At 35.9% G+C, this 57,671-nt stretch carries 55 protein-coding genes (2 of these 55 cut by a window edge); 24 read left to right on the forward strand and 31 right to left on the reverse strand.

Annotated elements, in window-relative coordinates:
• The 5 genes from BUA89_RS14355 to BUA89_RS14375 all read right to left on the reverse strand — a co-directional run.
• Positions 1-1,248: the 5' end (the start) of a PD-(D/E)XK nuclease family protein gene (locus BUA89_RS14355; protein WP_072959322.1), read on the reverse strand. The gene continues 1,446 nt to the left of window position 1, outside the view; the window shows 1,248 of its 2,694 coding nt (coding positions 1-1,248); its start codon is at positions 1,246-1,248; its stop codon lies beyond the left edge, outside the window.
• On the reverse strand, positions 1,245-1,781 hold the full coding sequence (locus BUA89_RS14360; RefSeq protein WP_072959326.1) for a DUF922 domain-containing protein: 537 nt from the start codon (positions 1,779-1,781) through the stop codon (positions 1,245-1,247). Before BUA89_RS14360 ends, BUA89_RS14355 begins: the two co-directional genes overlap by 4 nt.
• 3 nt (positions 1,782-1,784) lie before the next feature.
• Positions 1,785-2,192 carry a hypothetical protein gene (locus tag BUA89_RS14365; RefSeq protein ID WP_072959329.1) on the reverse strand — a complete coding sequence of 136 codons (408 nt, stop codon included), beginning with the start codon at positions 2,190-2,192 and terminating at the stop codon, positions 1,785-1,787.
• A gap of 64 nt (positions 2,193-2,256) precedes the next feature.
• Entirely contained in the window at positions 2,257-2,892 is a 636-nt protein-coding gene (gene rsmG / locus BUA89_RS14370; RefSeq protein WP_072959333.1) for a 16S rRNA (guanine(527)-N(7))-methyltransferase RsmG, read from the reverse strand.
• A 92-nt stretch (positions 2,893-2,984) separates the two neighbouring features.
• Positions 2,985-3,806 carry a GLPGLI family protein gene (locus BUA89_RS14375; RefSeq protein ID WP_072959336.1) on the reverse strand — a complete coding sequence of 274 codons (822 nt, stop codon included), beginning with the start codon at positions 3,804-3,806 and terminating at the stop codon, positions 2,985-2,987.
• Between the two features lie 278 nt (positions 3,807-4,084).
• On the opposite strand from BUA89_RS14375, the gene BUA89_RS14380 reads away from it, so the two are divergent.
• From BUA89_RS14380 to BUA89_RS14395, 4 genes are all read left to right on the forward strand, one after another.
• Entirely contained in the window at positions 4,085-5,278 is a 1,194-nt protein-coding gene (locus BUA89_RS14380) for a pyridoxal phosphate-dependent aminotransferase (protein WP_072959339.1), read from the forward strand.
• 252 nt (positions 5,279-5,530) lie between these two features.
• Complete coding sequence (locus tag BUA89_RS14385) at positions 5,531-6,163, forward strand: peroxiredoxin (protein ID WP_072959344.1); 633 nt, start codon at positions 5,531-5,533, stop codon at positions 6,161-6,163.
• Between the two features lie 296 nt (positions 6,164-6,459).
• The gene (locus BUA89_RS14390; RefSeq protein ID WP_047402181.1) at positions 6,460-6,765 is read left to right on the forward strand and encodes a thioredoxin family protein; all 306 of its coding nucleotides are present in this window, start codon (positions 6,460-6,462) and stop codon (positions 6,763-6,765) included.
• Between the two features lies 1 nt (position 6,766).
• On the forward strand, positions 6,767-7,015 hold the full coding sequence (locus tag BUA89_RS14395; RefSeq protein WP_072959348.1) for a DUF6952 family protein: 249 nt from the start codon (positions 6,767-6,769) through the stop codon (positions 7,013-7,015).
• Positions 7,016-7,156: 141 nt separating this feature from the next.
• Here the strand turns inward: BUA89_RS14395 and BUA89_RS14400 are convergent, their stop codons facing one another.
• From BUA89_RS14400 to BUA89_RS14415, 4 genes are read right to left on the reverse strand one after another with little or no spacing between them, the layout of a single operon-like run.
• The gene (locus BUA89_RS14400) at positions 7,157-7,843 is read right to left on the reverse strand and encodes a Bax inhibitor-1/YccA family protein (protein ID WP_072959351.1); all 687 of its coding nucleotides are present in this window, start codon (positions 7,841-7,843) and stop codon (positions 7,157-7,159) included.
• A gap of 32 nt (positions 7,844-7,875) precedes the next feature.
• Entirely contained in the window at positions 7,876-8,340 is a 465-nt protein-coding gene (locus BUA89_RS14405; RefSeq protein WP_072959354.1) for a hypothetical protein, read from the reverse strand.
• Between the two features lie 57 nt (positions 8,341-8,397).
• A complete protein-coding gene (locus BUA89_RS14410) occupies positions 8,398-8,844 on the reverse strand; it encodes a hypothetical protein (protein ID WP_072959357.1) in 447 nt (148 codons plus the stop codon).
• 39 nt (positions 8,845-8,883) lie between these two features.
• A complete protein-coding gene (locus BUA89_RS14415; protein WP_072959360.1) occupies positions 8,884-9,918 on the reverse strand; it encodes an acyl-CoA reductase in 1,035 nt (344 codons plus the stop codon).
• 59 nt (positions 9,919-9,977) lie between these two features.
• On the opposite strand from BUA89_RS14415, the gene BUA89_RS14420 reads away from it, so the two are divergent.
• The 6 genes from BUA89_RS14420 to BUA89_RS14445 all read left to right on the forward strand — a co-directional run bounded on the left by BUA89_RS14420 (position 9,978) and on the right by BUA89_RS14445 (position 16,666).
• On the forward strand, positions 9,978-10,328 hold the full coding sequence (locus BUA89_RS14420) for a 4Fe-4S dicluster domain-containing protein (protein WP_072959364.1): 351 nt from the start codon (positions 9,978-9,980) through the stop codon (positions 10,326-10,328).
• Between the two features lie 122 nt (positions 10,329-10,450).
• A complete protein-coding gene (serC, locus tag BUA89_RS14425) occupies positions 10,451-11,515 on the forward strand; it encodes a 3-phosphoserine/phosphohydroxythreonine transaminase (protein ID WP_072959367.1) in 1,065 nt (354 codons plus the stop codon).
• 124 nt (positions 11,516-11,639) lie between these two features.
• Positions 11,640-12,602 carry a D-2-hydroxyacid dehydrogenase gene (locus BUA89_RS14430; RefSeq protein WP_072959370.1) on the forward strand — a complete coding sequence of 321 codons (963 nt, stop codon included), beginning with the start codon at positions 11,640-11,642 and terminating at the stop codon, positions 12,600-12,602.
• Between the two features lie 2 nt (positions 12,603-12,604).
• Positions 12,605-13,849 carry a DUF1015 domain-containing protein gene (locus tag BUA89_RS14435; protein ID WP_072959373.1) on the forward strand — a complete coding sequence of 415 codons (1,245 nt, stop codon included), beginning with the start codon at positions 12,605-12,607 and terminating at the stop codon, positions 13,847-13,849.
• A 54-nt stretch (positions 13,850-13,903) separates the two neighbouring features.
• On the forward strand, positions 13,904-15,310 hold the full coding sequence (locus BUA89_RS14440) for a M28 family peptidase (RefSeq protein ID WP_083531688.1): 1,407 nt from the start codon (positions 13,904-13,906) through the stop codon (positions 15,308-15,310).
• Positions 15,311-16,666, forward strand: coding sequence for a M20/M25/M40 family metallo-hydrolase (locus tag BUA89_RS14445; protein WP_072959377.1), 1,356 nt, complete (start codon positions 15,311-15,313; stop codon positions 16,664-16,666). It begins immediately after the preceding gene.
• A 207-nt stretch (positions 16,667-16,873) separates the two neighbouring features.
• Here BUA89_RS14445 and BUA89_RS14450 read toward each other — a convergent pair whose 3' ends face one another.
• The 5 genes from BUA89_RS14450 to BUA89_RS14470 form a co-directional block, all read right to left on the reverse strand.
• Entirely contained in the window at positions 16,874-18,037 is a 1,164-nt protein-coding gene (locus BUA89_RS14450; RefSeq protein WP_072959380.1) for an aspartyl protease family protein, read from the reverse strand.
• Between the two features lie 142 nt (positions 18,038-18,179).
• Positions 18,180-18,755, reverse strand: coding sequence for a hypothetical protein (locus BUA89_RS14455; RefSeq protein ID WP_072959383.1), 576 nt, complete (start codon positions 18,753-18,755; stop codon positions 18,180-18,182).
• A gap of 236 nt (positions 18,756-18,991) precedes the next feature.
• Entirely contained in the window at positions 18,992-20,029 is a 1,038-nt protein-coding gene (locus BUA89_RS14460) for a peptidylprolyl isomerase (protein WP_228420566.1), read from the reverse strand.
• A gap of 81 nt (positions 20,030-20,110) precedes the next feature.
• The gene (locus BUA89_RS14465) at positions 20,111-20,620 is read right to left on the reverse strand and encodes an FKBP-type peptidyl-prolyl cis-trans isomerase (protein ID WP_072959390.1); all 510 of its coding nucleotides are present in this window, start codon (positions 20,618-20,620) and stop codon (positions 20,111-20,113) included.
• A gap of 243 nt (positions 20,621-20,863) precedes the next feature.
• A complete protein-coding gene (locus BUA89_RS14470) occupies positions 20,864-21,934 on the reverse strand; it encodes a branched-chain amino acid aminotransferase (protein WP_072959393.1) in 1,071 nt (356 codons plus the stop codon).
• Between the two features lie 84 nt (positions 21,935-22,018).
• Between BUA89_RS14470 and mnmD the strand changes: the two genes are divergently transcribed.
• Positions 22,019-22,693, forward strand: coding sequence for a tRNA (5-methylaminomethyl-2-thiouridine)(34)-methyltransferase MnmC2 (gene mnmD, locus BUA89_RS14475; RefSeq protein WP_072959396.1), 675 nt, complete (start codon positions 22,019-22,021; stop codon positions 22,691-22,693).
• A 236-nt stretch (positions 22,694-22,929) separates the two neighbouring features.
• Positions 22,930-23,346, forward strand: a complete 417-nt coding sequence (locus tag BUA89_RS14480; protein ID WP_072959399.1) for an NUDIX domain-containing protein — start codon at positions 22,930-22,932, stop codon at positions 23,344-23,346.
• Positions 23,347-23,379: 33 nt separating this feature from the next.
• On the opposite strand, the gene BUA89_RS14485 is transcribed toward BUA89_RS14480, so the two are convergent.
• Complete coding sequence (locus tag BUA89_RS14485) at positions 23,380-24,084, reverse strand: DUF4294 domain-containing protein (protein WP_072959403.1); 705 nt, start codon at positions 24,082-24,084, stop codon at positions 23,380-23,382.
• 51 nt (positions 24,085-24,135) lie between these two features.
• On the opposite strand from BUA89_RS14485, the gene chrP reads away from it, so the two are divergent.
• Positions 24,136-25,209 carry a chryseobasin maturation metalloprotease ChrP gene (gene chrP, locus BUA89_RS14490; RefSeq protein WP_072959406.1) on the forward strand — a complete coding sequence of 358 codons (1,074 nt, stop codon included), beginning with the start codon at positions 24,136-24,138 and terminating at the stop codon, positions 25,207-25,209.
• Between the two features lie 24 nt (positions 25,210-25,233).
• Positions 25,234-25,884 (forward strand): ribulose-phosphate 3-epimerase, encoded by a 651-nt coding sequence (gene rpe / locus BUA89_RS14495; RefSeq protein WP_072959409.1) that lies wholly within the window; start codon positions 25,234-25,236, stop codon positions 25,882-25,884.
• 526 nt (positions 25,885-26,410) lie between these two features.
• Here rpe and BUA89_RS14500 read toward each other — a convergent pair.
• From BUA89_RS14500 to BUA89_RS14535, 7 genes are all read right to left on the reverse strand, one after another.
• Positions 26,411-26,827: a nucleoside-diphosphate kinase gene (locus tag BUA89_RS14500; protein ID WP_072959412.1), complete on the reverse strand. Its 417-nt coding sequence runs from the start codon at positions 26,825-26,827 to the stop codon at positions 26,411-26,413.
• Positions 26,828-27,255: 428 nt separating this feature from the next.
• On the reverse strand, positions 27,256-28,182 hold the full coding sequence (gene rsgA / locus BUA89_RS14505; RefSeq protein ID WP_072959415.1) for a ribosome small subunit-dependent GTPase A: 927 nt from the start codon (positions 28,180-28,182) through the stop codon (positions 27,256-27,258).
• A gap of 149 nt (positions 28,183-28,331) precedes the next feature.
• A complete protein-coding gene (locus BUA89_RS14510) occupies positions 28,332-29,411 on the reverse strand; it encodes a chorismate mutase (RefSeq protein ID WP_072959418.1) in 1,080 nt (359 codons plus the stop codon).
• A 1,136-nt stretch (positions 29,412-30,547) separates the two neighbouring features.
• Positions 30,548-31,633 (reverse strand): DNA polymerase III subunit gamma/tau, encoded by a 1,086-nt coding sequence (gene dnaX / locus BUA89_RS14520; protein WP_072959425.1) that lies wholly within the window; start codon positions 31,631-31,633, stop codon positions 30,548-30,550.
• 99 nt (positions 31,634-31,732) lie between these two features.
• The gene (locus tag BUA89_RS14525; protein WP_072959428.1) at positions 31,733-32,362 is read right to left on the reverse strand and encodes a TetR/AcrR family transcriptional regulator; all 630 of its coding nucleotides are present in this window, start codon (positions 32,360-32,362) and stop codon (positions 31,733-31,735) included.
• A gap of 8 nt (positions 32,363-32,370) precedes the next feature.
• Positions 32,371-33,627 carry an aminotransferase class I/II-fold pyridoxal phosphate-dependent enzyme gene (locus BUA89_RS14530; protein ID WP_072959431.1) on the reverse strand — a complete coding sequence of 419 codons (1,257 nt, stop codon included), beginning with the start codon at positions 33,625-33,627 and terminating at the stop codon, positions 32,371-32,373.
• 202 nt (positions 33,628-33,829) lie between these two features.
• The gene (locus tag BUA89_RS14535; RefSeq protein WP_072959434.1) at positions 33,830-34,600 is read right to left on the reverse strand and encodes a response regulator transcription factor; all 771 of its coding nucleotides are present in this window, start codon (positions 34,598-34,600) and stop codon (positions 33,830-33,832) included.
• A gap of 95 nt (positions 34,601-34,695) precedes the next feature.
• Between BUA89_RS14535 and BUA89_RS14540 the strand changes: the two genes are divergently transcribed.
• Together BUA89_RS14540 and BUA89_RS14545 are read left to right on the forward strand one after the other, a co-directional pair.
• Positions 34,696-35,343, forward strand: coding sequence for a DUF1349 domain-containing protein (locus BUA89_RS14540; protein ID WP_072959438.1), 648 nt, complete (start codon positions 34,696-34,698; stop codon positions 35,341-35,343).
• 641 nt (positions 35,344-35,984) lie between these two features.
• Complete coding sequence (locus tag BUA89_RS14545) at positions 35,985-36,317, forward strand: hypothetical protein (protein ID WP_072959441.1); 333 nt, start codon at positions 35,985-35,987, stop codon at positions 36,315-36,317.
• Here BUA89_RS14545 and BUA89_RS14550 read toward each other — a convergent pair.
• Positions 36,303-37,886 (reverse strand): Na+/H+ antiporter, encoded by a 1,584-nt coding sequence (locus tag BUA89_RS14550; protein WP_072959444.1) that lies wholly within the window; start codon positions 37,884-37,886, stop codon positions 36,303-36,305. The genes BUA89_RS14545 and BUA89_RS14550 overlap by 15 nt on opposite strands.
• 360 nt (positions 37,887-38,246) lie before the next feature.
• Here BUA89_RS14550 and BUA89_RS14555 point away from each other — a divergent pair, with 360 nt between their 5' ends.
• Positions 38,247-38,663 (forward strand): hypothetical protein, encoded by a 417-nt coding sequence (locus tag BUA89_RS14555; RefSeq protein WP_072959448.1) that lies wholly within the window; start codon positions 38,247-38,249, stop codon positions 38,661-38,663.
• A gap of 65 nt (positions 38,664-38,728) precedes the next feature.
• Here the strand turns inward: BUA89_RS14555 and BUA89_RS14560 are convergent, their stop codons facing one another.
• From BUA89_RS14560 to BUA89_RS14595, 8 genes are all read right to left on the reverse strand, one after another.
• Positions 38,729-40,012 (reverse strand): epoxide hydrolase family protein, encoded by a 1,284-nt coding sequence (locus tag BUA89_RS14560; RefSeq protein ID WP_072959451.1) that lies wholly within the window; start codon positions 40,010-40,012, stop codon positions 38,729-38,731.
• Positions 40,013-40,462: 450 nt separating this feature from the next.
• Positions 40,463-42,187, reverse strand: a complete 1,725-nt coding sequence (locus BUA89_RS14565; protein WP_143152349.1) for an SNIPE associated domain-containing protein — start codon at positions 42,185-42,187, stop codon at positions 40,463-40,465.
• 142 nt (positions 42,188-42,329) lie between these two features.
• The gene (locus BUA89_RS14570) at positions 42,330-42,749 is read right to left on the reverse strand and encodes a hypothetical protein (RefSeq protein WP_072959455.1); all 420 of its coding nucleotides are present in this window, start codon (positions 42,747-42,749) and stop codon (positions 42,330-42,332) included.
• Positions 42,750-42,758: 9 nt separating this feature from the next.
• On the reverse strand, positions 42,759-43,472 hold the full coding sequence (locus BUA89_RS14575; protein WP_072959458.1) for a glycohydrolase toxin TNT-related protein: 714 nt from the start codon (positions 43,470-43,472) through the stop codon (positions 42,759-42,761).
• Between the two features lie 326 nt (positions 43,473-43,798).
• On the reverse strand, positions 43,799-44,923 hold the full coding sequence (locus BUA89_RS14580) for an alkene reductase (protein WP_072959670.1): 1,125 nt from the start codon (positions 44,921-44,923) through the stop codon (positions 43,799-43,801).
• Between the two features lie 116 nt (positions 44,924-45,039).
• Entirely contained in the window at positions 45,040-45,624 is a 585-nt protein-coding gene (locus tag BUA89_RS14585) for an NAD(P)H-dependent oxidoreductase (RefSeq protein WP_072959461.1), read from the reverse strand.
• A 124-nt stretch (positions 45,625-45,748) separates the two neighbouring features.
• On the reverse strand, positions 45,749-46,549 hold the full coding sequence (locus BUA89_RS14590) for a Cof-type HAD-IIB family hydrolase (protein ID WP_072959465.1): 801 nt from the start codon (positions 46,547-46,549) through the stop codon (positions 45,749-45,751).
• A 114-nt stretch (positions 46,550-46,663) separates the two neighbouring features.
• Positions 46,664-47,536 (reverse strand): AraC family transcriptional regulator, encoded by an 873-nt coding sequence (locus BUA89_RS14595; protein WP_072959468.1) that lies wholly within the window; start codon positions 47,534-47,536, stop codon positions 46,664-46,666.
• Positions 47,537-47,695: 159 nt separating this feature from the next.
• Here BUA89_RS14595 and BUA89_RS14600 point away from each other — a divergent pair, with 159 nt between their 5' ends.
• The 7 genes from BUA89_RS14600 to BUA89_RS14630 all read left to right on the forward strand — a co-directional run.
• Positions 47,696-48,292, forward strand: coding sequence for a T9SS type A sorting domain-containing protein (locus BUA89_RS14600; RefSeq protein ID WP_072959472.1), 597 nt, complete (start codon positions 47,696-47,698; stop codon positions 48,290-48,292).
• A 259-nt stretch (positions 48,293-48,551) separates the two neighbouring features.
• Entirely contained in the window at positions 48,552-49,961 is a 1,410-nt protein-coding gene (locus tag BUA89_RS14605; protein WP_178362464.1) for a helix-turn-helix domain-containing protein, read from the forward strand.
• Between the two features lie 369 nt (positions 49,962-50,330).
• Positions 50,331-51,698 (forward strand): T9SS type A sorting domain-containing protein, encoded by a 1,368-nt coding sequence (locus BUA89_RS14610; RefSeq protein ID WP_072959479.1) that lies wholly within the window; start codon positions 50,331-50,333, stop codon positions 51,696-51,698.
• Between the two features lie 467 nt (positions 51,699-52,165).
• A complete protein-coding gene (locus BUA89_RS14615; protein WP_072959483.1) occupies positions 52,166-52,609 on the forward strand; it encodes a hypothetical protein in 444 nt (147 codons plus the stop codon).
• Positions 52,606-54,669 (forward strand): GMC oxidoreductase, encoded by a 2,064-nt coding sequence (locus tag BUA89_RS14620; RefSeq protein WP_072959486.1) that lies wholly within the window; start codon positions 52,606-52,608, stop codon positions 54,667-54,669. Before BUA89_RS14615 ends, BUA89_RS14620 begins: the two co-directional genes overlap by 4 nt.
• Positions 54,670-54,674: 5 nt before the next feature.
• Entirely contained in the window at positions 54,675-56,165 is a 1,491-nt protein-coding gene (locus BUA89_RS14625; protein WP_072959490.1) for a ferritin-like domain-containing protein, read from the forward strand.
• Between the two features lie 25 nt (positions 56,166-56,190).
• On the forward strand, positions 56,191-57,671 hold the 5' portion of the coding sequence (locus tag BUA89_RS14630; protein ID WP_072959493.1) for a peroxidase, FMP-type. Its footprint extends 61 nt past the window's final position; 1,481 of the gene's 1,542 nt are visible here — the first part of the coding sequence; its start codon is at positions 56,191-56,193; the stop codon falls past the right edge of the window.

Consider the following 57,671-nt stretch of genomic DNA (forward strand, 5'->3'; position numbering starts at 1 on the left):
GACAGATTCTGCCTTTTGAAGCAAATGATAATAAGAGAGCTCACCCAGAAGTTCCTGCATAAGCTTTTTAGAAATATAAACAATATTTCGCTCTTCAACCTGTGCTTTAAACTGATTGATGACCAACTCATCTTCAGCAGATTTAGGAAGTTCTTCAAGAATTGGGAAAACATCACGGTAATAGTAAGAAGTCTTATTTTTTTCGAGCTGTTTCTGAAGGTAAAAAAGTTGCTTTACGGCATTTGAAAAAGAAAGATTTTTCAAAGGAAAACCCATCGTAATGTTCAGATTAGGAACACTGTACATCACATCAAGACTTGCAGGAAGCAGATTTTCATCCAGCAATACAACAGCCGTATTCGAAAAGGTTTTGTTTTCTATAGTTTTGAAGATTTCCGGTAAAATTTTTGTCTGAGTAATATTTCCCGAAACTTCGTATACCTTAATATTTTTAGGCTGTTTAAAATCATCCTCAATCCACTGAAAAGCACGGTGATCATCAAACTCCTTCCATGTTTTATGGTTTCTCAGAAACTTTCCCGCTTCCTGTCTTTCGTCATCAAAATAATAATGATCTGCCTGAAAAAAACACTGTCCTTTATCCCACTGCAAAAGGCTTCTCACCAATTTTTCCTCAACCGGAGTAAAAGCGTTAAAGCCACAAAAAACAAACTTTCCCTCTGTGTTTTTAGCATAATCATCAATTTTAGCTTTTGCTGTTTCATGGATCATTCCCGAAGTTGCCCAGTTTTTTTCCTGTAGCTTTTTTTTAAGTGCGGGAAGAAAAATATTCATATTCTGCCAGAAATTGAGGAATTTTTTTCGTGGGGCATTATCATCTTCACCCAGATCCTGCGCCCATTCTTTAATTCTTTCTTCATCAAACATGTATCTCAAAACAGCTTCATCGCTATCGGAGAATTTCAGCATATCGTCCCAGTCCTTTTGTAATGTGGGAAACCATTTCAGAAATTCGGCAAAATCATCATTCGGAATAAGATTAAGACTTTTATATACATCATACGAAAAAAGCCACAGGGAAATTCCATTGATAGGCTGTTTGTCCGCTATTTTATCAATAAGTTCCTCGATGGTAAAAAAGTTGGGAAGAAATCCTGAATAATTATTTTCTTCCAGGATCTGGCGTATAAAAACAATGGGTCGTTTTCCGGGCAAAACGATATTGAACGCAGATAAATCCGGGTTTTGGTCTAATAATTCGTGGACAATTTTATTTAGAAATTTCAAGATGCTTTATAGCTTTTATAATTTTCTAACTCTTCAGCAATAATACGATTATATTCCGATTGTTTTTCCTCCACGATGCCATTCCTTGTTTCACCATCGTAAGCTTTCTGAAAATTCTGGTATTCTCTAAGGATTCTGTTGTAAATTGCCTGAAAATATTTATCAAAATCAGCACCTGTTTTAATTTTTTCCGACACTTCTTTTCTTAATTTTCTTGAAAAAACTTCCGCTACATCAAAATGCTTCTGTTCATGCAGTAAAACATAGTCATTGATTCTTTTCGTGTCTTTCCATGATTTATCTTCATTAAAAACAGTCTGAATTTCGATTTCTATGGGAGCTTTCGGGTTCGAAGATTTTACATAAGAATAAGCCCAGCCACAGTTGGTATATGCCACTACATTACCGCCGCTTCTGTGGTTTACCTTACTTTTAAAATTGCTCCAGTTTAATTTTACATTTTCATTCCAAATAATTTTCTGTCCAAATAAAGCATTGGAAACCAGAAAACACGCTACAAAAATCCCTTTCATCTTTTATTCAACTACAATTGTTTTGGTGATCCAGTTATTATCACCGTTCCAGAATTTAAAAGTATAAGTTCCCGCATGCTGCGGGCTGAAATTTATCTGACTTGCCGCTGTATAAGTACTTTCTGTGCAAGGTCCGTTGGTAATGTATTTATAAGCCGTTACCGTTCTGTTCAGGTTGTCGTTATGAATATAATCATAGCCGTAAAACCCCTGACAGTGAGACGGATAAGTAGAATAAGTCTTAATACTCTGCACGCTAAAAACGTCCATCGTATCATTAATGATTTTTACACTGTCGATTTTTATTTTATCTACAGATTCTATGGTTTGATAATCGTCGTCATCATTACATGAAATAAAAAATAATCCTAAAGCCAATGCAGAAAACCCAATATGGAAAAACTTTTTCATAAGTACAACATTTTGATTATTATTATTAAATTTTCAGCAAAAATTATTCCTTATATATGTTAAATTAAGAATTAAAATTGCCTTTCGATAGATACACTACTTTTTTTGTATCATAAAATTCTTCATCAAAATAGTTTTTAAGACTGAAAATTTCACATTTCAATCCGGCAAGCTCTTCGGCAAGATCTCCACCCTTTAAATATAAAATTCCATTATGTTTGGGATTAAACTGTTCTTTTTCAAATTTGCCTTTCAGCCATCTCAGGAACTCCGGCATCTGGGTAACCGCTCTGCTTACCACAAAATGGAATTTTTCCTTTAATTTCTCTGCTCTCCCGTGGATGGCAGTCACGTTTTTTAATCCAACTCCTTCTGCTACTGCTTTTACCACTGTTATTTTTTTACCGATAGAATCGATCAGCGTAAATTGAGATTCGGGAAACAAAATCGCTAAAGGAATTCCCGGAAAACCACCTCCTGTACCGATATCCAAAACTTTTGTTCCCGGTGCAAATTCCATCACTTTTGCAATTCCCAAAGAGTGTAAAATGTGCTTTTCGTACAGAGATTCCATATCTTTTCTGGAAATCACATTGATTTTTTCGTTCCATTCATTGTATAAATCTTCCAATTTATTGAACTGATCGATCTGTGTTTCTGTAAGATCCGGAAAGTATTTTAGTAGTAACGTTGTAGACATGTGAAATATTATAAGAAGGCAAAAATAAGTTTTTTATCAGCGTAATTCAAATCTCAAAAAATAAAAGATTGCCGGGTGACAATCTTTTGTGATTAATTTCTTTCGATATAATTGTTGGTTCTTCTTAAACGCCTGGCAATTTCTTCGTCCAGATTCTTTATTTTTTTCATTTCGTCAAGTCCCACCCTTGCAATAAAGCCATCTTTTAACTGAATATCAGCATTTCCTGTTTGTTTATTGATGTTCATGCTTTGAATATCTTCATTGGTGAAGGTAAATCCATTCATTGTTTTTTTATATTCAGCGAATGTCATTTTTTTAGTTGATTTTGGCAAAAGCGAAAAAATTCCTTTTACTTTTTTAATCTGAATTAAATTGAAAATATGATTATTCTCAGAATCTTTTAAGCTTACCACAAGCCCAGGAAGTCCTGAAAATTTGTAAGGACCATCATTCACAGGATAATCTTTACTGAACCATGCTTCCCAAATTCTTCCTTTATAATCTGCCATGGCTTTCCGGCAATTGATATGATTAATTATTAAAAACTCTTTTTCAATCTTCCACTTCGGAGTTTCATTTTCAGGAACTGATAAATTGACTGTCTTGAATTTATCATAAAAATTCATTTCTTTTTTAGAATAATCTTTTTCTACAACATAGCTCAGATTTTGATCATAAGATTTGGCTGAAAGCAGATCTTTATAACTTTTCGTTATCGCATACAGAGAATCTCTTTCATACTTTACTGCATTATAGAAATACGATTTTTTGCCATTGGTATCAAGATTCATATAATCGGTAACGATGGAATCTTTTTTCTTAACATCAGGCTTCATTTTATACTCGTAAACGAAACGGTAATTCTGAGCCGAAACCAGAGAAACAATGAAAAAGAAAAGTAATTTATACATGATGTAAGGATTAATATTTAAAACTTGGCGAATAACTACAAAACTAGTGATAAACTTTAATCTGAACAAAAGTCTGTAAAGTAATTTACCTTAATTATTAATAGGCAGGAAGTTGGGAGTCGGGAACCGGAAGAACATTTAGGATAAAAAATAATCTCAAAGTATATAAACTTCCAACTTCAGACACGTATTTTCCGTCAAAAAACATCCCACAAAAATTTTCCAAAATTAGTTTTTATCATATATTTGTTAAAATAGAAAATATTTAAAATAATTAAATGAATAAACTTTCAGATAGAGTAAATCGACTTGGTTACTCACAGACTTTTGTAATGTCTAATAAAGCCAGAGAAATGAAGGCTAACGGAATAGATGTCATCAGTTTAACGCTCGGCGAACCCGATTTTGATGTACCGGACAATATAAAACAGGCCGCTTTTGATGCCATCAACGAAAACTACAGTCACTACTCTCCTGTTCCAGGATTTTTAGAATTAAGAGAAGCTATTTCTCACAAACTTAAAAGAGACAATAATTTAGAATACAAGCCTTCGCAAATCTGTGTTTCAAACGGAGCCAAACAGGCGATCATCAATGTTTTAGCAGCCATTATCAATGATGGGGATGAAGTTATTCTTCCTAATCCGTATTGGGTAAGCTATGATGAAATGGTAAAAATGATGGGCGGAAATTCTGTCATGCTTCCGACTTCTTATGTTACCGATTTTAAAATCACGGCAGAACAATTGGAAGAAGCAATTACAGATAAAACCAAGGCAGTTCTTTTCAGTTCGCCTTGTAATCCTTCCGGTGGATATTATACGTATGACGAATTAAAATCCATTGCAAAAGTTATTGCCAAATATCCTCATGTAACGGTAATTTCAGACGAAATCTACGAATACATTAATTACGAAACCAAAACGACTTCTATCGCACAGTTTCCTGAAGTTTACGAACAAACAGCCGTAATCAACGGAATGTCTAAAGCGTTTGCGATGACAGGATGGAGAATCGGATACTCTGCCTGCCCTGAATGGCTGGCAAAAGCATGCGAAAAAGTACAGGGACAGATGACGAGCGGTGCCAATACCGTGGCACAAAGAGCATCCATTACAGCTTTAAAAGCAGATCCTTCAGAATATAAATACATGATTGATGCCTTCAAAGTAAGAAGAGACCTTGTATATGATCTGATGAAGGAAATCCCGGGGTTCAAAGTGCTTTTACCAAAGGCGGCCTTCTATTTCTTCCCGGATATTTCTTATTATATCGGAAAAACACTGAACGGAACCGAAATTAAAGATTCTGATGATTTTGCAATGTTTTTATTAGAAAATGCTCACGTAGGCTGTGTAGGCGGAGTTTCTTTCGGAAGCCCGGAATGCATCAGATTCTCTTATGCTGCTTCAGAAGAAGAATTGAGAGAAGCGATGAGAAGAATAAAAGAAGCATTGGAGAAAGCCAGTTAAGATTTTATCATTCACTTCAATAATAAATCAAGCCTGAGTTTGTACTCGGGCTTTACTTTTTATGATAGATGGAAACTTAATGGATGTTGAAAAAATATTTATTTAATATAATGAAAAGCACGATTTTAAAAGATATTCCCGTCATTTTTAATCAAAAACAATTATAGATTTTATTTATCAAAATACAGTTGTTTGATAGATGTGATATTTCTATATTTGCATCAGAAAATTTAATATAAAAACAAGGAAATTATGTCTTTAGTAGGAAAAAAATTCCCGAATGTAACAGTAGATGCAATGTCTGAAATGGGTGATGATCTTAGAATCAACATCTTCCAGGAAGCTACAGAAAACCAACAAAAAGTAATCTTATTCTGGTATCCGAAAGATTTCACTTTCGTTTGCCCGACTGAGCTTCACGCTTTCCAGGAGGCTTTACCTGAATTTGAAAAAAGAAACACCAAAGTAATCGGTGCTTCTTGCGATACAAACGAGGTACACTTCGCTTGGTTGAACGTATCAAAGGACAACGGGGGTATCGAAGGGGTAACTTACCCACTTTTAGCGGATACTCACAGACAATTGGCAAACATTTTAGGAATTGTAGATCAGGATTTCGAATACAATGAAGAAGGTGAAGAGGTTTTCACTGGTTCTAACGTAACTTACAGAGCGACTTACCTTATCGACGAAACTGGAAAAATCTTCCACGAGTCTGTAAACGATATGCCTCTTGGTAGAAACGTAAAAGAATATTTAAGATTAATCGACGCTTACACTCACGTTCAGAAGCACGGTGAAGTTTGCCCTGCAAACTGGGAAGAAGGTAAAGAAGCTATGAAAGCAGACAGAACTTCTACTGCTGAGTATTTGGCTAAGAACTAATACAATGTGTTAATTTGAAAATGAGATAATTTGAAAATTAATCGCATGATTACTTAAGAATTATCTCATTTTCTGTTTCTAAGAGCATGTTTAAGTTTTATTATTTTAAATTCTATATGATTAGCTTTTAGTTTTTCTCAATCAGTTTTTAATATAATTCTCGCTGATTTTGCTGATTGAGAGATCTATTTTCAATGTTTTTAATCTGCTAAATCCTTAAAATAGAGAGACTATAAATTTAAACATACTCTAAGCATTTTCAAATTAATAAATTTCCAAATTTTCAAATTAAAATTATGTATACAGAATTAACAGAAGATACCCTTCAAAATATAGTAAGCGATAATGAAAAAGTTGTCGTTCAATACGGTGCTACATGGTGCGGAAACTGCAGAATCATGAAGCCGAAATTCAAAAAACTGGCGTCTGAAAACGACAGCATTCCTTTCCTTTATGTAGATGCAGAAAAATTACCGGAAAGCAGAAAATTAGCAAAAGTTGACAACCTGCCTACTTTTGCGATCTTCAAAAATGGTGAATTGGTGAATCAGGTTCAGTCTAACCAGGCGGAAAGTTTAATTAATTTATTTAACGAATTATAAGATGAAGTTACCTGTAATCAGACAGTTTTTTCAGAATCAGACTCCTGAAAACCTTGAGAAAACATTAGAAGTTTTAGAAAGCTTCACCGAGTTCAGAGGAACTACAGAGGAAGACATGAATGTTGCCGGAGAATTAATTACCAATATCTGCGGAGCATTGGAAGTTCATGCCAATGTACAGAACGGAATGAGTGAAAAGGACGCTTTAAACTCATTTGCTCAAAAGGTTTTAGGATCGATTGACAAGTAGATTTCAGATTATAACTTAATCTTAAAATTACTATTTAAAAACACAGACTTCGCGCGAAGTTTCCCCATATTTTTTTAAATAAAAAATCCCGATGAAAAGACACATCAGGATTTTTTGGGTTTATAAAATTTCTTTTATTTCTTAATTTCTTCTGCTCATAAAAATGCTTAAAATATACCAGAATAAAAGCATGATAGAAGCAAATAACTGTAAAGATGCTCCGACATACTGACTGGTTGCATAAGAATCCTTAAGCTTACTGGTCTGATATAAAATCGTTGCAGAAGCCAAAATAACCATTCCCACGGAGAACCAAAGCCCTAGATTGAATCCGAAAAGCATTCCGCCAACGATTAATCCTAAAGAAATAAATCCTCCGATTATAATAATATTCCTAAGGAACGAAAAATCTCTTTTTGAGGTAAAAGCCACCATAGAAATCCCTGCAAACATGGCAATTGTTAACATTGCAGCCTGAAAAATAACTTGCGGACCAGCGTAAAGCGTCGCTATTTTAATTAACGGAAGGAAAATAATTGCTTCCAGTAAAACATAGAATCCAAGCCCTAAATATTGTGTCGACCTGCTCAATGAAAGCGACCATTTCGTAGCCAATACCGAAGCCAGCCAAAATACACCGATAATCAACAGCCAAATGTATCGCTGAGCAAACATCGCATAGATTATCTGATCCGGAACGATCTTTAACAGTACGGCTTCTACCCCGATAAATGCAAGAATTGACAAAGCAACATGCAAATAGGTTTTTTTGTAAAACTCTTCTTTTTCCACGTCTCTAGCGTGCGCAACTAAAACATCTGTCATCATAGTTATTTTGTTTTTAAAATGTTTAAATAATTTTATTTCGTGATCTTATAAGGTTTAATTCCCAATATTTTCCCGCTTGCTTCAAATACTGCCGTAATAACTTCTTTCGGTTCCGCCGCTTTGTCATCAGAATATTTATACTGGATCATCGGAAAGCTGCTTCCGTCAATCAATGGCTTATAACCCGTTTTAATAATTTCAAACGTTTTTTGGGTATTGATATCTGCAGAAAGTTTCTGATAAACAACATCGGTAACCATTTTTTTGGCTCTTTCAGATAACAGGGCATCCATTGCCTTACGGTCAGAAGCTTTTAAAGCCTCAATAAATTTGAGAAACTTTCCGTTGTACATTTCTATTTCTTCTTTGCTTAAACTTAAAGAAGGCTTTGTATTTTCGACTATATTCTTCTTGCCTTCAGTTTTCGGCTCTTTCCCTTTTTGTGAAAAAAACAACTGAAGTGATAAAACAGAGAAAATTAAAAGTATTTTTTTCATTATTTTAGTTATATCCGGTAAACGGAATTTTTCACTCCCTATTGTATCGCCTGTACATCATTTGCTGTATTCAGGTTTCACTCCTAAAATTTTTCCGTCATTCTCGAAGATAACCGTGATAATATCTCTCGGCGGATTCTGTTTATCATCCTCATATTTATATTGAATAGCAGGATAAGTCTCGTTATCCAACAGCTTTTGATTACCGGATTTATACACTTCCGTTTTCCGGTCGAAACTGATGCCTCCAACTAGCTTTTCAATAACCTGATCTGAAACAATATTTTTCACTTTATCTGAAATCAAAGCATTGACTGCATTTTTATCCGAAGCCTTCAAAGCAGCTACAAATTTCAAGAACTGGTGGTTGTAAAGATCAATTTTGTCTTTGCTTAATTCACCGGTTAATTCGATTTTCTTACTTTCAACAATTTTCACTTTGCTTTCCTGAGAAAATCCCATTTGAAAAGCCAAAACCGCAAGTATTAAGAATAATTTTTTCATACTAAATTTGATGATTGATTGTAAGCAAGATACGAAGAATTATATTACCGATAAAAATTTCATAGTGTCCACATTATCTGCGTATGTATTGAGCCCTGGGTTCTGAGCCTCTCCCAACGCAATTGAATCCAATGCAAGTTCCTGTTTTGCAACCACACACTGAATATTCTCCTCATTTTCACTGATAAAATCTTTCACTTCATCCAAAGAAGAATATCTGCTGAAATTGATCACAGAAAGCGGGCTGAATAATTTGTCATCCTCCTTCAGCATGACAAAATTATTATCCCAGAATTTTTCCTGATTCAAAAGATAAATCGCTCTGTTGTAATCATAATTATTCGCATATTTATTATGATTGATAATTTCCTGAAAACCTAAAAAGTTCTCAAACAGTCTGTCGATTACAAAATCCTCTGGAATAAATAATCGGGTTACATTCCTACAGCCTAACCCGAAATACTGGAAAATATCCTTGGCTAATAACTGCAATTCTTCATCTGTTTCATCACCTTTCAAAACAGCAATTGAAGTCCTGTTTTTTCTGATGATATGCAACTGGTTTTTAAAATAATACTCAAGATATCTTGCGGTGTTATTACTTCCTGTTGCGATTACTGCATCAAAATTTTCCAGTTTTTCAACAAATTCAAATTCAATTTGATTGTCTGAAAATTCTTTCCATTTTTTCAACAGAAAGGGAATCATATATCTATCCTTCGAAGACAGTTTAATAACCGGAATATGATTGCTCAACACCACAGAAATCACATCATGAAAGCCCACCAATGGTATATTTCCGGCAAGAATAAGCCCTACTCTTTTTGAGAGTTGTGAGATCTTGTATTCATTGATCCAACTTTTAATATTTTTCTCAGTCAGCAAATCTGCCCATTGCGCCAAAGCCAATTTCTGACTTTCAATGGTAAACCATGGATTTTCAATTTCCGATCTTTTTAACAAAAGTTCAAAATCAACATCATTTTCATTATATTCATCAGGATTTTTTGCTAAAAACGCTTTTATATAACTGCTTAATTTCGTAAGTCCTAAAACTTGATTTTCAATATTCATAATTTCTTTACAATTGGGGAATATTTTGTAATTTTGTGCAAATTTAAAAAAAATTAGCGATGGCTATTAAAATAACTGATGAATGCATTAATTGCGGGGCGTGCGAACCGGAATGTCCGAATAATGCAATTTATGAAGGAGCAGTAGATTGGAAAGCTTCAGAAGGTACTGAACTTAAAGGCACGATAACAATGCCATCAGGATTGACAATTGATGCAGATTCGCCGCAGGAGCCCGTAAGTGATGATGTATATTTCATCGTTACAGACAAATGTACGGAGTGTAAAGGTTTCCATGAGGAACCTCAGTGTGCCGCAGTTTGTCCTGTCGATTGCTGTGTTCCGGATGAGGACCATGTAGAATCTGAAGAAGCTCTGCTTAATAAAAAAGCATTCTTACACGGAGAATAAAAGCTGCCGTCTCATTCTTCATGAGGCGGTTTTTTATATACAAAAATTCAGGAATTTAATAAGAAACTATAAATAAAGCTGTAAGGAGAAATTTTTACAGCAAATCCAAAAAAAGAAATAATATGAGCAAAAAGCACAACTTTAGCGCGGGGCCATGTATCTTACCTCAGGAAGTTTTCGAAAAATCAGCACAGGCGATTTTAGATTTTAACGGAATTGGGTTGTCACTTCTTGAAATTTCGCACAGAAGCAAAGATTTTGTTGCGGTAATGGATGAAGCACGCGCGATTGTAAAAAGACTGATGAACTTAGGAGATGATTACGAAGTTTTATACTTAGGAGGTGGTGCTAGCCTTCAGTTTGCGATGGTTCCTTACAATTTGATGAAAGTAGGCGGAAAAGCGGCTTACCTTGATACAGGAACCTGGGCGGCAGGAGCGATTAAAGAAGCAAAAAAAGTAGGAACCGTTGATGTTGTCGGATCTTCAAAAGAAGAAAATTATTCTTTCATTCCAAAAGATTATACGGTAGGTTCAGAATACGATTATTTCCACTGCACATCAAATAATACCATCTACGGAACTCAGATGAAATCTTTTCCGGAAGTGGATACGCTGATGGTTTGCGATATGAGTTCTGATATTTTCTCTCGACAGCTTGATTTCTCGAAATTTGATTTAATCTATGCCGGCGCTCAGAAAAATATGGGACCTGCAGGGGTAACTTTAGTGGTGATCAAAAAAGAAATTTTAGGTAAAACAGGAAGAGAAAATATGTTCTCAATCCTGGATTATTCTCAGCATATTTCAAAGGAATCGATGTATAATACACCGCCGGTTTTCCCTGTTTATGCATCTTTGCTGACTTTACAACATTTAGAAAACAATGGAGGAATTGCTGCTGCTGAAGCAAGAAACGAAGCAAAAGCAAAACTTTTATACGATGAGATCGACAGCAATCCGTTATTCGAAACGTTCTGTGTAAAAGAAGACCGTTCATTAATGAATGTCTCTTTCAAAATTACCGATGAAAGCAAAAAAGATGAATTTGACGCTGCATGGAAAGCTGCAGGAATCAGCGGACTGAACGGACACAGAAGTCTGGGTGGTTACAGAGCAAGTTTATACAATGCTTTACCTATCGAAAGTGTTCAGGTTCTGGTAGATGTCATGAAATCTATAAAATAGTTTAAAATATTGAAATTCAAATATTTAAATAATTAACGGATATTATTTTAAATTTTCTTAATTTGCGCAACTATTTAAATTTTTAATAATTCACTATTTGATTATTTAAATTAAAAGGAAAACCATGAAAGTTTTAGCTAACGACGGAATTTCGAAATCGGGTGAGCTGGCACTTAAAAATGCCGGAATTGAAGTATTGGACAACAGAGTTGCACAAAACCATGTCATTAATTTCATCAACGAAAATAATGTAGACGTTCTCCTGGTAAGAAGTGCCACGAAAGTGGGACGAGACCTGATTGATGCCTGCCCGAACCTGAAAATTATCGGAAGAGGCGGTATCGGCATGGATAATATCGACGTTGAATATGCCATTGAAAAAGGAAAATATATCATCAATACCCCTACCGCATCCTCAAAGTCGGTTGCAGAATTGGTATTCGGACATTTCTTTTCTTTAGCAAGATTTCTTCACGAATCCAACAGACTAATGCCTCTGGAGGGAGAAACGCATTTCAACGCAATGAAAAAGTCGTTTGCCAATGCTTATGAGCTTTCAGGAAAAACATTGGGAGTAATCGGGTTTGGAAGTATCGGTCAGGAAGTGCTGAAAATGGGAATTTCTTTAGGAATGAAGGTAAAAGTTCTGACAAGAAAACCCAAAACAAAAACACTAACCTTAGAATTTTTCGACGGACAGTCTCTGGATTTTGAGATCACTTCTACCAATGATATGGATGCTTTCCTAAAAGATTCAGATTTTATCAGCATCAATACTCCGAAAACGAATGAATACATCATAGACACACCTCAGTTTGAAAAAATGAAGGATGGAGTCTATATTGTAAATACTGCAAGAGGTGGTGTGATGAATGAAGTGGCTCTGGTAGATTTTATTGAGTCTGGAAAAGTAGCGGGAGCCGCACTGGATGTTTTTGAAAAAGAACCGAATCCTGAAGTACTTTTGCTGATGAACCCTGCCCTGTCGCTTTCCCCTCATATCGGTGGAAATACGGTGGATGCTCAGGAAAAAATCGGAATCGAACTTGCAGAACAAATTATTAAGATAAAAGAAACTATACAGTAAATATGCCTATTTTTAAACCATTTCGTGGAATAAGACCTCATAAAGATCATGAGAGCACCTTCCCTACTCATCCGCTGGATAATTTTACCCAGGAAGAGATCGCGGAAAAAGCTCAAGTTGAAGATACTTACATCAATATGATCAAGCCGTATGTTGTAAGTAAATCTAAAGATATAGACAGGAATTTAAGAAAAATCCGGTCTACATTCGAAGAGCTGATGGAAGAGAAAAAACTCGTTCAGGACAGTTCTGCCTATTATCTTTATGAGCAGATATATCCCAATAAACAGGTTTTCAGAGGCCTTTTAGGACTGGCTAGTATTGAAGATTTTTGGAGTGGCAAGATCAAAAGACATGAGAGTACGATTCCTCAGAAAAAGGAAAAGCTGGCTCATTATCTTGAGAAAGTAAATCTTCAGGCAGAACCTGTTTTGCTTACTTATCCTGCCAATTCTAAGATTGAATTGCTGATGAACCATGAGGAGAAAAATGTTCCTATTTTCAATCATGTAGATACGATCGGGATCAGACATAAAATCTGGAGAATCGACAACCGTCTGAAATTACAGCAGTTCAAGGAAGTTATCGATCAGATAGATTCTTTTTACATTGCCGACGGACACCACAGAATTGGTTCTACCGCATTGAATGCAAAGCGTCAGAAAGATAAAAACAAGAGACATAACGGTACGGAGCTTTACAACTTTGTCTACAGCTTTATTGTTTCTAACCAATCTATTAAAATTCACGATTATAACAGGATCGTAGCGGATATCAACGGTTTGTCAAATGAAGAATTCCTGAAGGAACTGGAAAAATATTTCCTGATTCACGAAAAAGGAGAAACTGCCTACTACCCGTCTCAGAAATTCCACATTTCGATGTATATGGATGGTAAGTTTTACTCTCTTCACGTAAAGCACGACCTGCGTTCCCCGGAAATGTCTTTGGATAATCTTGATCACCATCTGTTGGATAAATATGTTTTCAAGGATATTTTAAAAATTGAAGATCCGGACAGCTCTGAAAAGATTTCTTACGTAAAAGGCACTTCTAATATACAGGGAATTAATCAGTTAAAAGAAAAAATAGATAACGGAGAAGGTAAAGCAGGATTCGGTATTTATCCGGTAAGTTTTAATGATATGATTAAAATTTCTGATCTTAAGCTGAGCATGCCTCCAAAATGTACATTCATTGAACCTAAATTGGTTACAGCACTGTTAATGTACGATATGAAACCTTAGTAAATTACTAATTTTTCCCTACTTTTAGCAACGGAAAAAGAAAGGTAAATAAAAATGAAAAAAATCTTCATTATAATTCCACTCTTTTGGGGTGGATTTTTATTTTCTCAGAAAAAACCACAAAAAAGCCCGGGAAAGAGAACTGCAGTTACGGCAAAATTTAATTATCACGAAGAGTTTAAGAAGATTTCAGACGAAATCATGGTGAACGGAACTGCCTACAACAACCTTGGAGAACTGACAAAAAATGTCGGCTCGCGATTCAGCGCAACTCCTGGGTATACAAAGGCCGTAGAATGGGCAGAAAAAAAGCTTAAAAACATTGATATCCCAATGATCTGGAGGCAGGAAGCCAAAGCGCCGATATGGATCAGGGGAAGAGAATCTTTACAGATAAAAACAGGAAACGGAGACTGGAAAAGTATTAAAATGCTATCCTTCGGCAATTCTGAAGGAACGGGCGGAAAAGATCTTGTAGGCGAAATCGTTTTAATCAGCAGTACATCCGAACTGAATGCCATGGCTATCGGGCAACTGAAAGATAAAATTGTCTTTGTAAATGTTCCGATGGATCCGAAAATCTTCAATACCAGCGATTCTTATTTACTGACGGCAAAATCCAAGCTTATTTCTGCTTCTGTTATTGCTAAAACAGGGGCAAAAGCATTAATTATAAGATCATTAACGACGGCTAATGATGATACTCCGCATGCAAAAATGGTGTATTATGAACCGGATGATAAGGTAAGAATTCCTGCATTATCGATTGGGGTAAAATCTGCTGATGAACTTGAAAAACTATTACAAAAGCAAAAAGTTACCGCCAAGCTTAATATGACTGCCGAATCCAAAGGCGATACCACCAATCCGAATATTATTGCGGAAATTCCGGGTAAAAAAGATTCTAAAGTGATTGTTTTAGGGGCCCAGCTGGATTCCTGGGATTTTGGTGAAGGTGCAATTGACGACGGAACCGGAGTGGTACAATGTATTGAAGTACTGAGAACGCTTAAAGCATTAGGCTATGAAAATAATCATACCATCAGGGTGGTTTTGTATGCCAACAGTGAAAACGGTGGACAGGGTCGCGAAATGTACGCCGCTTACGTGAAAAAGAAAGATGAAAAACATATTTTTGCTTTAGGAACAGATGCCGGAGGCTATTCGCCGAGAGGATTTTCTTTAGACATGTCTCCACAAAGAAGAAGGCAGGTTTTCGAATGGAAAAATTATTTCCTTCCTTACGGCGTTTACGATTTTGAACAGACAGAAGCCATTCAGGATATTTCTCCGTTGAAAAAACTTGATATTCCTTTGGCTGAGCTGGTAGTAGACACTCAAAGATATTTCGATTATCATCATTCGGTAGAAGACACTTTTGATAAGGTTAATAAAAGAGAGCTTCTTCTGGGTGCGGTTGCGATGACACAGATGATATTTATGATTGATAAAAATTGGTAAATGAAAAAGATATTAGGAACATCATTATTACTTCTGAATCTGGCGGTTTTTGGTCAGAGCCAGGAAGATTCTATACAGTTTGCAAAAATTTCTACGGAAATATTAAATAACGGAAAAGGATATACAGAATTAAGAGATTTAACTAAAAATATTGGTCACCGTTTAAGCGGTTCCGAGGCTTATGAAAAATCCGTAAAATGGGCAGAACAGAAACTTCGTAATGCCGGAGCCGATAAAGTGTGGCTTCAGGAAGTGATGATTCCTGTTTGGGTAAGAGGTAAAGAATCTTTGCAGATTCAGACCTCCAACGGAAAATGGAAAAGCTTAAAAATGCTTTCTCTGGGAAATTCTGAAGGTACAGGCGGGAAAGATGTTTCAGGGGAAATCATCATGGTAAAATCGATGGAAGACTATGACAAACTTTCTGCTGATCAGGTAAAGGATAAAATCGTTTTCTTCAACTACCCTTTCAGTCAGTCTTATATAGAGACTTTCAAAGGGTACAGCGATGCCGCAAAGTACAGAACGACAGCCGCTTCGTTAACTGCCAAAAAAGGAGGAAAGTTTGCGATTATCCGTTCGCTTTCTTCGGCTTTCGACAATGTTCCTCATACGGGAGCAATGCGTTACAGCGACGATAAAAAAATTCCTGCCGTTGCCATCGGAAATACCACGGCTGATGAATTGGCAGAACTTTTACAATCACAAAAAGTTACCGCCAAACTCAATTCCAATTGCGGAATGAAAGGTGAAAAATTATCACATTCTGTGATTGGAGAGATCACCGGTAAAAAAGACAAAAGTGTGATCGTTGTTGGCGGACATCTGGATTCCTGGGATGTTGGTGAGGGCGCACATGACGACGGAGCCGGAATTGTCCAAAGTATTGAAGTACTGAGAACATTCAAAAAATTGGGAATTAAAAATAACCATACCATCCGGGTAGTCTGTTTTGCGAATGAGGAAAATGGAGTGAAAGGTGGTGTTCAGTACGGAAAAACAGCCAAAGAGAATAATGAAGAACATCTTTTTGCAATAGAAACGGATGCAGGAGGCTTTACCCCAAGAGGGATTTCCCTAGAAATGGATGATGAAAAAAGAAGACAGATCCAAAGTTGGGCAAAACTGTTTTTACCTTACGGCGTTTACGATTTTACAGGCACCTATTCCGGAACAGATCTTTACCCGCTTCATGATATGGGCGTTCCGACCGCAGAACTGGTTCCTGATTCGCAAAGGTATTTCGATATTCACCACACGGAAGAAGATACTTTTGAAAAGGTGAACCGAAGAGAACTGCTTCTGGGCGCAAGTACTTTAACTCAGATTATTTATATGATTGACAAGAATTGGTAATATAGGAAACCGCTTTTTAAAGGCGGTTTTTTTATTTTTAATCATTAAGAAATTTAAGAGGTTCAAGTTTTTTTAAGAACATCGAAAATGTTTTTATAAAGCGAAACGTGTATTTAAATTTCGGTAATATTACAAGATATGTTTACGCGAAACACTTAAGAAAATCTTCTAAATAGTTCCAATAAAAACCGTTCTGTAAAACCAAAATCAGTTTAAATATTCCTTCTTTTCCATCTTAAAATCAAGAATTTTTCCGTCTCTTTTTATTTTAATAGTAATGGCCTTCAGATTTTTTTCAATTCTGTTGATCGAATAATGACAAACCGAATCGTCATCCAAATTGTCCAGCATAATCTCATTGATACTGATGATAGAATCTCCTATTTTCAGAGGGAAATCCTGCTGTTGAAAAACAAAAGCAACAACCGGTTTTCGATCTATAAAACGGTATGTAAAACCAAAGGATTCAAGCTTGGGAGGGTTGATTTTTATTGGCTTAAGATAGATTTTATTATTTTTCCAGTCAAATATGAATGAGAAATCTTTTAAAAATTCGTTTCCGAGCAGGTCTGAAATGCTTGTAGAAATTATCTCGTCCCGAAAAATACCATTTCCCAAAGTCAATACATCAGTTTTGAAAATGGATGCCGTAGTTGGTTTTGCCACTCCAAATGCACCTGTTGAGCGTGTTCCGAATGTTTCTATTACTTTTCGTGCCTTTTTAGCATCAAACTTCGTGTCTGAAATTTCAAACCTTCCGGAAAAGCCTGTATCAAAAGTAAAGTCTATGTCTTTGTCAAAAAGGCGGGTTTTTACCATTGGAGTTTTCTGAGGTTTCGGATCAAACGGGATGATCGTGGAATAATCTTTCAAATCGAAAAGCGATAAGTCGTTTGTTGCTTCTAAAGAATTTTCAGCATAATTGACTCTCCAAAACAGTTTTGCCATCTGATTGGCCCCTATGATTCCGTCGACTTTCAGACAACCCAGCTCCGCTGAATTAAGATCCAGAACAACAGCTCCAATATTTTTAAAAATCACTTCATCAACGATCATTTCAGGAAGTTCGGTAAAGATCTGCTGCTGAACTTTATCGTTAGAATCGCTGACTGATCTTTTGTACTTTTTGCTAAGATTCAGTTCGTTGTAGATCGCATGAGAAATCACAGTCGGCGCACCGGAGTCGAACAGAAAATTATAGAATTTACCATTAATACTCACCTTCACAAACGGCAGATTATTCTCAAATCTCAGATTGATTTTCTCTACAGGATGCTGAAGTTTTGCTTCTCCTTTTGTGAAAAACTTTTTAGATTGCGCAGAAATTGTAATCGTTGAAAATAAGAAGAGTGAGTATAGGAGTTTTTTCATGGGCTTATTTTACACGAAAATAAGGTTTTTCTTTATTCTTCCCAAGAATCATCATCCACAATAAATTTTAGAAATCTATTTTTCCGTATTAAAAATCAAAAAGCCATCCCATCGGACAGCTTTCAATATCTCAACTCAACTTCTAAATTTTATCCAGAACTTTCTTCGGCAAAACTTTTAATAACTGAGATTTATACTCCTTTTCAACAATCACAAATTTCCAGTATTTTCTGTCTTTGGAAACGGCGCAGGCTCTCATATTCGCACTGATGACATACGCATTTTCATTCGCTAAATATTTCACATTATTTTTACCGTATTTATTCATCAAAGCACTGTTTGCCTTCTTTTTCATATCGTCGCTCAGGGCACCGACATTGCATTTTAATTTTAGAAAATAATTGGCGATGGAGAAATATTCGCCGTTAATCAATTCAGGTTTTTCGATATTTCCAAACTGCAGATTCTGTATATCAATTTTGATGAATGGATTATTGTAAGTCATATTCAGAATCTGGGTCATCTGATCTTTTGAGATAACTGTAAATAATTTCGGATAGATACAGTTGACCGATTGATCAATCTTTTTGGTTTTAATAGTATTGACAAAATACGTCAGATTTTTTTTGATGGCTACATCATCAGAATTTGCTTTTGTCTGCGCAAAAGACAGAAACGACAACAAAACAAACAGAAATAAAAATGATTTGGTTTTCATAATGTTAATATTAATCTGTATTCATGTCAATTCGGGTGGTTTTTCGAAGTAAAGGGAAGGTAAATTGTATTGAAATCTTTTTAATGAACTTCCCGATACACTCCATTTCATTCCGTTACTCGAAGTGACGATGGATTTTTTTCTTGAATCTGTCGAAAGATTTAATACAATCGTTACAAAACTTATTCAACAAAAAAGCCATCCTTTCGGACGGCTTTACATATTTTAAGTTCAGATTATTTTACTTTTACAAGCTCAACATCGAAAACCAACCATGCATTTGGCGGAATCACTCCTCCTGCACCTCTTTCTCCGTAACCCATTGCCGGCGGAATTAGTAAAGTAGCAGTTTCACCTTCTTTTAATAAAAGGATCCCTTCGTCCCAACCTTTGATTACTCTGCCCATTCCGATAGGAATTTCGATTGGCTCATTTCTCTTGAAAGAAGAATCGAATTCTGTTCCGTCTACCAATTTTCCTGCATAATGTACAGAAACGTTATCACCAGACTTTGGAGCTTTACCGTCAGCTGTTTTTGTGATTTTATAGTAAAGACCAGATTCAGTTTTCTGCATTCCTGCTTTTAGATCTTCAACCATTTTCAATTGATTAGCAGCGAACTCTTCTTCTTTTTTCTTTTTGTCTGCTTCTTCCTTAGCAATAGCGATTTTGTTATTTTCTGCGATCTTAGCTTTTCCTTCCGTGAAAGTTTTTGCCGGATCGTAGTTTTTATACTCGTCACCTTTGCTGAATACAGACACTTTTTCTAAAACGATATCTGTTTTAGGTTTATCCTGAGCTCCTTTTTCTACGTTTGCAATGGCATCAATTACCTCCTCACCTTTTACCACTTTTCCGAAGATCGTGTGTCTTCCGTCTAACCAAGGAGTAGCTACTTCTGTAATGAAGAACTGAGAACCGTTTGTATTGGGTCCTGAATTCGCCATAGAAAGGATTCCTTTTCCTGTATGCTTAAGGTCGTTTTTTTCGTCCTCAAACTTATATCCAGGATCTCCCATTCCCGTTCCCTGAGGATCACCTCCCTGGATCATGAAATCTTTGATTACTCTGTGGAAAATCGTTCCGTCATAATAAGGAACTCCTTTAGCTTTTGCTTTGTTGTCGATTTTACCTTCTGCAAGACCAATAAAATTGGCTACAGTTACAGGCGCTTTTTTATCCTCGAATTTTACGATCAAATTACCTTTTGTCGTCTGAAGATTCGCATACAGTCCGTCATTTAGACCTTCGTAAGTTTCTTTGTCTACGTTCATTTTTTTATAAATTGGTGTACAACTCATCAGCGAAATACTTGCCGCCGCCAGAATTATATTCTTGTTAAACAATTTCATTGATTATAATGCTTTTAATTTTATGATTAATGGGATATCATTATCTATTTTTTTCTCATCTCCATACGTTCCATACGCCAGAGAAGACGGAACCAAAAGCGTAACTTCCTCACCATCATGTATAAAACGCAGAGCATCTTCTACAGCTTTTAATTCATCAAAATGTCCGAATTTGGCATCTCTTCTTTCAATCGGTTCATCATAGATTTTCGTCTGATCGAAGTCATAAAGATCATAAGAATAAGAAATCAGCGTATTGTCCTGTCTTCTCTGTCTCTGATCGAAACCTTGTGTATTTACCCAATAATTAAGCTGAGTAGGATAATACTTCACAGGCTGATTATTAATCCATTCCTGCATGAGCATCCTCTCCTGGGTATTAAGGTTCTTCATCCTGTTTTTGGAAACTTCAAGATCATTCTTACTCAAAACACCTCCTACAGGAGGATGAGTCTGCGCATTTTTGCTGCAGCTCACTAAACTTAAAACCGAGATGAAGAGTATTTTTTTCATAAACTTTTGCGAAAATACACATTTCAGGAATCAATTACAAAACTTGACGAATTTATTAAATTAAAAATTTTAACATTTGAAAATCTTCAGATAGTTTGTCATTCTGGCGAAGGAAGAATCTCAATAATCTTTATTAGAGATTCTTCACTCTACTTTGTTCCGTTCAGAATGACAGAAACAAGATTAGTTTAAAACAAAAAAGTCGAGAAAAATTCCCGACTTTCTATTATTTTAAGTTTAAAATTAAACCGTTTCCAGTACGTGATCTACCAAAACTCTCCATCCGAATGGATCTTCCGAAAGGTTTGTCTGAAGATCCACCAAATCATTTTTCAATATTACAGCGAAGCTTTCTTCGTCTGATAATCTTGGTAATTCCAATTTCTCACCGTTGTAACCCAAAGCCTGGAAAACAGTCGTTACAACCGCTGTCCCTACTCCCCAAACTTCTTTCAAAGTTCCGTTTTTCTGAGCTTCTACAACATCGGTTACTTTAATGGGCTCTACTTTTACTTCAATTCCTCTCTTTTTAGCCAATTGAATAAAGCTGTCTCTGGTAACACCGTCAAGGATTTTCTCAGAGGTCGGTGGCGTATAAATGGTATCGTTGATTCTTACGAAAACGTTCATTGTTCCACTTTCTTCGAAATATTCGTGAGTCGCATCATCTGTCCAGATAATCTGCTCATATCCTTCTTCGATCGCCAACTGAGTCGGGTAGAAAGAAGCTGCGTAATTTCCTGCCGCTTTTGCAGAACCTACTCCTCCGCTTGCCGCTCTTGAATAATGATCAGAGATTTTTACAGAAACCGGCTCTGTGTAATACATTTTTGCAGGAGTTGCTACGATGGCAAACATATATTTATTAGCTACTCTCGCTTTCAACGCTTCTTCCGTAGCGAATATCAATGGTCTGATATACAAGGACATCCCTTCTCCCTGAGGAATCCAGTCTCTGTCTATATCCACCAGTGCTTTTAGTCCTTCTAAGAATATTTCTTCAGTTACTTCCGGCATAGCCAAACGCTTCGCCGATTTATTGATACGTTCAAAATTCTTTTCAGGCCTGAAAAGGAAAACCTGTCCGTCTTTGTCTTTATAGGCTTTCATCCCTTCAAAACAAGCTTGTCCGTAGTTTACCCCCATCATTGCAGGCGTAAATGCTAAAGGACCATAAGGAACTAATTTTACATCACCCCATTTCCCATCTTCATACTCGCAAATGATCATGTGATCGATAAAAGTATTTCCGAATGAAAAATTGTTTGGGTCGAATGTAGAAATTCGAGAGTTTTCAGTTTTTTGAATTATCATTTCTAAAATTTTTTATGAGGTTCTACAAATTTAACATAATTTTCTAAATATAAAAATTTTAGAGTAAATTTGTCAAAAAATAGCTTGAAAAGAGAAATTAAGACCACTAATGACGGAAGCAAAACATTGTTTATCAACGATTTAAATGAAAACTATCATTCACACCATGGTGCACTACAAGAAGCCGAACACGTGTTTATTAAAAATGGACTAAATCTAATAAATGATTACGAAATTAATATTTTAGAACTCGGTTTTGGAACAGGTTTGAATGTTTTGGTAACAATTAATGAATATTTAAAAACTGACAAAAATCATATCATCAACTATTTTACTCTGGAAAAATATCCGATAAATGAATCAGAAATGAACGATTTGGCATATTTCGATCTTTTCGATAACCCGGAATTCAAAAATATTTATCAAAAAATTCATCTGGCAGAGTGGGAAAATTCAGTAGAAATCATTAGTAATTTCCATTTAAAAAAGATTAAATGTGACTTCTTCGACCTGAAAAACATAGACTTACCTAAAATCAACCTGGTTTATTTTGATTGTTTTGGCGCAAGAGTACAACCCGATCTTTGGGAAAAACCCCTGTTTGAAATGGTTTCCGACAAAATGGCAGTTAACGGACTTTTAACAACCTACTCCTCAAAAGGCAGCGTAAGAAGAATTCTTCAGGACTTGAATTTTAAAGTAGAGAAAAAGCAGGGACCTCCGGGAAAAAGGGAGATGATTAATGCGATTAAATTATAGGATGGAAGCTTGAGGATGGGAGATGGAAGTTTTTACTACTAACTGTTTTATTATCTGTGAGACTTTGAGTTTTATTCTTTAATATAATATAGATTTAAAATTTCATAACTCTAAGCAGTTGTTAGTAGTAAGCCTCAAGCTCCCAGCTTCCCTCATCCAGCTTTTCTAAAACTTCAAGCTTCCGGCTTCCCTCATCCAGCAAATTTTTCCTACTTTAGCTTTACAAATTATTATATATGATAGATAAGATCAACATTAGGGTCTATGCATGTGCTGTAAAAGATAAAAAGGTACTGACTCTGTTTGAAGAATATGCCGGTGAACCTTTGATGAAATTTCCTGGCGGCGGACTGGAATATGGCGAAGGGGTAATAGATTGCCTTCATCGTGAATTTGATGAAGAACTAAATGTAAAAGTAGAAGTAGCAGAACATTTTTATACTCAGGAGGATTTTCTGGTATCCCGTTTCAGAGAGAACGAGCAACTGCTTACTATATATTATCTCGTAAACATTGTGAATGAAGAAGATTTTTTAATCCTCGACCCCTGCATTGAAAAAGCAGAATGGATTGATATCGACAGATCCGACAATCCGTTTCCGTTACCAATAGACAAAATTGTTTTCGATAAATTAAAAGAAAAATTCCTGTAAAACTTACAGGAATTTTTTATAAAAGTTTATTTATTATTTGTACACTTTAAAATCTTTTGCTCCGGGATAAGGCTGCAAATAACCCGAATTCCAGTTGGACTGCAGCAGTGATTCTAAATATTCATCGGTTCTGTTGGCATGCGGATCATATTTTTCTTTAAGATCGATATCAGCCACTTTTCCTTTTACATTCCACCAGAAAGCAACCCAGCCGCCTCTCAGTTCCTTAATAATTTCATATACATTTTTTCCGGTTGCCCTGTTCATTAATTTTGCAAAAATCTGGCCTTCAGTTGTCGTTAGATCACGCAATTGCTTTTCATATTGGTCGGCCAGAATATTCTGTCTGTCTCTTATATATTTTCTTTTTGCCTTGCTGTCCAGATTGTTCATCTCTGCCTGGATATCCCTGTATTGCTGCAAAGCAGTGGTAAATAACGGATATACTCTGTACAATTTTTTGTTAAGAAAAAAATAGTAATTTCTGTCTAACTGATTATTGAATTTGGGTTTGTTTACTAAAACCAGTTCATCCATAACAATTACAGTTTCACCATTAATTTCATATACCCTCATCTTCTGCCTTTCATCATAGTAATATTTTTTTCCGAATTCATCAGTTTTCAATAATTCCTGGGGATACTGGCTTAAAGGGACCGCTACCACAGAATCCTTCTGTCCGAACGTCGACACCCCCAAAAAGAAAAGAAAAAGACAAACAATCTTACTAAATTTCATTATTTTTACACCTATTAGAACAAAAATTGAACGCAAAAATCATTCCTTTTTATGAAATTTGAAAAGAAATCATTAAAATTTTTAGAGAAATATTTAAACACATCATCTCCAACTGGTTATGAGCATGAAGGCCAAAAAATATGGATGGATTATATCAAACCGTATGTAGATAAGATTGAAGTGGACCATTACGGAACATGCTATGGGATAATCAATCCGGAGGCGGAATTTAAAGTAGTGATTGAAGCCCATGCTGATGAGATTTCCTGGTATGTCAATTACATTACGGATGATGGTTTAATCTACGTCATCAGAAACGGAGGTTCAGATCAGACAATTGCTCCTTCAAAAGTGGTTCATATTCATGGCGAGAAAGGAATTATAAAAGGTGTTTTCGGATGGCCGGCGATTCATACCAGAGCTAACCAAAATGAGCCAACTCCAAAAATTGAAAATATCTTCATCGATTGTGGTGCTACCTCCAAAAAAGAAGTTGAAGACATGGGAATTTATGTAGGATGTATGATTACGTATCCTGATGAGTTCTTTGAAATGAACGAACGTTATTTTGTCTGCCGAGCTTTAGACAACAGAATCGGCGGATTTATGATTGCAGAAGTTGCAAGACTTTTAAAAGAAAATAAAAAAACAATTCCATTTGGGCTTTATATCACAAATTCTGTTCAGGAAGAAGTAGGATTATACGGTGCTGACATGATCGCAGATACCATTAAACCAAATATCGCCATCGTAACAGACGTTACCCACGACACTACAACCCCTATGATCGAAAAGAAAAAAGAGGGAGATCAAAAATGTGGCGACGGACCGGTAGTTTTCTTTGCACCGAGTATCCATCATACCATCAGAGAATTAATTATCGATACCGCAAAAACAAAGAAAATTCCTTTCCAGAGAGCTGCGGCAAGCCGTGCAACAGGTACCGATACCGATGCCTTTGCTCACTCAAATGGCGGGGTTCCAAGTGCATTAATCTCTTTGCCATTGCGTTACATGCATACCACTGTGGAAATGGTTTCTAAAGAAGATGTAGGAAATGTGATTAAACTTATCTACGAAACGCTTCTGAAAATACAGCCGGAAATGAAACTTAAATATCATTAACAGAAGTAAAACAGACAAGTAAAAATGAAAACAAAGCTTATAGCTCCTTCTCTTTTAGCCGCAGATTTCGGGAATCTTCAAAGAGACATTGAAATGCTGAACAATTCTCAGGCAGACTGGATCCATGTAGATGTAATGGACGGCAGATTTGTTCCTAATATTTCGTTCGGTTTTCCCGTGATGAAAACGGTACAGCAGCATGCTAAAAAATTTGTGGATGTGCATTTAATGATTGTTGAACCTGAAAAATATGTTGACGAATTTGTTAATCATGGCGCAGATCTGATCTCTATTCATTATGAAGCATGTACTCATCTTCACAGAACGATTCACCATATTCAAAGTTTGGGGGCTAAGGCAGGAGTTGTATTAAACCCTTCCACACCGGTTTTAATGCTGGAAGATATCATTGCTGATGTAGATCTGGTATTATTGATGAGTGTAAATCCGGGATTCGGAGGACAAAAATTCATTGAGAATACTTACAAAAAAATTGCAGAAACAAAAGACATGATCTTAAGCAATAATTCTACTGCATTGATTGAGATTGACGGAGGAGTAAATTTAGACAATGCAGCAAAGCTGTTCGAAGCAGGAGCCGATGTCTTAGTAGCAGGAAATGCAGTTTTTTCAGCAGAAAATCCGGAGAGAACGATAGAGCTTTTAAAAATTTAATCTCTTTTAAAATATCTAAAAAAGGCAACTCAGTGAGTTGCCTTTTTCAATGAAATTTAAGCTTTAATGGTTATTAGTTTAAGACTTGAATGCTTTAAATTTTCTTTCTCTTATGATGATGTAAAGATGAGCAAAAAAACAGATACAAAACATCCGTAAAAACACGGTATTTTTATACCAGTATTTCTACCTATGCTTAATTTTTATTAAATAAGTTTGTTTAAACTAATTTAAATTCAACCACAAAAGTCACAAAAGATATTCTTCCAGCTATTATTAGATAATAAGAGCTCTCAAAAGGATAAAAATCAAAGATTTTTTAAAACTTATGTGCTCCTTTTGTCAGTTTAATGATAAACTTTAAACAAATTATCTAAATCTTTTGTGTCTTTTGTGGTTAAATAAAAAGTGTAAACATGCTTAATACTTCAACTTGCCCATACAACATATAAGAATTATTCATGTCCTTAAAACAAAAATCCGAAGAATATATTCTCCGGATCTTATATTTTGATATCAATTTTTCTTAGAAAATTTCTCTTCCTGAAAAATGGAACTGAGCTTCAATTAAAGCATTTTCGTCAGAATCTGAACCATGAACAGCATTTTCTCCGATGCTTCTCGCAAACATTTTTCTGATGGTACCTTCTGCAGCTTCAGCAGGATTGGTAGAACCAATTAACGTTCTGAAATCTTCAACAGCATTATCTTTTTCAAGAACAGCAGCTACAATTGGGCCAGAGCTCATAAATTCAACTAATTCTCCGTAGAAAGGTCTTTCAGCGTGTACTTCATAGAATTTTTTAGCATCAGCCACAGTAAGCTGAGTTAACTTCAACGCCTTGATTTTGAAACCTCCTTCTGAAATCTTTCCTAATATAGCACCGATATGTCCGTCTGCAACTGCATCAGGCTTAATCATAGTGAATGTAATGTTAGACATAAATGTATATTTTTTTAATGGCGCAAAAATACAAAAAAATATTTTGATTTTTATTTTAAAATAATTTTAACAAAAAAATAACTTTTATTAAGAAATTATGAATTAAACTTTGGCACAGTAATTGTTTATACTATTACGATTCTCATGTTTAATTTGAGTTTTCATGGTTATTAGTTTTTACCCAGCTTCGGCTGGGTTTTTTATTTTCCATATTCCCCAAATTCTGTACCTAACCCAAAGATTATTAAATAATTAAACTCTTGTTTAAATTTTACAGCTTCTATAAAATTAAATAAAAACAAAATTTTATCTTTTGAACGTAATATTAAATTCTGGTCACAATGATCTCCAGTTTTAAAGATTATTCATACTCTGTCACACTCAATAAAAATTTAATTGAGTTTTTTAAGTATAAAAATTAAAAGAAATTATTTTTGATTGGCTTCTTCCGCCTCTTCCATTAATTTAATATAGGTGGAATATCTCGAATGCTGAATTTCTCCGGTTTCTAACCCATCAATTACCGCACATTTCGGCTCATTGATGTGAAGACAATTGTGATATTTGCATTCTTCCCGCTTTTTGAAAATTTCAGGAAAATAATGCTGCACTTCTTCTTTCTCAATATCTATCATCGCAAATTCACGGACTCCCGGTGTATCAATTACGTTACCGCCAAAATCCCAAAAGTGCATCTGGGCGAATGTTGTGGTATGTTTCCCTTTTAAATGGGTATCCGAAATTTCGGAGGTCTTTAAATTCAGCCCGGGTTGTAATGCGTTGACTAAAGTAGATTTTCCACAGCCGGAATGCCCGAAAAATACTGACGTTTTGTCTTTAAGGATACCCTGTAACTGATCTAAATTAAGTCTTGAATAGGAAGAAATTTCCAAAGATTGATATCCTATTTCATTGTAAAGAAATTCGATATCTTTTACAATCTCGATTTCGTCTTCATGTAAAACATCGATTTTATTGAATAGAATTAACGGAGCAATATTGTATGCTTCGCAACATGCCAAAAACCGGTCAAGAAAGCCCAGTGAAGTTTCCGGATGTTTTAAGGTAAAAATAAAGCAAGCCAAATCAATATTAGAAGCAATAATGTGCGCTTCTTTTGAAAGGTTTACAGATTTTCTGATCAGATAATTTCTGCGCGGTTCAATTTTTGTGATCCAGGCAATATCATCCTGTTCTAACTGAAATTCTACGAAATCTCCTACAGCAAGCGGATTGGTTAATCTGGTTTTAATTAATTTAAATTTTCCGCGAATTCTGGCTTCGAAAATTTTTCCGGTTTCTGTTTCCAAAACCTGATACCAACTTCCTGTAGATTTAATGATTTTTCCTTTCATATATTAAGCTGGTGCAAATATAAGGAATTCAGATCAGGTTTGAAGGCTATTGGGGTATTAGAGTTTTAGTGCATGAGAGTTTTAGGGTATTATAAAAATTCATTTACTATTACACTAAAACTCTCAAGCTCTACAACGCTCCCACTTAATTATCTATCAATCATAATACTGTTCTGAACTTCAATAGATTCCTCATGAATAGCTTTGAAAACCTTTTCAATGAATTCCTGAGACATTCCTGTTTCTACAGCCTTCTGATTGGCATATTCTGTAATTTCTTTCCAACGTTCAGGCTGAAAAATCGCAATATCATTCTCTTTTTTCAGCTTACCAATTTTTTCGGAAATCTTCATCCTTTGAGCCAACAACTCGATCAGTTGAAAATCGAGATCGGAAATCAAAGTTCTGTGTCTTCCCATGTCCTCTTCAAACCCTGCCAATCCGGAATTTCTTACCTTTAAATTCCCGATTAATTCCGCCAAAACTTCCGGTGTAATCTGCTGAGCAGAATCGCTCCATGCTTCATCAGGATTAGAATGAGATTCGATAATTGCGCCCTGGTAGCCCACATTTAATGCTTCCTGGGTAATGTCCGCCAAACCTGTTCTGTTTCCACAGATATGCGAAGGATCAATCAGCATCGGGATATTAGGAAACTGACTCTTGAAATCTAAAGCAATCTGCCAGTTGGGATTGTTTCTGTATTTCGTTTTCTGGTACGTAGAAAATCCTCTGTGAATTACCCCTAAATTGGTAATCCCCTGCCCTAAAAGCCTTTCCAATGCACCGATCCATAACGCCAAATCGGGATTTACCGGATTTTTAACCAGAACTGTTTTCTCTGTTCCTCTCAGCGCCATGGCAATTTCCTGAACGGTAAAAGGGTTTACTGTGGAGCGCGCTCCGATCCAAAGAATATCTACATCTGCTTCCAGAGCTGCAAAAACGTGGTGAGCATTAGCTACTTCCGTTGCTGTTTTAAAACCGTACTCTTCCTTTACTTTTTTCAGCCAGTTTAGACCGATAACTCCTACTCCTTCAAACCCGTTCGGTTTTGTACGCGGTTTCCAGATTCCAGCACGAAAAACTGATACATTTGCATTGCTTTCCTTAATCCTTTTTGCCGTTTCCAACATTTGCACTTCACTTTCAGCACTGCATGGTCCCGCAATCATCATAGGCTGCTGAAACTCTTTAATCCATTCGTTTTTCAGATCTTTTAAATCCATATCATTAATTATTTTTATTCAAATTTTTTGTTTATATACCTCAATAGCAATTGCATTATAAAGTTACTTTATAATTCTTTCGAAAAAATGGCCGTTAAAATTTTTTTAAGGATCAGGAAATAAGACGAAATCTATAATTCCTAAAATTTTTTGGAAAGAAATTTATACTAGCAATACCAATAATAAAATCGATAATACGTTCTGAAATTTCTAAAATAAGAAAAGGAAAAGCCAAAAAAACCGCTAAAGAATTGAGCGGGTGCAAAAGTAGACGTGTATGGCTTTAATAAGTTTTCCACCTGTAGATGTCTATTTCTAGCTTTTCTATATTAATCTATAAATTGTCAAAAAATGATTTTTTGTACAAATATTTGACAAATATATAAAATTTATTTAAATACAAGGTTTTGAATTAAATTATTTTTAACTCAGAAATAAAAAGAGATCTTGAAAATTCCAGACATCCATTACCTCAGGTTATATTCAGTCAGTATGAATTTAAAGCTTTAGTTCTGTAAATATTTAAGTTAAATCAAATCTCATGAGATCATCAAGATCTTTTAATAAAGGATTTTTTTCAATGAATTTTTCAAAGATTTTCCTTTTGGTCATTACTTCCACCTTCAGGCTTTCGAAGTCTCTTTTATATTCAATCTCGATGGAAAAATTGTGAACTTTTGTTTTAAAATGATTAAAAAACTCCCTGCTGACCTTATCAAATTCAATTTTAGCTGAATCTGAAGGATAGGAAACAGTGATCTGATTTTCTGCAGATTTGCTTAATTTAAACGTTTTAATGGCATTAAAAACAAAGGTATCTTTTTTCTGAAGCTGCTTCAGCAGAAGATTCCATTCCGCTTGAAGATCGGTATCGGTAAAATGATGTTGGGGGAGGTTTTCTGTTTTTACGGCAACGACTTCTTCCTTTTCGGTCTTTTCTTCTTTATTTAAAAAAGAATTGATGCTGAAACCAGAAGATATGGCTTGCTTAGATAATGGCTTAGTCGTTTTTTTGACTTCAACTTCCTGAGGCGCCGTAACGCTAACAGGCTGCTTATCTTCAACTTTCGCTTTTACCTGCTGAGATTTTTCCGCTGATTTTATTTCCTGCTTCTCAATGAGAAACGGAGCCAGAATTATAAACTTTTTTTTTTAGCAACGTCTGAATTAGCCGTCAAAGAAGCCAATTGCATTAAAGCAATTTCTACCGTAAGTCTAGGATTTTTAGAATTTTTATAATTGATATCTGCATGGTTACAGATTTCAATGGCATCAATTAACTGTTGGGGATTCCATTTTTGTGCCTGTTCTACAAATTTGGCCTTTGTCTGTTCCCCTACTTCAATCAGATCAATGGTAGAAGCATTTTGAGCCATCATTAAATCCCGGAAATGATTCCCTAAGCCGGCGATAAAAATATGAGGATCAAATCCTTTTTTCACAATTTCATTAAATGCAAAAAGCACATCGGGAATTTTATTTTCTTTGGCTAAATCTACAATTTTTAAATACTGATCATAATCCAGAATATTTAAGACTTCAGCTGCTTTGGCTAAGGTAATATTCTTCTGAGAGAATGTAGAAAGCCTGTCGAAAATAGAAAGTGCGTCTCTTAGTGCACCATCCGCCTTTTGGGCAATTAAATATAAAGCGTCATCTTCATACTGAATATTTTCTTTCTGAGCAATCGTTCTAAGATGTGCCTGAATATCTTCAATAACAATTCTTTTGAAATCGTAAATCTGACAACGCGATAAAATGGTAGGAATAATCTTATGCTTTTCCGTGGTTGCCAATATGAAAATGGCATGAGCCGGCGGTTCTTCCAATGTCTTAAGGAATGCATTGAAAGCAGCAGAAGACAGCATGTGAACCTCATCGATAATATACACTTTGTATTTACCGACCTGAGGTGCAAAACGAACCTGATCTATCAATTCGCGGATATCATCAACCGAATTGTTTGATGCGGCATCCAGCTCGTAGATATTATAGGCAAAACCATCTTCTGATACAGAACCGTCCTTTTCGTTGATCTTTCTGGCCAGGATTCTGGCGCAAGTGGTTTTCCCCACTCCTCGAGGGCCACAAAAAAGAAGAGCCTGTGCCAATTGGTTTTCACCAATAGCATGTTCTAAAGTATCTGTAATGTGCGATTGCCCAACAACAGTGTCAAACTCCTGAGGACGATACTTACGAGCAGATACAATAAAATTTTCCATTGGCCAAAAGTAAGAAATATAGTTCTAATTTAAAAATGAAAAGTTTTCAAATTATCAACAAAACTTATTTGGGTCAAATAGGAAAACTTTTTTTCATCTTTATTTTTCTTCGTAAGCAAAATCAATAATCTCGGTAATTGCTTTCTCAATTTCTTTTCTGCCTTCTTCACTCTTAAGGTCGATACCACAGAATACACTTGCGTTGTATGCCGTATAAAGATTAAGATAATAAGCTCCCGAAACCAAAAGTGCAGCAATGGCACGATATCTCATTGACTGGTCTTTGAAATGAGGGTCTACGATGTGCGTAAACAACTGCTCTCCCATTTCTTCTCTTTCGTCTGCCACTTTCTTCAGAATAGGTTTGCTTTCTGAAAGCCCCCAAAGTATGATTTTCTGAAGCTCTTTATTTTTCTTGATATGTTCAAACTGGTTAAGAATGGCCACCTTTGAAAGTTCTTTTCCTCCGTCCGAAATATCGACATGAAGATTTTCTTCATTGGTTTTGCTCCAATAATCCTGCGATCTGATATACTCGTCTATGAGTTTTTCGGTACTCCCGAAATACTCATAGATAAGCTTTTTATCGAAACCGGCTACTGCAGCAATTTTACTCACTTTCAGACCAGAATAACCTTTTGTTCTTAAAATTTTACCAACTGCTGCCAGCAGTTTTTGTTTTGTTTTTTCTTTGTCCCTAATCGGGCCCTGTACAACTTTTCTTGGCATTTGTTTTATTATTTTTTTGCAATATGCAACTTTTTATTGATATCATCAAATGCATTAAGCGTTTTATCAAGATGTTCTATTTCATGAGATGCCGTTACACTCATTCTGATTCTCGCATCTTTTCTCGCTACAGCAGGATACATAATCGGGTTTGTATAAACCCCTCTATCCAAAAGCATTTTACCTACATCCATTGTAATATGGGGATCTCCTATCTTCACAGGGACAACTGCAGAACATGTAGTTCCTGTTTCCAATCCCATATCATCCAACCCTTTCTTAAAATAGTTGATATTCTCCCATAGTTTTGTTCTTAATTGCGGCTCTTCATCAATTAAATCGATTGCCTTAATTGTTCCGGCAGCCGTTCCCGGAGGTATCGTAGCCGAAAAGATCTGCTGACGGGATTGGAATCTGATAAAATTGGTAAGTGTTTTATTAGCAATTACATACCCGCCAACATTACCAAATGTTTTACTGAAAGTTCCCGTGATAATATCGATCTTATCTAATAAACCTGTATCTTCAATAGTTCCTCTTCCTGTTTTCCCCAAAATACCTACCCCGTGCACATCATCAATCATCAGGTAAGCATTGTATTTCTTTACTAAATTGTAAATTTCCTCAATAGGTGCTGTATCTCCATCCTGAGAATACACTCCGTCGATAACGACTAATTTTGTACGGTATTGCTGTTCAGAAGTTTTCAGAATATGTTCCAAAGCCTCTAAATCATTATGAGGGAATGTTTTTCTGTTGGTAAGAATACATCCTTCATAAACACTTGCATGCACCGCCATGTCAATAATAGCAATATCTTCTTTCTGAAGAAGAATCTGTAAAGTGGCACTGTTTGCCGTATATCCTGTTGTAAATGTTACCGCTTCATCTTTAGAACGACCGAAAAACGAAGCAATTTTTGTTTCAAGTTCGTTATGATAAGAATAATATCCTCCGATAAGCGGTGTTGCCGCAGAACCTGCACCAAATTCCTTAATTCCTTCTATTGCTGCCTGCTTTACTTTCGGGTGCTGGGTAAGCCCTAAATAATCGCTGGTAACGAAGCTTACCATTTCCTTTATGGCGTCGTCTTCGCCTATATTCATTACAGAGCTGCAACCTGTGTTATTTTGTAGTCTGTAACGGTGTCCGTTGGTCTTCATATATTCGATAAAATCGTAATAGATATCTGCACGCTGCATCATATCGAACCCCGGAATATTTTCAAAATCCTTGAAAGTCGCTGTTGAAAAGTTAATGTCCATCCTTAATTTGTTAGCTGTTTTATGTTTAAACAAATATAGGATTATTTTAAATAATTTTCATGCTTATTTATTAACAAAAATTAATATGTATAAAATATTTTTATTAAATTATCATAATTAGCAAGCATATTCATAATTTAGAATAAATATTAAGAATAAAATAGTAATTAGAGAAATATGTAACGTATTAAAAATTAGCCAATTAATCACTTTCCTGAGATATTGTTTTATGAGCTAGATTTTCAGCAACGGCCATAATTGAATTCTTCACCTTAAGCTTTTCGAGAATATTCTGGCGGTGGCGGTTCACCGTATTAATGCTTATAGAAAGTAAACCTGCAATTTCTTTACTGATAAAACCTTCTCCGATGTACTTCAAAACCTCCAGTTCCCTTTTGGTGAGAATATTTTTGTAAACAAGCTCATCCTCCGAAATTATCTTGCCTTTTACCGAATTTACGATTAAAAATTCTGAGTTCTTAACGGATGGCCCCAAATCTATATTATACAAACAAAGCGCAAACCTAAGCTTTGTATTTTCCGGCGAATAGAAATAAAACATCCTGTGTTTTACGAATTTGTAAGTATCTCCCTTCCCTTTCATGCGTAGTCTTGATAAAACACTGAAATCCGAACGATCTTCAGGTTTCATGGTTTCCAGCAGCTCAAAAAACCGAAGCTCATGAATATATTTTTTTATTTTATCATCAGGATGTATTTTCTTCAGAATCTCCTCTTCCCAAATTGAATCAATTACTGCTGGATTTTCATTAAAATATAAGCCCAACTCTACCGCAGTCTTTGATGAGAAGATAAAACTTTTATTGTACTGCATATCGCTTAAAACTGCCAGACAATGTTCGGTTTTTACATACCCCAATGCGATATTTTTGTATACCTCTATATCCAGAAGACATTTTCGCCCATGATCTTTTTTGAGCAGCGTTTTGTTAAGCGTATGCACAATTTCCATAAAAATGGTTATTTATAAGTATTGGATGGAGATCTGTTTTAATTTTACATTTGCTAAAATAAGAATAATTCACAAAGATAACCCCAAAAGACAGCATGAAGAGAATATTTTTAGTTGTATGCACGTTATTCGTTTTTCAGAAGAATACTGCGCAGACTTTAGAGAAAATGACATGGTTTAACGAACCCGAAAAATGGGAAATCAAAAACAATACTTTATCTATGTCTGTAACGCCGCAAAGTGACTATTGGAGGATTTCACATTATGGTTTTACCGTTGATGATGCTCCGTTTTTATACAATATTTACGGAGGGGAATTTGAAGCTAAAGTAAAGATTACCGGAAATTATAAGGCAAGATTCGACCAAATGGGTCTTATGCTGAGAATTGATAAGGAAAATTATATTAAAGCTGGAATTGAATTTGTAGACGGGAAATACAACCTGAGTACGGTGGTTACCCATAAAACAAGCGACTGGAGCGTTATTACTTTAGAAAAAATTCCGTCTGAAATATGGATAAAGGCAGTGAGAAGGTTAGACGCGGTGGAAGTTTTTTATTCTTTTGATGATAAAAACTATATCATGATGCGAAATGCCCATCTTCAGGACAATTCTCCGGTGATGGTCGGTTTAATGGCAGCCTGTCCTGATGGTAACGGCTTTACCGCCACTTTTGAAAACTTTAAAGTAAAACATTTACCGGATGAACGCCGACTGAAATGGCTTGAAAACAACAAATAATTATATACTGCTGATGTACCTCTCTTTAATGGAGAGGTTTTTTATTTATTAAATAATTAAACTTAAATGATGTAATAAAAAAGGCTGAAAGCTTTTATGGGAACGCTTCGTTTCAGCCTTTTGCATTTGTCCTTTTAGAATGTATCGTTGTAATCTTTTTCTTCAAGTTTGCGTAAAAAGTTATCTGTAATATTCGATCAACAGGAATATATTTCAACAGAAACAAATTCACTATAAATAGAATTATTACGACAAAGATAGATTTTTTTTCTATGCAAACGAAATATTATTTATCTAAAAATACTAAAGGGATACCACAAAATTAATAATGATAATAAGTTTTTAAGTTAAATATTACATTTTTACAGCTTTTTATTACAATTTTTCAATACATTTAAAAAAAATATAGAATTTGGTTAGATATTTGAATTAAGCAAATTATACCAGACCGAGGATTGATACTGAATATCTGGTACACCAGCCACTTAAAATACATAATTATGACTACGCACTTTACATCTTCACAGGACAGCCTGATCAAGGTACTCAGAAAGTCCTTTTCGATTCCCGTCAAGTGATCTCAGATTATCATATTATTAAGTCATTCACCATTTCGCATTCACCAAAAAACCTTTACGATCATGATTTTTGAAGATGACCATTCTATACTACAGGATAACCACAACCTTTCGTATGTAAAAAATACCATCAATTTCCACGGGGATAAATCTTTCATTCTAAATTCTTTACAAAAGATAAAGAATAATACGTTGTGCAAGATCAAAAGAAAAACCATTAATAAACTGATTAAAGAATACACCCACCATTTGAATCAATACATTGAAAATGAAGACATCAACTCTAAGCCTGAAAACTATGAGCTTTCACCGGTTTATGCCAGACAATCTTACAATAAAGTGGTAAAAGAAGATGAATACCTGCAAAAGGTCCTTACATTTTTAATGAATCAGTAGAAGTCTTTCTTCCTCCAGATCAATTTTCAGGAGATGCCTGCGGATAATATCTTCATCGAAATGCTGCTTTTCGTCATGATTCTGTGCTATAAGCCAGGCTCTCTGCACATTAAGCACATCAAGATACGCCGTTTTGATCTCGGGGGAAAGCTTAATATCGGATTCCCCTTTAATTTTTCCACGCCATTTTTCATGAATCTGCTGAAGAAAAGGACTTTTCTCTAAAAGTTCAGCATGGTTAATCTTCATGTGGTCTAAAGTAAGCTTCGCCATTTCCTGCCGGATCAGGTCTTCTGCTTCATCATCTGGCAGATGGTCATCGTACGACGGCATATTTATTTTTTTAATCAGATAAGGCAAAGTAAGCCCCTGAACCACCAAAGTGGTAAGAATAACAATAAAAGTAATGAACAGCACCAGATTTCTCTGTGGAAAATCCGGTCCACCTTCGTGCAGCTTTACAGGAATTGACAATGCCGCAGCCAGCGAAACTACGCCGCGCATTCCTGTCCAACCCAGAATTCCAGGAATTTTAAAGCCCGGATTTCTTGTATCTGCAACAGTAATGAAATTTCTTGCAATGAGCGTAATGACTACTGCTCCATAAGCCGATAAAATCCTTACAATTACTAAAACAAGAGTAATTAACAAACCATATCCTATGGCTGCTGAAACACTTACGCCTTCAAGACCGGATGTAATTTCGGGAAGATCGAGACCGATGAGAATGAAAACCAATCCATTCAGCACAAAAGCCAGACTTTCCCATACATTTATTCCTCTGAGTCGAGAAGATGTACTGAGAAAATTGTGGCGGTTATTGGATAAAAGCAGACCTCCGCTTACAACAGCCAAAACTCCCGAGCTGTGAGTCTCCTCCGCAGCGATATACATGAGATAAGGCGCAACAATCGTAAGAATGGTATCCATATTTGCATCTGTAGGAAGGATTTTCTGACCTTTCATAAAAAGCCAGCCAATCAGAAGTCCGATCCCAATCCCGCCAATCAGCATCCATGAAAAACTCAGCACCGCATCGTGCCAGATAAATTGTCCTGTTGCCACCGCAATCATGGCAAATCTGAAAATAATTAATGAAGAAGCGTCATTCAGCAGACTTTCACCTTCTAAAATTGATGACATTCTTTTCGGAACTTTTACAAATTTTAAAATCGCACCAGCACTCACCGCATCAGGAGGCGAAACGATCCCACCTAATAAAAAACCCAGTGCAAGAGAAAAACCGGGAATAAAATGATTCGCCACAAAAGCTACTGTTGTAGCTGTGAGAAATACGACTACAAATGCAAAGCTTCCTATGATCCTCCTCCATTTCCAAAGCTCTTTCCATGAAATTGCCCACGCAGCTTCATACAGCAAAGGCGGAAGAAATATGATAAAAATTAGCTCCGGGTCTATCCTTATCACAGGAATATCCGGAATAAAACTGATGAGCAGACCGGCGATGACAAGCAATACCGGGTAAGCCACTTTTATCTTATTGGCCAGCATGATCAGCAGGACAATGGCAATAACAAGAGATAAATAGAAAGGAAAGTTTTCGATCATTGAGAGTTTTGTTTTCAGATTTAAATATACACATAAACCCAAATTATTAAAATCGTTCTGCTTCAAAATTATTTTTCTAAAAGCACTAAAATAATTTATATGTCACTAAAATTAGATTAAATAAAAACAGGAAAAGATAAAATACCACACAAGTACCACATATTTAACTTTGTGTAAATTTTAACAGATTCGCTTTAAACAGCACCAGCAAAAGGAAAGATAATATTTAATATGATTTTTGCCAGTTTTATTAATACAAAATTCAAATATTATTCAATACATAAGGCATGGTATTTGTAATTCTTTATTTACCAAACATTCACTCATTTTAGAATAATAACTTAACACACACAAAATATTATGAACGTTGCAGATCTAAAAATTAAAAATTTAGTGGAATACAGAAATCATATTTATAATATTACTGAAATATTCCAGGATAATGAAAAAGATTATTTTGTAAAAATTGAAAATGACGTACACAGCTTTTCAGTTCCGGCGAAAGCTATAAAGCCGATACACATTACGGAAGAATGGCTTGAAAAATTCGGATTTTCAAGAACATACAGCTCTGAGCAGCGTATACGATATGAAAGACCGGAACCGTTTATTAAATACGATATAGATTTGGATTCAAGAAAAATTGTTGACGGTTTAAAAATTTATGGAAATTCTATCCGATGTAAATACATTCATGAATTTCAGAATATTTTTTCATGCCTGTTCGGTAAAGAGCCGACTGCAATGAATTATGGATTAATACACACCGAATCTTAATAGTAATATATTTTTCATTAAAAACCACAACTGTACGGTTGTGGTTTTTGCTTTATCTATTTCTGCTATTTTCTTAATGGTCTGAAAGCTGCACGAAGTTCTTCCGCAAACAGTTGAGGCTCCTCCCATGAAGCAAAGTGACCGCCTTTTTGTACTTCGTTAAAATAATTTAAAGTAGGATAAGCTTTTTCAGCCCAAGATTTCGGAGCCTGATAAATTTCTCCGGGAAATACCGTTATTGCAACAGGTACTCTAATTTCCTGCGTTCTCTGCTCTACCACATTGAAGTTGTTATTATTGTTTTCCCAATACAGCTGTGCCGAAGAATTTCCTGTGTTGGTAAGCCAATACAATGTGATGTCATCCAGCATTTCATCTTTGGTTAAAGATTTCTCGGCATTGCCTCCGCTATCAGTCCACTCATTAAACTTATCTAAGAAAAATGCAGCCAAAGCCACGGGAGAATCCGTAAGACCATACCCTAAAGTCTGCGGACGGGTTACCATCATTCCTGCGTATCCGCCTCCTTTTGTATATAATTTATTCAGAGAATTGAAGGCTGCTTTTTCTTTTGCTGATAAGTTTTCCGGAGCTGTACCACCAGATTTTAAAATATCTGCCACTTTCGAAGGAACCGTTGCCGGCATGTTGACATGAATTCCTAATAAGCCTTCCGGAGCCTGACGTCCCATGGCATCAGCCACCACTGCTCCCCAGTCTCCACCCTGAGAAACGTAGTGATGATATCCCAAACGTTTCATCAGAACATCCCACGCCTTTCCCATTTTCTCGACTCCCCAGCCTGTTTGTACAGGTTTTTCTGAGAAACCGTAGCCCGGCATGGAAGGGATAACCACATCGAATGCATCCTCCGCTTTTCCACCATATTTCGTAGGATTGGTAAGCGGATCGATTGCTTTTATCATTTCAAAAACAGATCCCGGCCAGCCGTGGGTAATGATTAAGGGCATTGCATTTTTATGTTTCGAACGGACATGAATAAAATGAATATTTAAACCATCAATATTGGTTGTAAACTGAGGAAATGAATTGAGTTTTGCTTCCGCTTTATGCCAATCGTAATTTGTTGCCCAATATTTTACAAGCCCCTGGATCTGATCTAATTTCACTCCCTGAGACTGATCGGTAACGGTTTCTTTTGAAGGCCATCTTGTCATAGTAATTCTGTGCTTAAGATCTTTTAACGCCTCGTTTGAAACGCTGACATGAAATGGTTTTATATCGTCTGATTTTGTATTTTGGTTTGAATTCTGTGCAAATCCGGAAACGGCCATCAATGCTAAAATTCCGGTTACTAATCTTGTTTTGTGATTACCTGCTGTTTTCATACTTTTTAATTTAATTGTTGTTATTTTTTAAAATTTATGATGCAAAAGTATGCTCGCACAGAAAGCAATTCAATCAATAAATAGCCTAAACGGACTACCTCAACCGTGAAGCAGTCATTTTAAAAGCTGAATAAATTTCTCCGATTCTTTAATACAAAAAAGCCACAATTTTTTAGGTCGTGACTGGTCTTATTTAACAGTTAATTTGAAACTTGTTTATACTTTTTATTTAACCACAAAAGTCACAAAAGATCTAGATAATGTGTTTAAAGTTTATGATTAAACTGATGAAAAGAACACATAAGTTTTAAAAAATCTTTGATTTTTATTCTTTTGAGAGCTTTTATTATCTAATAATAATGGTATAAATATCTTTTGTGCCTTTTGTGGTTAAATTTAAAATTAGTTTAAACAAATTTTTAAATTTGAAAAAAGATTTTATTCTAAAATTTATTCTTCAATCATTACCTCCTCCAATGTTACAGGATCCGCTTCTTCCTGATATTGCTCCCATTCCTGCTCAAGCTGCTTGTTTGTTTTCATTTCTTCTTCCAATTTCAAGGTCTCCCGGTATTGTTTTGCTTCTGCCGCCAATGTCCATTTGCAGGTAATTCCGATATCATCAATATGATTTTTGATTTCATTAATTCCCAATCTGAAAAACTCTTTTCTCGGATTAATTTTATTCAGTTGGCTTTTCAGAAATTTTTTATGAAGCTGGCGTTCCAGTGCCGGAGCATCATCGGAGTAGATCATCGCATGAACATCAAATTCAAACGGTACACTGGCATCGCCTAATTCCCGAACCCTGTCCAAAGGTTCCAGACGTCTTGTCATCCCGATTTTGTAAACATTTTCACCAAAAGATCCGATGTTTGAAATAATATATACATTTCCTGATTTGGTTTGCTGTGCCATCGAAATAGCTCTTTGATTTTTCTCTTCTGCAACTATGAGTTTATTTTGTAATTCTTGCAATTGCTGCTGGAACAACAATTTCTGTTCTTCGTTTGCTCTGGCCACCTGAGATTCGGCTTTTTCGATTAACCGTTTTAACGTCAGCTCTTCTTTTTCTGCATCTTTGATGGCTTTTTCGTATTCCCTTCTTGCTTTTTCTTCTTCACGAATCTGTTCCCTGATCTGCCTTTGCTCTTCTTGCTCCTGCGACTTTAATTCCTGTGCGACCACCGCCCATTTTAATTCTTCCAGACGTGCTTCATGATAAACAGCAGATATCCTTGCTTTTCGGAATGCTTCTCCATTAAAATTCACCAACTGAAAAGCATCGTCCATTTTCTGTTTCAGAATACCGTAATTATCTTTTTTCACAGAAGATAAAATGGTTTCTACCTTTCCGTTGTAAGCATCAATGACAAAATCTATGGCGATATTTCTTCGGTATTCATCCATATATTCGCAGATTCCTGCCTGCCTGCTTGTAATCATCAATTTATTATTCTGACGAAGTTTTTTAAGGTTTTCACCTGCTTCCTTATGTGCAAAATCTTCAGCCAATTCATCCAGCAATGTATAAGTTGGAATGATATATTCGTTTCCGTAGCCTTCAATTACATTTTTCATAGCTTTAATTCTATCTGCAATTTCATTGGCTTCTCTTAGGCTTCTATAAGCATCCCCACCGATGGATTCTGCCTTGGTTTCCGCATGATCTATGATTCTTTGGGATTCTCTTACTGCATTTTCATATAATAATTCCACCTCTTTGGTTCTTTTCTCAGTATACTCTCTAGTGATTCTTCGGGATTCTTTTGCCTGCAATTGGGCATGATCCAATTCCTGCTGAGCTCTTTCCTTTAGTTTTACACTGTCTCTTTCTGCTTTTTTTAAAAGATATTCACATTCTACCTGAATATTAATAATATCCTGATATTTGCTTAATGCATCGTTTTGATTTTTTAGCTGAATATTTTTTTGATCCACCGCTCTCTTATCCATTTGAAGATTGGATAAATCGGTTCTCAGCCTCTGAATTTTGTCATGTAAAGACCTTTTATCCGAATTCAGATTGGATATTTCTGTTTTTAACTGATGAATTTCGCGATTAAGGTCAGTAATCTTTGCCTCTTTCTGTAAAAGCTCCTTTTTTGCTGTTCCTGATTTGCTGAACGCATAGAGCATCAGGACAAAGAAAATAATGATTAGTAGAATTTCCATGTTTCTTGGTTTAAATTTTAAGCCTCAATAATACTTCATTTTACCTGATATTTTTTACGGAAAACCATAAGATGGAGTTAAAAAAGCGGCGGCTTCAAATCTTTGATTTGAAGCCGCCGCTTTTTAGAATTAATTAAAAATACTACTCCGTTTCTTTATATTCCCAGACACCTGAGACCGTAAGCACTATTAATCCTGGCTGCTTTTCTCCATAGCTGAATACACATACGTATTTTGCATGACAGGAGTTACAATCGATTCTGAAATATAAAGTTGGCAGGTTATTGACGGTTAATTCCCCGAAATGCAAAAGATTTTTATTGGTTTCCGCGGCAATTCCTTTTTTTATTAATTCGTTTTTAGAAACTATTTTATCTTCATAATAGATCTGAAAAAACGGAAATCCAGATTCATAGGGTGTAATTTTCACTATATTTTCGTGGTTGCAGTTACAGCAAATGAATTTCACCTCAGCAGACTGACCGATTTCATCATTACTGAAAGTATTTTTCAGCACCGTCGCCGTTTTCCCTATGTTTATTTTTTTTGATATTGGATACATCTGAAATAATTATTGCTGAATAACCACCCCTACAGCTCCCGGATAATTTCCGCTAGGATTTTTCTTGATCGTCACTTTGATATACCCTTCCTGAGCCAGTTTATTCCATGTTTTCTGATAACCTGTTGCCGGATCGATCGGAATTTTCCACATGGTCTGCTTTCCTCTTCCCGCCTGATTGAACCACGGAATAATATCTGCAGTTTGCCCTTTGAAAGTTAATAAATTATTTAATACCTCGATTTCATAATAAAAATCATAAGTGTTTTCAGGCTTATTCAATGCTCTTTGCGTAAAAGTATACACATACCCATTGATAATCGGGCTTGTGAAACTTCCCCCCAAAGTCGGAGCTCCGGTTCCGCTGTATGTTCCGACAGCGCCACTGTATCGGTCGTATTTTTGGCCCATCGTGAACGATACATCATCGACAATATTAAATCCTCCGTTGGCAGGCGGCCATCCTCCGTTCAGGTTACTGCTTGTGAAAAGCGCTTCTAGTTCACTCCATTTCCCCCGTTTGTACAAATCGTAAATCTGACTTCTCAGCGTTGGACTTACCGTTCCTCCCGTATCATACGTTGCAGCAAGTTCGTCTGCATTATTATAAAATACGGTTGTTACTTCACTCTGTTCAGTCGGCAATTCATCATCATCTGAACTACATGCTACAGAAAAAACAGCCATTGACAGAAATAAAAAGTACTTAAAAAAATGTTTCATGTTTAATTTTTTATTATTGTTTGTTTATTATTTGTAATGTCTTTGAACTAAAAATCAGCCTTAAAATCTTTGATTTTAAGGCTGATTTTTAACTAATTAAATTTTTTATTTAACCGTTTCTGAAAATATCAATACAGTGATATTCTGAGACAATATTTTCTTTATCGAGTGGCACAATTTTCAGAAACTTTTCCCATGTATAAAATTAAAATAAATTTTTCAATTATTGGTGAATTTTATAATTAATTATTCTTCTAAACCGTTTTTAACGAATCATGGGAAAAGATAAGTCCTTCAGAAATTTCCAAAGGACTTATTAAGTCTGTTTAAACATTCACACTTTCTTCACTTAAAATTTCTCTATAAGTTTTCCAGTCTGTATATCCGTGAGAACCCAAACCATAGTGCAGATCACGGTTAGGAGGAGTCAGCTCCCAGTTATTCTGCAGACGTTCTACCAAGTCAGGATTTGAGATAAACGGTTCCCCAAAGCCGGCAATATCAATCGTTCCCGCGTTAATCAATTCTTCAGCCTTTTTTCTATCCATACTTCCAGCAAGAATAATCACTCCGTCATACCAAGATCTGAAGCGTTCTAAGAAACCCTCCGGTAGAGCATGGCTGCCTTTGGACTTCTGATCCATCAGATGAATGTATGCAATATTTCTTTTTTCTATTTCACGGGCTAAATATTGGTAGGTTTTTTCAATTTCATCATAATGTGGAAGCTCATTCAATCCTCCGTAAGGAGTCAGCCTTACCCCTACTTTGGTACTTCCGACTACCTCAATGACAGCATCTAAAGTTTCCAGTAAAAACCTGGAACGGTTTTCAATACTTCCACCATACTCGTCGGAGCGATTATTAATGAACGGGTTTAAAAACTGTTCAATTAAATATCCGTTGGCTCCATGCAGTTCTACCCCATCAAAGCCGGCTTCCATTGCATTTTTTGCAGCCATTACAAAATCATTGATAACACCTTTCACCTCTTCTGTAGAAAGCGCTCTGGGTTTGGACGCAATTACAAATCCTTCTTTGCCGTTTTCATCATATCCCCAAGCATAAGAATTTGATGCCTGAAGATCTGATGCCCCAACCGGAGCGATACCATTCGGCTGATTAGAAGTATGAGAAACTCTCCCCACATGCCAAAGCTGAGTAAAAATCAAACTGCCTTTTTCATGGACGGCTTTTGTTACTTTGTTCCAAACTTCCCTTTGTTCTTTTGTATACAGACCCGGAATATGTAAAACTCCTTTTGCCGTTTCAGAAATTGCTGTTCCTTCCGTAATGATAAGTCCGGCTCCTGAACGTTGGGCGTAGTAAAGTGCATTTTCTTCGTTCGGAATCCCGTCTGCATTTCTCGCTCTTGTCATCGGAGCCATTGAGATACGATTTTTTAATGATAAAAATCCTATTTGTGCTTTTTCAAAAATATTAGTTTCCATAATTTCTTTATTTTTAATTAAATATTTCTTTTTTGTTGAGACAAAGTTAGTGCTGTGTATAGCCTTACGAGAAGGACTCATATCACTAAAAACGTGTGAGCGAAATCACACAGAATCTATTGAAACTTTTCACCAAGATTTATTACTTTCTTAAGCCATTTCTGTCTTTGCTTATCGGTTGATTTTCTTATAAAACCAAAAGTCGAAAATTTTATCGGGTCAAAACCCACATAGCCAAAGACAATATTCTTTAGAATCTGATATTGGGAAGCACGGTAAATAAGATAAAACCACCATTTCGGGGTATCCATGGTTACCAGAAGACGCATACTTTTTCCTTTCAGTAATTTCTCCGGGAAAATTTTTCCGGAATGGTGTCTGAATGCAAAATCAGGAAGCAAAATCCTGTCGATAAAACCTTTGGTAATTGCCGGCATAAAACCCCACCAGTTGGGATAAGCAATCACGACATGATCCGCCCATTTGATGAGTTCCTGGGATTTAACCAAATCATCCTCAAGGTTCACGAACTCAGTTTTTTTGTAGCCGTCTGCAAGGTTAAGATTAAAATCCAGATCTGAGATATAAATTGTTTCAACAGTTGCTCCTTTGCTTTCCGCTCCTTTTTTATAGGCTTCGAGCAATGCATTGGAAAAGGATTCTTTGGAGGGGTGACCGAGTATTAGTACTATATTTTTCATTGCAGTATATTTTATTTATACCACAAAGTTGCAAGAGAAAAAAAGATTGTATCTGACACAAATGTGCCAAAATAAAAACCTTCAAATTAAAAATCTGAAGGTTTGATATCGATATACATTATATTTAATTGATCTTTAAATAATCCTTAATGGTTTTTAAAACGCCAAAATTATCATTTGAACAGGCTTCAAAGCTCGCTATTTTTTTTACCGACGGATGCGCATTTTGCATGGCATAAGAATATTTTGAATTTTCAAGCATTTGAATATCATTCATATAATCACCAAAAGCCATGGTCTGCTGTGGAGTAATATTCAATGCTTTTTGTAATTTTTCCAAAGCAACCCCCTTATTGATATTTTTATTCATAATATCCAGCCAATATTGCCCGGAAACTACGACTTCAAGATGATATTTCTCAAATTCTTTCAGAGCAGGATAAAGATTTATTTCCGAACCTTCCGCATGATAAACAGCAATCTTGAAAATACTGTCATCGACCGGTTCCGTCAGGTCCTCTCTCCTTTCATTATTCGTATAAAACTGCGAAATATAATCGATAAAACCCTGATTATCTGTTTCATAATACGCTTTTTTCTTTCCGGACAAAACTGCAGTAGCTCCAGGAATAGTGCGGATCGCCGTAATAATTTCTGCAATATATTTCGGATCCAGCTTGTCTGCAAAAAGTTCTTTGTTCTTATAGATCACGTAACCTCCGTTCTCTGCAATGAAGGCCATTTCGCTTTCGATATCTCCGAAATATTTTGTAATTCCCAGCATCTGTCTTCCGCTTGCAGGCACAAATAAAATATTCCTTTTTTTCAGTTCTTCATATATTTTCGGGAATTCCGGACTTACTTCATGTAAAGAATTCAGGAATGTTCCGTCCATATCTGTGACAATTAATTTGATATCTTCCATAATAAATTTGCGTGAAAATGAATCTTTTCAAGGTATAAAACTAATAAATTCATTTCTAATTTTTGTAATACTCCTTTTTATTTGACAATATTTTAACGTTTAAGCAATATCAGTTTATTCAATAAAGAAATTAAACTCTTTTCTATATTGTGACGGGCTTTTCTTAATGTATTCCTTGAAAGTTTTATTAAAATAACTGAAATTATTGAAACCCGATTCAAAACAGACTTCGGTAATGCTCAAAGGCCTTTCAGCAAGCAATTTCAGAGAATGGGTAATCCGGTATTCATTAACAAACTGTGTAAAGGTTTTATTGGTGATCTTCTTGAAATAACGGCAGAAAGAAGGCACTTTCATGTTCGCAAGATCTGCCATTTCTTCCAAGGTAATCTGTTCCTTAAAATGATCTTTTACATAATTGAAAATCAAGTTAATCCGCTCATTATCTTCAACCTGGGTCTGAAGATAATATTTCCCTGCATTCAGGATCCTGTAATCCTGCGTGGAAGCAAGAGCATCAAGGATTTCTATGAACTTAACAAGCCTTTCGAGAGAAGAAGATTCATGCATTTCGACAATTTTTTTGCCGATGCTTTTTTTTATATTTTCTGAAAATACAATCCCAGCTTTTGCTTTTTCCAGTAAATTAGAAATTCTCTGCATTTCAGGAAGCTCCCAAATGGATTCACCCAGAAAATCAGGCTTGAACTGGATTACCATTTCATAATCATTATTCGTATTTTCATTCGTCATTCCGCAATGTGGAAGATTACTGCCCATTAAGACGAGATCACCATCCGTAAAATAAGAAATATTACTCCCGATCTGCCTTTTACCGGAACCTCCACAAACGAAAATAAGTTCTACTTCAGGGTGATAATGCCAAACATGCGATTTGATATTTTCATTCCGAAGGAATTTTAAACTCGTGAAGCTGCTTCCGATATTCGGTTTTACTGCTTCAAAGGCTGGTGTTGAATGTTTCATATTATCTCATAATTTCATATACAAAATTAACAATAAATATTTAATAAATTAACTTAAAGGTTAATATTGTACATAAATATGAAAATTGTATTGTAGATTAACCGGATTATCCATTATAAATTTGCATCATAAATTATTGATAACAAAAAACTTATCATTATGAATACATTATTAAAATCTGGGTTTCTTGCAGGATTTCTTTTAATTTCAGCAAGTTTGATGAGTAAAGACAGAGATTTTTCCCTTTCTTTCGGAGCGACAACAGCAAAAACTGTAAATTTTGAAGTTCTTAATGCACAAAATATATCTTTGGTAATCTACAATGAAGCTTACGGCGAAGTATTTTCAGAAAAATTGGGAACTGAAGAATCTGTAACCAAATCATACAACCTGAGCGATCTTGCTTCAGGAATGTATTTTCTTGTAGCAGAATCTGAACAGAAGATTGAAAAATTTAAAATAAAGATTAATGCAGATAATACAGTAGACATTGAAAAAACACCTTTCGCGGAAATTAGCAAGCCTGAATATACAATGTCCGGAAGCATGGTTAAGCTTCACTTATCAGGATTAAAAGACAGTGCAAATATTTCTGTAACAGATTTTTCAGACAATATTTATTACAGCGCAACAAAAAAAGCCGTTGACGGAGACATCGATCTTACATTCGACCTTAGCCTTAAAACAGCTGATAAATATATTATCACTGTGGAAGAAGGCGGAAATGTTTTCAACAAAATCATTACTCTCAACTAAGAGAGGGCCATATATTTCCGGATTATATCGGGATTAAAATTTTACGTACAGTTAGTATTGAGGCAACTATTCTTTTTTTAAATCACGGAGAATAGGTTGCCTCAATTTTTTGTTGAAATATCTCAAAAATGAACGGATATAATTTAAAAAATACAAATCTGTACAATTTTCACATCATTTCTTCTAGATTCCTAATATTATTTTTAATTTTATATATTAATTCGCATTTTAAAATAATTTCAAGCTGTACTGTTTACTAATGATGGAAAAAGTTGTTCGATTGGTCTTTTTTTTCAGCTTATTTTTTTATTTACCGGTACTTTCTCAATCAAAAGGAATACATAAGGAATTTAAAAATAGAGTTGCTTCCAATGGTGAACTTTTTAATATGAGTATCGACAGAGCCTATCAGCAAATCAATCAGTTAATTGAAGAATCCAGAGCTTTGAAAGATTCTGTTTCCGAGATGCAGCTGCTGGAAAGAAAATGCAGATATTTTTACAGCAAAAACCAGGTCGACAGTCTCATTATTTCTTCAGAAAAGCTTCAGAAAGTTTCCAAAGAATATAATAATGTATATTATGAAGCAATGGGAAATATTTACATTGCAGAAACATATTCTGTGAATAAATTTTATGATAAAGCCATTTTTTATTTAAATAATGCTTACGAAATTCTTCAAAAGGACCAGTCTAAAAGCAAAAAGATTTTTTTTGCAAAAGCCAATGTTCTCAGCAGCTTCGCCAATGTATATTTAGATAAGAACGAACCACGAAATGCAGCCAGGAAACTCCTTGAGGAAATAAAAAGCGGAAACGAATTGAAAGATCCTAAGGAATTTGCAAGTTTTCAGTATCTGAATTATGCCAATCTTTCTAATATTTATCTGCTTTATAACCTGGATTCCGCCTATTTCTATGCTCAAAAATCTATTCATATAAAGCCTGCTGACATTACGGAAGACAAATCCATGATCGACAATTATAATGTAATTGGCGAATACTATAAAAAAAGAAAGGATTACAGCAACTCAATCAAAAATTTTCATGAGGCTTTAAAGATCAGTAAAAGAATAGGAATCGACCTGAATATCAATAACGTTAATAAATCCCTGAAAGAAATTTATCAGCTGACGAACCAGAAAGACAGTGTTATTTTTTATGAGAATAAAATTAAACAATATGAACTTCAGCTGCTTCAGAGCAAATACAATTCTCTGCAGGAAGTCATCAGTAAAGATCAAAAGGAACAAAGCAGATCTTCCGGCAGAAACCTTTTGCTTTGGGGAATTTCATTGGTTCTGTTAATCGGTTGCGCTCTGTTTTTCTACTTTAAATTCAAAAAGAAAAAAACAACTCAGATTAATCACAATCTGCAGGAAACTTACAGCCAGCTGATCACTTTACTTCAGAACAATGATCCGGGCTTCATGTTTTCCTTTGAAAATGCTTTTCCCTTATTTTCAGGGAAACTCCTAAAATTAAATCCTGAACTTCAACAATCGGAGATTGAATTTTGCGCTCTTTTAAAGTTAAAATTAACGACAAAAGAGATCGCAAAATATACATTTATAGAAACCCGAACGGTTCAGAATAAAAAATACAGACTCCGAAAAAAGCTTGAAATTCCTCAATCGGTTGATATTTATAATTGGATCGACGGAATTTAATTCTTACACAATTCATTTAAATTTCCGGTTTCACAATTATTAATATTTCAACATTTACTTTAAAATAATATTAAATAATCAATACTTAAAAACAATTATACAATTGCTAAAGAATTAATATTTTTGTTTAATATTCTGAATTCAAAATCATTCTAATTTATAGATTTCACATAAAAACACTGCAAATACCTTAAAAAGTATGTAATGAGTATGTGTTTTTTTGATAAAAATGTTGCCAAACTAGTGTTTATTTCAGGCAAACAATAAATTTGTTGATAGTTCTTCACCAAAAGAATCCGTCCGAAAATCACAATTTATTAAAACTAAAAATCTGTAAAAATTTTCACACTTTTTTAAACATTCTTTATTATGAAAAACACCTCTATTTTTAATTTCAGAAAGACTTTTATGGTTTGTGGAATTGCAATGAATGCTTTACTATTTTCCCAGCAATGGAATGATGTTGGTTCTTCAGCAATTGTTTCCGCCGGAGGCAGCGGCTATAATAATTTAGCAGTTGATGCTTCGGGAAATTACTACCTTTCTTATTATGATGTTTCCGTAGCAAAAGGCTCGGTACAGAAATTCGACGGAAGTTCATGGTCATATCTTGGAGGTTCTCCCGGAATTACAACAGGCATAGCCACTTTCAGTTCTCTTACTCTTGATGCACAGGGAACTGTTTATTACAGCAACCAGGCAAGTTATCCTTCTACCGGACTTGAATTAAGGAAATTCAGCAGCGGATCCTGGAGTGCGATGCCTTCAGCTACAACAGCAAGTGTAACCTATCAGGCGATAGCAGTTTCTCCATCCAATACACTTTTTGCCTACAGTTCAGACGGCTCGGGAACCGTAAGAAGATACAATAACGGAACCTGGGAACAGGTTGGAAATGCAGGATTTGCAGGAGGTGCGACGTATGCAAAAATGGTCATTGGCACAGATAATAATATCTATACCTGTCAGCTTTCAGGAGGCGCTAAAGTTTATAAGATCAGCACCAATGCTTCATCTACAGATTCGTGGACACTTTTGGGTGGAGCTGCGGCCGGAACTGCCTACAGTTCAGATAATTCTTATTCTGACATCGCTTTAGACAACAATAATGTTCCTTACATTGTATATGTTTCCAGCAGCGCAGAAGGAAAAAAATTAAACGTTAAAAAATTCAACGGAACTTCCTGGGTACAGATCGGGGCGGCCAATTTTTCAGACAGTGTTGTCAACAATACAGCAATTACGGTGTCTCCAAGCGGCACACCTTATGTGGTTGCAAGTGTTTGGGATAGCTCAAATCCAAATCATGGAAGAAATACGGTTTACAAATTCAACTCTGGAACCGGAAACTGGGACAAAGTAGGCGGCGATTTTGTTTCTGCAGGAGCATCTACCTTCAGCGACATCGCTTTTGATGCGGCCAACAATTATCTGGTCCTTGCCTATTCCGACGGCGGAACAAGAGTGAAAAGAATTTCCCTCAATGTACTTTCAGTTAATGATGTTAAAAATAAAGACAGCTTCGGAGTTTATCCGAATCCTACAAGCGGGATTATTTATTTTAAAGATGAAAGAAAAATAAAATCCGTTGAAGTTACAAATACAGTCGGACAAATTATCACAGCAAAAATCACCGATCAGCAAATTGATATTTCCGATGCTCCGAAAGGAGTTTATTTTGTAAAAGTAACATTTGAAAATGGAAAAAGCGCAGTAAAAAAGATCATAAAAAAATAGATGATTTGAATTAAATCATTAATAATTAGTAAATAAAGTTAGGGATGCCTGGGAATTTCATTTTGAAGTTCTCAGGCTTTTTTAAATTTCAACACCGCTATATATCAATTAATACCCAAAAGCGACATGAATCAGAGTAATCTTTATTTAAAATAATTCCAAATTATGTGAAAATAAATTAATGTAAAATCTTTTATTTAAAAGCATTTCGAAAGTTTTATTAAAAATAAGACAAAAATTTAATTTTAAAAATTAAGTAGAAATACTGAAATTTATACAACAAGATCTGATTAATTTTGGATAAACAAAAAACTGATACGATATGGATAATTTAAAAAGCAAAAAACCATTTCTGATAAATGAAATGGCTTCTAAAGTGGTATCCCGGAGAATCTGACAGAATCAAGCAGAACAACAATTTCCTTACACGGGAAACTGAAATACTTTAACCATTAAAATTCAACGAAATGATTATCAACAAAATCCTCAACGTCGACGATTACTATTTCGACGTGTTCATGTCGATTTCAGAATCCCTCACTGGATTTTCCGTGAACGAACTGCAGTCTACAGGATTAGCCGAGATTTATTACAAGCACATTCTTGGTCAGATCGAAACCGCTACTTTCATCGAATTTCTGAATATTTCTAAAAATGTTCTCGAAAACTCTTACAGCCAGGATCAACTGAAAAATGCTATTACCGCCGAAATCCTTTCCAATCCCGCCACTCAGGAAATCGCACAGAGCGTGATCACACTTTGGTACATGGGAACCTGGGAAGGCGCTTATGTAAATGATTTGTCTTACAAAGAAGGCCTTGTCTGGAACGTCATGCACGCTCATCCACCGGGAGCAAAACAGCCCGGCTTTAAATCCTGGAGTGTTAAACCTGTAAACAGCAACTCATGAATCAGACAGAAAAACCTCAGCTAAAAAAAGATGTCATTATCGTAGGGACGGGAATCGCGGGATCTTTGATCGCCAAACTTTTAACAGACCACGTTTTTGATAATGATACAAAAAAAATGATCCACCGTTCTGAAATGGATGATTCAAAAACGTATAAAGAATTATCAATCCTGATGTACGAAGCCGGATTAGAAGCCGGACTGGAGCTGGATTCCGCATCATCAATGGTAAATTACAATGATTATATCCGTAAATTTTACATGGAAGAAGCAAAAGTTCCGAATTCGCCTTATCCGGATCTGAAGCAGGCACCTTCCCCGAATGTTTTGGATATGCAGCCAATCGTTCCGCCGTTTCCGGACAAAAAAGGATATTTGGTACAGTTTGGTCCGATGCCTTTTGCAAGTGATGCGATCCGTGTTGGAGGCGGCACTACCCTTCACTGGCTGGGAACAACACCGAGAATGCTTCCGAATGACTTCAGATTAAAGGAAAAATACGGCCGAGCCATGGACTGGCCGATCGATTATGACACTTTGAAGCCCTATTATGAAATGGCTGAATTTGAGATCGGAGTTTCGGGAAATGTGGCAGCGCAGGAATATCCTATTAAAGAAAGCATGGAAGAATATTACGGTAAAGATTATGTCTTCCCGATGGATGAAATTCCGCAAAGTTACATGGATCAGCAGATTATTAACGGATTGGCAGGAACTTCTGTTCAATTAAATTTTGAAGAGATTCCGTTGATGATGGTTCCGTCGCCACAGGGAAGAAATTCAACGCCAAATATTGCTTACGGAAAAGCAAAATTAATTAAAGCAAATTCTTCGGAATCAGGATATAAATTATCATTAAACAATATCGAAAACGAAGACTATAAAGCTCTTGGTGCAGTCTGGAATCCTTATCAGGGAGAACGCTGCGAAGGAAATGCTTCGTGCGTTCCAATTTGTCCGGTTCAGGCAAAATATAACGCATTGAAAACGTTGAAAAAGGCTTTATACAAAGTCAATAAAAACGAAAACTTACAGAGAAATCCTCACATTCAGGTTCAGGCGCAGAGTGTGGTTTACAGATTAAGTGTAGATCAGGCGAATCAGGACAAAATCTCAAAAGTTCATTTGAGAAGATATATTTCTAAAGAAAAAACAGATTTTGTTGAAGAAGTAATCGACACCACCGAATCTATCGTAATTCTTGCCGCCAATGCTTTTGAAAATCCTAAAATCCTTTTAAATTCAAAATATACCGTTATCCAGGACGGGCAAAAAATTGAGAAAACCGTAGCCAACAACAGCGATCAGGTTGGAAGAAACTTGATGGACCATATGGTTATGCTGACCTGGGGATTGTTTCCCGATCCAATTTATTCTTACAGAGGTCCCGGTTCTACGACCAATATTTCGTCTTTCCGCGACGGGAATTTCAGAAGCGAATTTTCTGCGTGGATCTCTCCTCTCGACAATTGGGGATGGAGCTGGCCGACATTTTCGCCCGGATCCGATCTTTCAGAATTTCTAAGTGAAGGACTTTTCGGGGAAGATCTGAAAGAAGCTTTGGCTTACAGACTTTCGAGACAGGTTTTATTCCATTTCGAAATTGAGCAGCTACCCAATCCAAATAACAGAGTAACCATTAATAATGAATATCTTGATGTTTTGGGAATTCCGCGTCCTGTGATCAATTATGAATTAACGGATTACGAAAAAAGAGCGATGGAACAGGCAAAACTGGCATCAGACCAGATGTTTGAAAGATTAGGCATTGATGATTTCACGAAATACAACGCGACAGACAACAACACCTTCGTTTACAACAACGTAAGATATTCTTACAACGGAGCAGGACACATTGTGGGAACTCACAGAATGGGGCACAACGCGTCAGATTCTGTAACCGACAGCTATTGCAAAGCATGGGATCACCCGAATTTATACATTGTCGGCGCAGGAAACATGACGACTTTGGGAACCTCGAACCCGACTTTAACCTTATCAGCATTCACCATCCGTTCGGTAGAATCCATTCTGAAAGACCTGGAAACCATTTTAAAATAGAAAACATGAGACAAAGACTTATCCATAAAACAGAACATCAGGAAAATAACAGCCTTTTAAGAGGTTCTTTAGCTAAAAATACCATCGTTGCAGACGCGATTTCTTTACAGTCGTTATTATTTGATTCAAAAATCTCGAAAGATGACTGGACGGAAGGTTTAAAATACCACAGCAAAACGCTGACAAACTTATTATTAAACAATCAGATTGAAGAATTTAATCAATATCTGCAATCTCAATTTGGCGGAGAAATCTCAGAAATAAAGCCAACCGCAGAATTTTCAAGAACGGAAGTTTCTGAAGCTAAAAAGGGTGTTATCGCCCTGGATTACCGTCCGATTTTGCAGGACCTTTTACAAACCGCCATTTTAATTGAACATTCTACGATACCACCTTATTTAACGGCTTTATATTCTATTAAGGACGGAACAAATATTTTGGCCTCACAAATCATCAGAAGTGTTGCCGTAGAAGAAATGCTTCACATGATCATGGTTTGCAACGTAATGAATGCGGTAAGTATTCAGCCATCCGTAAACAGACCGCAAAATTATCCTACCTATCCGATGAAACTTCCGATGAATGTTGATTTCTTTGTAGGCCTGGAAACATTTTCATCCAACAGTATTGCCACTTTTATCGCGATTGAAAGTCCAAGCAGTCCTCTGGTAAAAGCTCCGAAATACACTCCTGAGATCGAAACTTCCGCTTTGCTTTCGAGAAGTTCAGTTCAGAAAAATAATTTCTGGACCTTGGAAAACATGAAAGATTTCATGATGAAAAATGTTCATACGATTGGTGAATACTATGACGTATTATTCTTTTATATTGTTGTTTTCCAAATCATTGCTTATTACAAAGAGCACGGAACATTTCCTCAAAATTTTGAAGAATTAAATAGAGGCGGCATTTTCACGGGAGATCCTGCAAAACAGATCCGTCCTGAGCAATATTACGGAAGCGGCGGAAAACTGCATCCTGTTGATGCTTTGGAAGGCGTAATCCTTGTCTTTCAGGAAATTAAAGGACAGGGTGAAGGTGCGGATGATTCTATTTTTGATGTAGATCCGTCGCAGTTTGAAGAAGGTGCTGAACTGGCGCATTATTTCAGGTTTAAAGAAGTCTTCCACGAGCATTTCTATGTCGGCGGAGATTACCGGCCTTTCACCGATGAAAACGGAATGATGCCTGTAACGACTCCACCTGTCGGAAAACCGCTTCCTGTAGACTGGAGCGCAGCTTATCCTATGAAACCGAATCCTAAAATGTCGGATTATCAGTCAAATCCGGCATTATTTGAACAGGGAAAAGCGTTCAATGCTACCTACAAAAAATTATTGGATGCAATTCAGGCAGCTGTAGAAGGAAATGCTGAAGAACTGCCAAAATCCATCATGTATATGTATGCACTGAAAGAACAGGCTATCGGACTAATGAGCCAACCTTTGGATTCTCAATATAATGCAGGACCAACTTTCGAATATCCTTCAAACTAATAAAAACTAATAAACTTAATATACCATGTTAAAAAGAAAAAAAGAGATCATTCAAGATCTTAACGCAAGATTGTTAAAAGCTTCACCTGAAGAACAAAAGGGCTATTTAGCTCAATTAATGGATGGCTATTCCAAGCTATTGATCGATGATCCTGTAAGACCTTTCAGCGAAGAAAACCTGAACGAAATCGCAAACAATGTCGATTACGGAATTTTAGCAGCCCTTGACGGAACCTGGGTGAGCTATAATGCCAATTACAATAAAAATATAACCAGACCATCTTTAGGAAGCGGAGTTCACACGACAATCATGCCTTCTCCAGGGACGAATCAAAATACAATTCCTGGGAAATTCAGTTTTGATACTGAAGAATATATTGAAAAATTAACCTTCGAAATCGTTCCGGGCGGTGTCCGTAACCGTGGTGGAGCAACTGAATTGTTCTGTGGTGCAGTAAAGTATGACCAGACCATTAAAAGCGTCAATAAGTTAGGAGATCAATTACAATACGCCGGAATTCACGAAGAAAACGGAATGTATCTTTGGCTAAGTGACGTTTACAATTACGCTGCAACGAAAGAAACCATTGAAAAAGACCGTGGAATCCATGCTTTTTCTGAAGAGGACTATAAAAATTACGGCTATAAAGGCGAATACAGAAACGAACCATTGGTAGAAGTAAGAGACGAAAACGGTAATTCTTCGTACATCCTTTTAAGTCAACTAAAAGAAGGACAGCAATACTACGAAATCATTCCGGCTCAGGAGATAAAGCCAATGGATGGAATTACAGGACCTTATTTTATCCCTGATTATTCAATCTCCAGAAGCGGTGTCATTCCTCACGGAAGTACGGTTACTTTATTGGGAGATATTGCTCCGAGCGGTTCAAATTATTTAATTCCCGGTGCTCCGCAATTTCCTTATGGAAATGCAACATGGGATCCGCCTCATCTTGCCATCTCACCAACAATGGGAGGTGCAGGTGCAAGTGTTACAAATCCTATTAATCTTGACGAACCAGCTCCAGCTTGGGTTCATGAGACCTTAACAGATCAGAACGATCCGGGTTCAAATAAAATTTATACGCAGAGAATTCTTGCTGATGAATTATATCCATACTGTGTAAGACCCGATATGAGATTAAGAGACACTTTAAGCGGACAAAACGTTGAAAATTATGTTCTTATCCAGATGTCATCCAAAATGAAAACCGGAGCACAGGGCGGAATTTTAAATGTTCCTTTTGTGAACCGTTTTGTTCCGACTGTGGAAGTAGATTTCCGATTATGGATCGAAACTGTGATTGAAGATGGAAAAGAAATTCTTCAGCTGCAATACGAACAAATCATTTTCTTTGAATTTGACTTTGGAAATGATGGCGGAACTACAAGCTGGCCGCACATTCAGGTAAATACGCTTCGTAAAATCGAGGATATTCCTGCGGATCAGAGAAAAATAATTGAACAGGAATTCTTCAATGCTCCTTCAGGAATGAGTATGAC

It is taken from the genome of Chryseobacterium arachidis (assembly GCF_900129245.1).
Lineage (GTDB): Bacteria > Bacteroidota > Bacteroidia > Flavobacteriales > Weeksellaceae > Chryseobacterium > Chryseobacterium arachidis.

Excerpts from the sequence above, each read along its gene's own strand:
- BUA89_RS14525 (WP_072959428.1), bottom strand. The coding sequence starts at position 32,362 with ATGCCAAGAAAAGTTGTACAGGGCCCGATTAGGGACAAAGAAAAAACA.
- BUA89_RS14485 (WP_072959403.1), bottom strand. The coding sequence starts at position 24,084 with ATGAAATTTAGTAAGATTGTTTGTCTTTTTCTTTTCTTTTTGGGGGTG.
- BUA89_RS14600 (WP_072959472.1), top strand. The coding sequence starts at position 47,696 with ATGAATACATTATTAAAATCTGGGTTTCTTGCAGGATTTCTTTTAATT.
- BUA89_RS14585 (WP_072959461.1), bottom strand. The coding sequence starts at position 45,624 with ATGAAAAATATAGTACTAATACTCGGTCACCCCTCCAAAGAATCCTTT.
- BUA89_RS14470 (WP_072959393.1), bottom strand. The coding sequence starts at position 21,934 with ATGATAATTCAAAAAACTGAAAACTCTCGAATTTCTACATTCGACCCA.
- BUA89_RS14360 (WP_072959326.1), bottom strand. The coding sequence starts at position 1,781 with ATGAAAGGGATTTTTGTAGCGTGTTTTCTGGTTTCCAATGCTTTATTT.
- BUA89_RS14375 (WP_072959336.1), bottom strand. The coding sequence starts at position 3,806 with ATGTATAAATTACTTTTCTTTTTCATTGTTTCTCTGGTTTCGGCTCAG.
- BUA89_RS14460 (WP_228420566.1), bottom strand. The coding sequence starts at position 20,029 with ATGAACGTAGACAAAGAAACTTACGAAGGTCTAAATGACGGACTGTAT.
- BUA89_RS14595 (WP_072959468.1), bottom strand. The coding sequence starts at position 47,536 with ATGAAACATTCAACACCAGCCTTTGAAGCAGTAAAACCGAATATCGGA.
- BUA89_RS14480 (WP_072959399.1), top strand. The coding sequence starts at position 22,930 with ATGATAGATAAGATCAACATTAGGGTCTATGCATGTGCTGTAAAAGAT.
- BUA89_RS14420 (WP_072959364.1), top strand. The coding sequence starts at position 9,978 with ATGGCTATTAAAATAACTGATGAATGCATTAATTGCGGGGCGTGCGAA.
- BUA89_RS14445 (WP_072959377.1), top strand. The coding sequence starts at position 15,311 with ATGAAAAAGATATTAGGAACATCATTATTACTTCTGAATCTGGCGGTT.
- BUA89_RS14455 (WP_072959383.1), bottom strand. The coding sequence starts at position 18,755 with ATGAAAACCAAATCATTTTTATTTCTGTTTGTTTTGTTGTCGTTTCTG.
- BUA89_RS14440 (WP_083531688.1), top strand. The coding sequence starts at position 13,904 with ATGAAAAAAATCTTCATTATAATTCCACTCTTTTGGGGTGGATTTTTA.
- BUA89_RS14365 (WP_072959329.1), bottom strand. The coding sequence starts at position 2,192 with ATGAAAAAGTTTTTCCATATTGGGTTTTCTGCATTGGCTTTAGGATTA.
- BUA89_RS14565 (WP_143152349.1), bottom strand. The coding sequence starts at position 42,187 with ATGGAAATTCTACTAATCATTATTTTCTTTGTCCTGATGCTCTATGCG.
- dnaX (WP_072959425.1), bottom strand. The coding sequence starts at position 31,633 with ATGGAAAATTTTATTGTATCTGCTCGTAAGTATCGTCCTCAGGAGTTT.
- BUA89_RS14570 (WP_072959455.1), bottom strand. The coding sequence starts at position 42,749 with ATGTATCCAATATCAAAAAAAATAAACATAGGGAAAACGGCGACGGTG.
- BUA89_RS14620 (WP_072959486.1), top strand. The coding sequence starts at position 52,606 with ATGAATCAGACAGAAAAACCTCAGCTAAAAAAAGATGTCATTATCGTA.
- BUA89_RS14380 (WP_072959339.1), top strand. The coding sequence starts at position 4,085 with ATGAATAAACTTTCAGATAGAGTAAATCGACTTGGTTACTCACAGACT.
- BUA89_RS14580 (WP_072959670.1), bottom strand. The coding sequence starts at position 44,923 with ATGGAAACTAATATTTTTGAAAAAGCACAAATAGGATTTTTATCATTA.
- BUA89_RS14400 (WP_072959351.1), bottom strand. The coding sequence starts at position 7,843 with ATGATGACAGATGTTTTAGTTGCGCACGCTAGAGACGTGGAAAAAGAA.
- BUA89_RS14605 (WP_178362464.1), top strand. The coding sequence starts at position 48,552 with ATGATGGAAAAAGTTGTTCGATTGGTCTTTTTTTTCAGCTTATTTTTT.
- BUA89_RS14540 (WP_072959438.1), top strand. The coding sequence starts at position 34,696 with ATGAAGAGAATATTTTTAGTTGTATGCACGTTATTCGTTTTTCAGAAG.
- BUA89_RS14510 (WP_072959418.1), bottom strand. The coding sequence starts at position 29,411 with ATGGATTTAAAAGATCTGAAAAACGAATGGATTAAAGAGTTTCAGCAG.
- BUA89_RS14385 (WP_072959344.1), top strand. The coding sequence starts at position 5,531 with ATGTCTTTAGTAGGAAAAAAATTCCCGAATGTAACAGTAGATGCAATG.
- rsgA (WP_072959415.1), bottom strand. The coding sequence starts at position 28,182 with ATGAAAGGAAAAATCATTAAATCTACAGGAAGTTGGTATCAGGTTTTG.
- BUA89_RS14535 (WP_072959434.1), bottom strand. The coding sequence starts at position 34,600 with ATGGAAATTGTGCATACGCTTAACAAAACGCTGCTCAAAAAAGATCAT.
- BUA89_RS14545 (WP_072959441.1), top strand. The coding sequence starts at position 35,985 with ATGATTTTTGAAGATGACCATTCTATACTACAGGATAACCACAACCTT.
- BUA89_RS14625 (WP_072959490.1), top strand. The coding sequence starts at position 54,675 with ATGAGACAAAGACTTATCCATAAAACAGAACATCAGGAAAATAACAGC.
- chrP (WP_072959406.1), top strand. The coding sequence starts at position 24,136 with ATGAAATTTGAAAAGAAATCATTAAAATTTTTAGAGAAATATTTAAAC.
- BUA89_RS14575 (WP_072959458.1), bottom strand. The coding sequence starts at position 43,472 with ATGAAACATTTTTTTAAGTACTTTTTATTTCTGTCAATGGCTGTTTTT.
- BUA89_RS14435 (WP_072959373.1), top strand. The coding sequence starts at position 12,605 with ATGCCTATTTTTAAACCATTTCGTGGAATAAGACCTCATAAAGATCAT.
- rpe (WP_072959409.1), top strand. The coding sequence starts at position 25,234 with ATGAAAACAAAGCTTATAGCTCCTTCTCTTTTAGCCGCAGATTTCGGG.
- BUA89_RS14615 (WP_072959483.1), top strand. The coding sequence starts at position 52,166 with ATGATTATCAACAAAATCCTCAACGTCGACGATTACTATTTCGACGTG.
- BUA89_RS14450 (WP_072959380.1), bottom strand. The coding sequence starts at position 18,037 with ATGAAAAAACTCCTATACTCACTCTTCTTATTTTCAACGATTACAATT.
- BUA89_RS14560 (WP_072959451.1), bottom strand. The coding sequence starts at position 40,012 with ATGAAAACAGCAGGTAATCACAAAACAAGATTAGTAACCGGAATTTTA.
- BUA89_RS14530 (WP_072959431.1), bottom strand. The coding sequence starts at position 33,627 with ATGGACATTAACTTTTCAACAGCGACTTTCAAGGATTTTGAAAATATT.
- BUA89_RS14410 (WP_072959357.1), bottom strand. The coding sequence starts at position 8,844 with ATGAAAAAATTATTCTTAATACTTGCGGTTTTGGCTTTTCAAATGGGA.
- BUA89_RS14555 (WP_072959448.1), top strand. The coding sequence starts at position 38,247 with ATGAACGTTGCAGATCTAAAAATTAAAAATTTAGTGGAATACAGAAAT.
- serC (WP_072959367.1), top strand. The coding sequence starts at position 10,451 with ATGAGCAAAAAGCACAACTTTAGCGCGGGGCCATGTATCTTACCTCAG.
- BUA89_RS14390 (WP_047402181.1), top strand. The coding sequence starts at position 6,460 with ATGTATACAGAATTAACAGAAGATACCCTTCAAAATATAGTAAGCGAT.
- BUA89_RS14415 (WP_072959360.1), bottom strand. The coding sequence starts at position 9,918 with ATGAATATTGAAAATCAAGTTTTAGGACTTACGAAATTAAGCAGTTAT.
- BUA89_RS14610 (WP_072959479.1), top strand. The coding sequence starts at position 50,331 with ATGAAAAACACCTCTATTTTTAATTTCAGAAAGACTTTTATGGTTTGT.
- BUA89_RS14395 (WP_072959348.1), top strand. The coding sequence starts at position 6,767 with ATGAAGTTACCTGTAATCAGACAGTTTTTTCAGAATCAGACTCCTGAA.
- BUA89_RS14500 (WP_072959412.1), bottom strand. The coding sequence starts at position 26,827 with ATGTCTAACATTACATTCACTATGATTAAGCCTGATGCAGTTGCAGAC.
- BUA89_RS14465 (WP_072959390.1), bottom strand. The coding sequence starts at position 20,620 with ATGAAAAAAATACTCTTCATCTCGGTTTTAAGTTTAGTGAGCTGCAGC.
- BUA89_RS14430 (WP_072959370.1), top strand. The coding sequence starts at position 11,640 with ATGAAAGTTTTAGCTAACGACGGAATTTCGAAATCGGGTGAGCTGGCA.
- rsmG (WP_072959333.1), bottom strand. The coding sequence starts at position 2,892 with ATGTCTACAACGTTACTACTAAAATACTTTCCGGATCTTACAGAAACA.
- BUA89_RS14405 (WP_072959354.1), bottom strand. The coding sequence starts at position 8,340 with ATGAAAAAAATACTTTTAATTTTCTCTGTTTTATCACTTCAGTTGTTT.
- BUA89_RS14590 (WP_072959465.1), bottom strand. The coding sequence starts at position 46,549 with ATGGAAGATATCAAATTAATTGTCACAGATATGGACGGAACATTCCTG.
- BUA89_RS14550 (WP_072959444.1), bottom strand. The coding sequence starts at position 37,886 with ATGATCGAAAACTTTCCTTTCTATTTATCTCTTGTTATTGCCATTGTC.